Consider the following 46,921-nt stretch of genomic DNA (forward strand, 5'->3'; position numbering starts at 1 on the left):
GAGCGCCAGTACGAGCACATCAAGGAAGGCGCCGAGAAGCGCGGTACGTCCAAGGGCCGGGCCAAGGAGATCGCGGCGCGTACCGTGAACAAGGAACGCGCCCGCTCCGGCGAGTCCAAGACGGCCAGCAAGTCCTCGACCCAGGACCGCAAGTCCGCGCCCGAGCGCGGCGGCCAGCGCTCCGGCAACCGCACCGGCTCCAAGGGCCCGACGCGTGACCAGCTCTACAACGAGGCCAAGAAGAAGGGTGTGGAAGGCCGGTCCAACATGAACAAGGACCAGCTGGCCAAGGCGCTCGGCCGCTGAGCCAGCGGACCGGCCATGAGCAAGGAACCGCTGCGGACCTATCTGTCCAAACGGCATTTCGACCGGACGTCGGAGCCGCAGGGCGGTGATTCCGCCGATCCCTCCGGAAAGCCGCGTTTCGTGGTGCAGATCCACGACGCGAGCACCATGCACTTCGATTTCCGGCTGGAGGTCGACGGGGTGCTCAAATCATGGTCCGTACCGAAAGGGCCGTCCACGGACCCGAAGGACAAGCGGCTGGCGATGCCCACCGAGGACCATCCGCTGGACTACCGGGATTTCGAAGGGGTCATTCCGCAGGGCGAGTACGGGGGCGGCACGGTCATCGTGTGGGACCAGGGCCATTACCGCCCGATGTCGCACGACAAGAAGGGCCGCCCCGTACCGTTCGCCGAATCGCTGGAGAAGGGCCACGCGACGTTCTGGATGGAGGGGAAGAAGCTGCACGGCGGCTACGCCCTCACCCGGTTCCGCGGCGGCCCGGACAGCGACGAGCGGGAGTCCTGGCTGCTGGTGAAGGCGGACGACGCGCACGCCGGCGGACAGGGCACGCCCGACCCGAAACGGGCCCGCTCGGCGCTGAGCGGGCACACGCTCAAGCAGGTGGCCGAGGACGTGGCGGCGGAGTCCGGGGAGAAGCCCGGCCGCAAGGGGCAGGCCGCGGGTACGGCGGGCAAGGGCGGCAAGGGCCGCGGGTGAACTGCCGGCCGCCCCGAGGGGCGGCGCGACCGTCGGGTTCCCCCACGGCCGCGCCACGGGGAGAGCCCGAGGTGGGCGTCCGTTCTAGGCGAACGGTATGTACCACTTCATGTAGGGGTTGGAGTCCGAGAAGTTGCTGGTGTACACCTGCCCCTTCACGTTGGAGTCCAGGGCCCGCTTGTTCTGGTGGTTGACCAGCGCGGACACATCGGCCATCAGGTAGTGCTGCTCCCACAACTGCCGGGGGTTCTCGGAGTCGCAGGGCTTGGCCATCACGCGGTCACTGCCTGTTCCCCCGCCGGTGAGGCAGAGGCCGGTCTTGCTGCTCTGCAGCATCACGCCCTTGCCGGAGGTGTGGAAGTACCAGCGCTGGTAGGGGTTGTTCGCGCCGCAGCCGTTGCTGTTTTCCTTGGTGTAGACGACTCCGTCGGTGTTGCCGTCGAGGCAGTATCCCGTCTGCCAATTGGTGAGCCCGCTGCTCGCGCTCTGGGCGGCCGCCGGGGTCTGCGTGGCCACCACGGACATGCAGGCTGCGGCGAGCAGGGCGCCGGCCACGCCGGTCTTCTTCTTCACCGAGATCTTCATTGCTTACCTCCACTGAGAATTCTTCGGTCCGCCGGGGCGGGGTCCGTACGTCTGGGTTCAGGTCTTCACCGCAGGAAGCGTGGTCAGCGTCAGCTGCCGTAGAGCCCGAGGAAGGGGGCGAGCCTCGGGACGCCGCCGGTTCCCAGACGCATCTGCGTGATGTTGAGGTACCTGCGTCCGTCGACGATCACGGGAGCGGCGTTTCCACCGTGCACGGTCTGGTGGGCGACGCGGGACAGGGCCGACCACTGGGTCTGCAGGCCGACACCGAAGTTACCGAGGTGGGCCGGGTGGTTCGGATCGCTCGGGTCGTACCGCAGGTCGATGGCGGTGGCGATACGGTTCTCGATCCAGCCGAAGCGCGCGGCCTCGGCGGTGGCACCGATGATGTAGGCCAGGTTGCCGCGGTGGGCGAGGCGCCGCGCTTCGGTGAGGTAGCTCAGGTCGAGCATCCTGCGCCGCAGGGTGTCCGCCTCGTAGCCGAAGTTGCGGCGGTTGTTGTCGGGATCCAGGGTGGGGTAGTTCCCCTCGTAGCCGAGGCTGGTGAACAGCGGCGGGTTCGTCATTCCGTAGTGACGCTGGACCTCGCGCGCCAACGGGAGTGCGGTGTCCTCGAACTGCCAGTGCTGGCCGCGGACGGTGAAGCCGAGGAGGTACATGTTGTCCACGCTGAAGTACAGCTTCACGTGGCACTCGCTGGGGCCGTCGTACTCGTTGGTCCAGACGCGGACTTCGATGACCCGGTTCGTGTTCCTCCGGGTCGGCGTGTCGAGCATGGCCGGGCTGTCGGCGCCGGCCATCTCATGGCCCGAGGCGGCGCGCAGTCGCGCGATCATCTGCCGGTACCGGTTCGCACGGTCCGCGCCTGCGTTGCCACCGGAACCGGTGTCGTCGAAGCCCTCCATGTGCCAGTCGATGACGGTGTACCGCTGGGAGGTTTCCGCCTGGGCCGGCGTGGTGCCGGCGGTCACCAGGGTGCAGGTGGCGAGGAGGGTCAGGAGCAGGGTGCTCAGGCGTCTGCCCGCGCGGCGCAGGGCGGAGATCGGGTTCATCGGCGGCTTTCCTGAAGGGGTCGGCGCGGACCCACGTACTGAGGTGAGGCGTCCGCGAAGGAAGAAGAGGGAGGGGCGGCTTCGGGACGCCGGTGCTCCGGTTCCTCGTCCGCGCCGCAAGCCAACCCGATGAAGCGAAGGCAGACCAGGCATTTCCACCGGCAGAAGTAGCGTCGGGCCTACTTCTGCCGGGTGGTCTCGCCTTCTCTGCCGGGACCACGTCGCTCAGGAGACGCACGCAGAGGGGCACCGGGCCACCGGCCGGCGGCGCCTTCGGGGCGCGCCTGCACGCGTTACGCACGGGCGCGGGGCTGAGAGCCAGGCCGCCCGTGACCTCACGGAACTCTGCGGCCACCTGCCCCTGGCCGCCCATCAGCACATCGGCGACGATCGCGCCGCCCCGCACCGCTGGGACGAGGCCGAAGCACCGCTACGGCACGCGGTCGCCCGCTTCGGGACGGCGCGCGTGCCTGCCTGGAGCGAACCGGCCCGCCCCGACCTCGGCGCCGCCCTGCGCCACCTTCACTGGACCGAAGAGGCCCGCGCCACCCTGACCGCAGTCCACCAGGGCCTCGTCCGGCTGAACCACCCCCGCCAGATCGAAGCCGCCGCCCAACTGCGCCTGCTCGACGAGGCCGACGGAGTCGACGCATGCGACGGCCACGGCCCCGCCGCCGAGCACACAGGGGGCCGGTAGCCGTCCCGGGCCGGGCCACTGCCGAAGGGAGCGGCCGGGGTGAGGACCCCGGCCGCTGTCCGCCGGTCCGGCCGCCCTGCCCGGCGGCCGGTCCCCGGGCGCGTCAGGAATGGCCCATGGCCTTCCGCACGGCGTCCCGGGTGCGGTCGATCACCGCGGCCACGGGCCCGGCCGCGAGGTTCTTGGCCGCGCTGTCCGTGCCGGGGTGCGGCCGGGTCGGTGCCAGTGCCTCGGCGGCCTTGACGGCGCGCGCCAGGGTCTCCAGGCCACGCTGGTCCGTCACGTCCCGCAGCCGGTCGAACTCCGTGCGCTCCTCGGCGTCGGCGTGGGTGAGCACGTCCTGCCGCAGCGCGGTGAACCGGTCGTGGAACTCCGGCGCCCCGGTGTCCAGGGACGACAGCTCGCTCAGCACCTGCTTGGCACGTTCCTCCTCCTCGATGCGCGCGTCGACCACCTGGTCACCGCCGGCGAGGTGCCGGCGGGCGTACGGGTGGACGACTTCCTCCTCGGCCGTCTCGTGCACCGCGAGCAGGCGCACCAGGCGGTGGAAGGCGTCCGTGCGGTCCGCGTCCTTGGAGTCGCCCACCTCGTCGAAAAGTTCGCGGATCTGCCGGTGCTGCTGCTTGAGCAGTTCGACGACGTCCGGCTGTTCGCTCATGTCCGTGTACCTCCGTCACGGCGGTGGTGCCGACAGTGTTCCGGAGCCGCGGCGGGTACCCACGGCGGCCGGGCCGAACCGGGCCCCCGGGCGGTTACGGAAGGCCCGTGTAGTTCTCGGCCAGTTCGGCGGCGGCGTGCGGGGAGGAGGTGACGCGGTCGAGCTGCGAGAGCTGTAGGCGGGTGTCGAAGGCGCTCTGGCCGGGGGCCGTGTGCAGCATCGTCGTCATGGAGTAAGAGAAGTGCTCGGCCCGCCAGACGCGGCGCAGACAGGTGTCGGACCAGCCGTCCAGCAGCTCGGCGGAGCCGCTGTCCTTCAGGCGGGCGAAGGCGCGGGCCAGCTCGGTGACGTCGGCGACGGCGAGGTTGAGCCCCTTCGCGCCGGTCGGCGGGACGAGGTGCGCCGCGTCCCCGGCGAGCAGCACCCGCCCGTACCGCATGGGTTCGGTGACCACGCTGCGCATCGGCAGGACGGACTTGGCGGTGACCGGGCCGCGTGCCGGCTGCCAGGTGGCGGCGCGGGCGTCGAGTTCGTCCCAGATCCGCTCGTCGGGCCAGTCGGCGGGGTCGGTGCCGTTGGGTACTTGGAGGTAGAGGCGGCTGACGGTGGGCGAGCGCATGCTGAACAGCGCGAAGCCGCGCTCGGAGTGGGCGTACACCAGCTCGTCGCAGGACGGCGGTACCCCGGCGAGGATCCCGAGCCAGGAGTACGGATAGCCGCGCTCGTACGTGCGCCGGGTGCCGGCCGGCACCGCGTCGCGGGTGATGCCGTGGAAGCCGTCGCAGCCCACGACGTAGTCGCAGGTCAGGGTGTGTTCGCGGCCCCCGTGCGCGTAGTGGACCACGGGCCGTGCGGTGTCCGCGCCGGTCACGGCGAGCGCCCGCGCCCCGAAGACGAGCGGTCCGCCGTCCGCGAGCTGGAGGGCGATGAGGTCCTTGACCAGCTCGGTCTGCGCGTAGACGACCACGCTGCGGCCGCCGGTCAGGGCCCGGAGGTCGAGGCGGTGCGAGCGCCGGCCGTAGTGCAGCCGGATGCCGTGGTGCACGAGGCCCTGCCGGTCCAGGCGCTCCCCCGCGCCGCAGTCGCGCAGCGTGTCGGCGGTGCCCTGTTCCAGGACTCCGGCGCGCTGGCGCCGTTCGACGTAGGCGCGGTCGCGGCGCTCCAGGACGACGCTGTCGATGCCGGAGCGGTGCAGCAGCCGCGCGAGGAGCAGCCCTGCCGGGCCGCCGCCGATGATGCCGATGGTGGTTTCGGCGGGGACGGGGGCGCGGGCGGCCGCGCGGCCGGTGTCGCCGTCCCCGGGGGTGGCGTGCCGGGGGCGGTCGTCGGTGGTCTGTTCCGTACGGCCGGCGGTGTGCCGGTCCGGTGGCGGGTCCGCCGGGCCGCCGTACTGCGCCGGGTGTGCCGTGAGGTGGCCGAGGAGGGCGGCGAGGACCGGTACGGGCCGCTCGGCGTTGGCCAGATGGGCGGCACCGGCGACCTCGGTCAGGCTCGCGGCGGGGATGCCGTCGGCGAGTTCGCGCGCGTGGGCGGGCGGGGTCGCGGGGTCGTCCCGGCCCGCGACGACGAGGGTGGGCGCGCCGATCCGGCCCAGTTCGCCGCGCAGGTCGTAAGTGGCGAGCGCGTCGCAGCAGGCCGCGTACCCTTCGGGCGCCACGGCCCGCAGCCCGGCCAGCAGTCCGTCCGCCGCCGGTGTCCCGGTGAAGCCCGGCGTGAACCAGCGGCCGGCGGCCGTGGCGGCGACCGGCGCGAGGCCCTGTTCCCGTACGAGCGCGGCCCGTTCGCGCCATGCCGCGGGCTCACCGAAGCGGGCCGAGGAACAGATCAGGGCGAGGGACGCGATCCGTCCGGGGTGGTGCGCCGCGAGCCAGGCGCCGACCGCGCCGCCCAGGGAGATGCCCGCGTACGCGAACCGGCCGATGCCGAGGGAGTCGGCGAGGGCGAGGACGAGACCGCCCAGGCCGGCCACCGTGCAGGGTGTGTCCGTACGGCCCGCGAGCACGTCGTACGGTGTCCCGCCGTGCCCCGGCAGGTCCCAGCGCACCACGCGGAAGCGGCGCGCCAGCGCCTCCGTCTGGGGATCCCACACGGACAGCGAGGTGCCCAGCGACGGGCCCAGCAGGAGTGGGGGCGCGTCGGCGGGTCCGTCCTCGCGGTGGTGCGGGAGCGGACGGGCGGGCCCGGGGCGGGTGTTCGGCGTCATGTTCGGCGTCGTCACGTGTGCTCCTGCGGGGACGGTGCTGGGCCGTGGGGGTCGAAGCCGTGGGTGCCGGGGCGGCGGGTGCCAGGGCGGCGCAGGGCGCGGTCCACGAGCGCGCCCGCCGAGCCCGTGTACGCGGCGGGGTCGGCCAGTTCCCGCAGCCGCGCGGCGGGGAAGGCCGCCGCGACGGCGGGATGGTCCGCGCGCAGGGCGCGGTCCAGCGCCTCGTCCAGGCCGGTGCCCTCGTCGGCCGCCTGCCGCGCCACCTCGGTGAGCAGCCGCTGTGCCGTGTCCCGGCCGAGGCGGGCACCGAGGACGGCCGCCAGGCGCTCGGTGACGGTCAGTCCGCCGGCCGCGGCGAGGTTCGCGCGCATCCGTGCCGGGCGTACCCGCAGGCCGGCGGTCAGTTCAGCGGCGTCCCGGGCCGCGCCGCCCGCCAGGCGCAGGGCGTCGCGGAGCGGCTGCCACTCGGCGTGCCAGGCCCCGGCCGGCCGTTCGTCCTCGGCGGCCAGTGCCCCGTACAGCACCCCGGCCAGGGCCGGGACCTGCCGGGCAGCGGCGGCGATCAGCGTGGCCCGTACGGGGTTGGCCTTGTGCGGCATGGCCGACGAGCCGCCGCCACTGCCTTCGGCCAGCTCCGCGGTCTCCGTACGGGAGAGGGCCAGCACGTCGGCGGCGACCTTGCCGAGGGCGCCGGCGGTGTGGGCCAGCGCGCCGGCGAGGTCGGCGACCGGGGTGCGCAACGTGTGCCAGGGCAGGACGGGTTCGGCGAGGCCGGTCTCGGCCGCGTACGCGGTGAGCAGCCGCAGCCCGGGGTCCTGACCGGCCTCGGGATCCTGACCGGCCCCGGGGTCCGGCTCCCGGCCGTCGGCCTCCGCGAACGCGTGGAACGCGGCGAGGGTGCCCGCCGCGCCGCCCAACTGCGCGGGCAGCGCGGCCCGTACGGCGGCGAGCCGGTCCCGGGCGTCCAGGACCAGTCCGCGCCAGCCCGCGGCCTTGAGGCCGAAGGTGACCGGTACCGCGTGCTGGGTGAGCGTACGGCCCGCCATCGGGGTGTCGCGGTGCGCGGCCGCCAGCCGCGCCAGCGTCGCGGCGGTGTCGTCCAGGTCGCCGAGGACGGCCTCCAAGGCGCGTACGCAGACCAGCATCGTGGCCGTGTCGAGGATGTCCTGGCTGGTGGCGCCGCGGTGGACGTACGCGGCGGCCGCGGCGTCGCGCCCGGCCACCGCGGCCGTGAGCGCGGCGACGAGGGGGATGACCGGGTTGCCGCCGGAGCGGGCCCGCACCGCGAGGTCGCGGGCGTCGAAGCGGCCGGTGTCGCGCGCGGCGGCGGTGACCGCCGCGGCCGCGGTGGCCGGCGCCAGCCCGACCGCCGCCTGCGCCCGGGTCAAGGCCGCTTCCGCGTCCAGCAGGGCCCGTACGTACGCGGCGTCGCCGGTGGCCTCCTCGACGGCCGAGTCCGCCCGGCCCGGGGACAGCAGACCGGTGTCGGCGGCCCCGGGGCGCGTACCGGGCGGCGGGCCGGCGGGATGTTCAGCGGAACTCAAGGAAAACCGTCTCCTCGCCCGCCTCGCCGTCTGCTCCGGTGCCACCGTCGGCGCCCTGGAGGCGGATGTCGAAGCGGTACCGCCGCTCGCCGTCGGCCCGCGCGACCAGGGTGCGCGCGCGGTGCGCGGGGAGCTGGGAGAGCAGTGGGTCGGCCGCGTGCGCCGCCGGGTGCTCGGGGAAGTAGACGCGGGTGAACAGGTGGTGCAGCAGGCCCCGGGCGAAGACGCACACCGCGATGTACGGCGCGGCGTCCGGGCGGCCCGCCGGGGCCGTGGCCGGCAGGGTGCGCAGCACGTAGCGGCCGTCGGCGTCGGTGGGCACCCGGCCGAAGCCGGTGAAGTCGACGCCGTCGCGGCCGAGGACCGCACCGGTCGCCGGGTCGCGGCGCAGCGAACCGGGCGCGCCGCGCAGGCTCCCGTCCGGACCGGCCTGCCAGAACTCCAGCAGCGCGTCCGGCACCGGCTCCCCCGCACCGTCCAGGACCCGCCCGTGCAGTGTGACGGTGCCGGGGTGCCCGGCCGGTGCCACGTCTCCCCCGCCGGGGAACGGCAGCGCGTAGCCGTAGAAGGGGCCGATGGTCTGGGAGGGGGTGGGGGCGAGCTTTCCTGGCGTCTCCGGGGCGGCGCCCGGCTGCTGCGGTACGCCCGCGTGGCGCGGCGCGGGCTCGTGCGGCGCGGCTTCGTGCGGTGTCGTCCCGTCCGATGCGGTCTCGCGCGGTGCCGTTCCGTGTGGTGCCGTCTCGTACGGCGTGGCTTCGTGCGGTGTGCCGGACATCAGTGGTCCTCCTCGGTCCAGGTGGGGGACGGGCCGTCCAGCGTGATGTCCCAGCGGTAGCCCAGGGACCACTGCGCGCGGGCGAGGTCCGGGTCGTACGCGCAGACCAGCCGTTCGCGGGCCCGCGGGTCGGTGCACGCGGCGAGGACCGGGTCGTACGGCAGGAGCGGGTCGCCGGGGAAGTACATCTGGGTCACCAGCCGCTGGGCGAAGGCGGTGCCGAAGAGCGAGAAGTGGACATGGGCCGGGCGCCAGGCGTTGTGGTGGTTGTGCCACGGGTAGGCGCCGGGCCGGACGGTGGTGAACGCGTACCGGCCCGCGTCGTCCGTCAGGCAGCGGCCGACGCCGGTGAAGTTCGGGTCGAGCGGCGCCGGGTGCCGGTCGCTCCGGTGGGCGTACCGGCCGGCGGCGTTGGCCTGCCAGATCTCGACGAGCTGGCCGCGCACCGGGCGTCCGGCCCGGTCCCGTACCCGGCCGGTGACGGTGATCCGTTCACCGAGCGGCTCACCGGCGTGCTGCCGGGTGAGGTCGGCGTCCAGCGTGGTGACGTCGGTGCCGCCGAAGACGGGCCCGGACCGTTCGACGGCCTCCGGGTCGCGCAGCGCGTCGATCGCGGCCAGGGGCTGGACGGGGTGGCGCAGGCGGGTGCTGCGGTACGGGGCGAAGTCGCGGCGGGGGTGCGCCGGTACGGGGCCGCCGGCGGTACGGGCGCGGGCGGCGGCCGTGTGCAGCGCGGCGATCTCACGGTCGATGACGGACTGCGGGTCCGGTTCCGGTGCCCCGGCCGGGGTGCGGACCGGATCGGCGACGTACACGTCACGGACGTCCATGGCGTTCATGATGCCCTTCCTCCGGCGGCCTTGAGAGTGCGCAGGGCGGACAGTTCGGCCTCGGTCGGCGCCTGAGTGACCGTCAGGTCCGGTGCGGTGCGCAGATCCCAGCCGGTCGCCTCCCGCGCCTGCTCCGGTGTCACGCCGGGGTGCAGCGCGGTCAGGACGAGTTCGGCGGTGTCCGGGTCCGGGCGCAGGATGCCGAGGTCGGTGATGACGGCGGTGGGCCCGGCGCCGCGCATCCCGAGGGCGGCCCGGTCGCCCGGGCCCGCGCCGTGCCCGACGGTGGTCACGAAGTCGAGCGCGGGCACCAGGTTGCGGCGGGTGTGCCGCAGCACGATGAGCACCTCCCCGCAGTTCGCGGCGATCTCGGGGGCGCCGCCCGCGCCGGGCAGCCGGGCCTCGGGCCGGTCCGGGCCGCGGTGCACGGCCGTGGTGTTGATGTTGGCGAACCGGTCGAGCTGGGCGGCCCCGAGGAAGCCCACGTCGATCCGGCCGCCCTGGAGCCAGTAGTTGAACATCTCCGGCACGGACACCACCGCGTCCGCGGTGTCGGCCAGTTCGCCGTCGCCGATCGACAGCGGCAGCCGCGTCGGCCGGGAGCCGATGGTGCCCGACTCGTACACCAGGACCAGATCCGCGTCGACCGTGCGGCGGGCCAGGTTGGCGGCCGTGCTGGGCAGGCCGATGCCGACGAAGCACGTGCGCGCACCGGCCAGCGCGCGGGCCGCGTTGACCGCCATCAGTTCGTCGCGGCCGCAGCGCGCGCCGTCGTCCGTACCGCTCATCGGGCGCCGCCTTCCGCAGGGGTGAGTACGTGCGCGTCGAGCCACCGCAAGAAGGTGTCCCGGTCGCGGGAGACGGCGTCCCACGCCTGGTAGAAGCCGTTGTCCCGGACCGAGTACCCGGCCGCGTACGAGGGGTGGGCGCCGCCGGGCACGAGCGCGACCGCGTCGATCACCCAGCCGGGCAGCACCACCGCGCCCGGCCGGGGTTCCAGAGCGCCCTCGACGATCTCCTCGACCGTGACCAGGGCCCGCCCGGCGGCCAGCACCGCTTCCTTCTGCACCCCGGTCAGGCCCCACAGCTGCACATTGCCGTCCCGGTCGGCCTGCTGGGCGTGGATGACCGTGACGTCCGGGTTGAGGGCGGCCACGGCGGCCAGTTCCTCGCCGGTGAAGGGGCAGGTGACGGTGGTGATGGTGTCCGTACGGCCGGGGAGGTGGCTGCCGCGGTAGCCGCGCAGCACCGCGAACGGCAGCTTCGAGGCGCCCGCGACATAGCGGTTGGCCATTCCCGCGTGGCTGTGCTCGTCCAGTTCCAGCGGGTGCGGCCAGCCGTTCTCGACCGCGTCGCGGAAGCGGTGCAGCGAGCCGACGCCGGGGTTGCCGCCCCAGGAGAAGACCAGGGCGCGGGCCGCGCCGGCGCCGATGAGCTGGTCGTAGACCACGTCCGGGGTCATGCGGGCCAGCGTCAGGCCGGTGATCCCCTGGCGGATGATCTCGTGCGCCGCGGCGAAGGGGATCAGGTGGGTGAAGCCCTCCAGCGCGACGGTGTCCCCGTCGTGGACCAGGTCCCGCACGGCGTCGTGCAGGGAACGGATGTCGGCCATGGCCTCGCCCTCGCGTCGTCCGGTGTGCCGGTGCCCGGCGGGACCTGCTCTCGCAACTCCCCGCCCCACACGGCTTGTTCGCCAGGTGAACTTACGTTCATAATCGGCGTAACCAGAGCCTGGACCCCTCTCCCGGCCTTGTCAACGGGGCGGCGGATACGGTCCTGCGAGATACCCGCACCGTGGAGAGCCCGTGACGCACCCCGCCGCCGATCCGCCACCGCCGCCCAAGGAGGCGGTGGGACCGCTGATACGCGCCCTGTCCGTACTGCGCGCGCTCTCCGCGGCCGGCGGCCGGCAGGCCGTCGGTGACCTGGTCCGCACGACCGGGCTGGCCCGCTCCACCGTCGACCGCGTACTGAGCACCCTGGCCCGCCTCGGGCACGTACGCGTCGCGGGCCGGGACGCGGTGCTCGCCCCCGGCCTGCTGGAACTCGGCAACGCCTACCTGGCCGCCTCCGGACTGCCCGACCGGCTCGCCCCGGCCGCCGAACGGCTCGCCGACGCGCTCGACGAGTCGGTCTCGCTCGCCGTACCGGACGGTGACGGTGTCCGCTTCGTGCACCAGGCGACACGGCGGCGGGCGATGTCACTCGCGTTCCGCATCGGCGACCTGCTGCCCGCCGAACGGAGCGCGGTCGGCGCGCTGTTCGCCGCCGACTGGGACGAGGAGGCCTGGCGGCGCTGGCGGCAACGGCGCGCGGCGGACCCGTCGGACGCAGGGTTCCCGGCCGTACCGCCACGGCGGTACGAGGAGGCCGCCGACGCCGGACAGCCGCCCTCCACCGCGGACTTCGCCGCCCGGGTCGAAGCTGCCCGGACCTCCGGCTGGTCCCTGGACGACCAGCTCATCGAACCGGGCCTGGTCGCCGTCGCCATGCCCGTACGCGACCCTCAGGGCCGCCTGGTGTGCGCGGTGAGCGTCGTCAGCCACACCAGCCGGCTGTCCGCCGACGAGCTCCCCGGCGCCGTACTCCCCCGACTGCGCGAGACCGTCGCAGAGATGGAACGCTCCCTGACCGACCCGGCCCCGCCCGCATCCACCGCCCCGTACGAGCCGTACGAGCCGTACGAGCCGTCCACACCATTCGCCGCCCGGCACGCCTCCTGGATGCGCGCCTCCAAGCAGGAACTGGGCCCGGAGTTCGTCGAGTCACTGGCCCGCGGCCTGCTCACGCTCACCGCGTTCGGCACCGGCCGGGCCGCGCTCCCCCTGACCGCCGTGGCGGAGGCCACCGGCCTGGCCCGCGCCACCGCGCGCCGCGCCCTGCTCACCCTGGAACACCTGGGCTACCTCGTCGCGGACGGACGTCTCTTCCGCCCCACCCCGAAGGTGCTGGAACTGGGCTTCGCCCCGCTCTCGGACCTGACGCTCCCCGGCATCGCCCAGCCCCACCTGGCCGCGCTGGTGGAGCAGGTGCACGACTCGGCGTCGATGGCGGTGCTGTCCGGTACGGACATCCGGTACGTGGCCCGGGTGCCCACCGTACGGATCATGAGCGTCAACATCACCGTGGGCACCCGCTTCCCCGCCTGCCCGACTTCCATGGGCCGGGTCCTGCTCGCAGACCTGCCGGCGGCCGAACGCGCCGCCCGCCTCGCCCGCGCCGACCTCACCCCCCTCACCCGGCACACCGTCACCTCGCGCGAGCGGCTCGCCGCCCTGCTGGAGCAGACGCGGCGGGACGGTTACGCGCTGGTCGACGAGGAGCTGGAGGAGGGGCTGCGGTCGATCGCCGTCCCCGTACGCGACCGGCACGCCCGCGTCGTCGCCGCGGTCAACATCTCCACCCACGCGGGCCGCCGCTCCCCCGCCGAGGATCGCGACGCTTTTCTGCCGCCGCTGCGGACGGCCGCCGCGCGCATCGAGGCGGAGCTGCACACGGCGGGGCGGTATCTGCGGGTGCCGCTCGCCTGAGGCGTTCCGGGGCGCGGCGGGCAGCGGCGCGACGTGCGCGGCGGGGCCGTCAGAGTGCGGGGATGCGCGCCTTGAGCAGGCAGAACACGGTGCCTTCGGGGTCGGCCAGGACGTGCCACGACTCCTCCCCCGTCTGGCCGATGTCGGCCGGGCGCGCGCCGAGCTTCAGGAGACGTTCGAGTTCGGCGTCCTGATCGCGGTCGGTGGCGCTGACGTCGATGTGCAGCCGGGGCGTCCCGTCCTTCGGCTCGTCGCTGCGGCTGAGGATGATCGTCGGCTGCGGGCCGCCGAACCCTTCGCGCGGCCCGATCTCGACGCAGTCCGCTTCACGGTCGAGCACGACGAAGTCCAGGACCTCGCACCAGAACCGCGCCAGCACCTCGGGGTCGTGGCATTCGAGCACCAGCTCACTGATCCGGCATGCCATGGGCGAAACCTGCCTCTCCGGGGGAACCTGCCAGGGTGGCCGCGCGCGGATCCCAGGGGCTCCCCGCCGGGCGAACACCCCGGCGACCGTACCGGGCGAGGCGGTCAGGGGCGAGGGATTTCCGCACCCGTGCCCGGCGGCCCGGCCGGACCGCCGGGCACGGGCCGAGCGGACACACCGTCACGGCCATCACGGCTGTCACGACCATCGCGGCCATAACAGCCGTCACAGCCGTCACAGCCGTCACGCCCAAGGCGTCGGCCCACCGCCGTTCGACCACGCCACCAGCCGGTCACCGTCGAAGCAGCGGATGGCGCAGGTATCGGCGTACTCGGTGGCGGGTTCGGTGAAGGCGCTGGTGGTGACGACGGCCGCGATGTCGGCCTCGTGCACCGTGTAGCAGGTGCCGCCGAAGCGCTGCAGGTCCTGCGAACCGACCTTGTTCGTCGGACAGTAGCGCTTGCACTGGATGATGATCCGCCGGCCGTCGGACGTGGTGGCCAGGACATCCGCACCCAGGTCCCCCGCGCCGCCGACGACCTGGACGTCCCGGCAGCCGTCGCGTTCGCAGAGGCGGGCTATCGCCTGCTCGAAGGCGTACGCGTCCATCGCCAGGAAGTCCTCGACGCTGCTCCACGCGACGGCCGAGGGCACGGAGCCGGCCACGGAATCCGGAACGGCGTCCCCCACGACGACCGGCTCGGCATCCGCCGCGACAGCCGTACCGGCGGTCCTCTCCACGACCCCCTCCACGGCCGCCGCCCTGGCCGCCTCGGCCTCCGCCTCCGCCTTGCCCTCCCGGGCCGCCCGCCGCAGTTCGCGCAGGCGGGGCATGCCGCGCACCGCCACGACCAGCAGGGCCAGGACGAACGGCAGGGCGGCCCCGCCCACGAGCAGAGCCGTACCCGGGTGCTCCGCCGCCCACCGGGCCACCTCACGGACGGCGAGGAACCCGCCGCACAGGAGGGAGCCGACCACGGCCAGGACGAAGACCGTCCGCCGCATCGGATACGTACGGGCGCGTGGCCGGTCCGACGGCCCGTCAACTCCCATGGATGCGGCCACAGGCGATGCTCCTTCGCTTCGGCGGGACGGTTACGGCTGCTCGCTCACCTCCTGCCCCGCCCGAGCCGATCCATGATCACCACACTGCCGCACCCGTCCCCGCTCCCGCCTCCGCCGCGCGTTCTCCAGATCCCGCGCCACCGCCAGCACGACCGCCACCACGATGAGCGCCACCGCTCCCGTCGCGGCCAACGACATCAGCATCGAATGCACGGCTCTCCCGACAAAAGGCGGCGAATTCCCCACCCCCGTCACCCACCATGCGCCAGCCGCCGCCCCTCACCACCACCCCACACCCCCGATCACCCGAATTCACCACACGGAGGCCACCCCGCCCCGCCCTGCACCGTCACACCGCTCCCCCGCCCCCACCATTCCTCAGCGTGCTCGACAAACCGGTCGAACATCCCACCCTGCTCCTGCCTGCGCAGATGCAGCAGCGGCGAGTCGTGCCCCACCAGACGCCCCAGGTGCGGCGCCACCAGGGCGTCGTCAAACTCGTCAACGTCCGCGAGCGGGCACGTACGGGCGGCGACCTGACCACCGCGACCGACCGCAACGTCTCCCTGCGACACCACCCGGAGGGCCACCGGTGAGTATTCGGGCGAGGCCCCCCAGCAAAAGACACCCCCAAATCCGGACGATAGGCTTTCCTCCAGTTTTCATCTTCAAGGGGGACAAATGGCCAGCGAGTCACGGCCCGGAACGGGCATCGAGCTCGGGTACCGGATGACGGTCGAGGATTTCCGTGAGGGGTTGCGGGCGCGGACGCGGGCCATGCCTGCTGCGCGGTGGCAAGGGTGGCTGATGACCGGGGGTGCCGTGCTGGTGCTCGCGGTGCTGGTCTGGACCTGGGTGGCTGACGGGGCCGTGGATGTGCGGCTGGCGGTCATCGCGCCGGCGTTGCTGGCGGTGCGGCTGGTCATGCCCTGGCTGCTGGCCCGGCAGTTTCATCGCCGTGCCGAGAGCATGGGGGACTTCCGGGCGGTGGTGGACGAGAACGGCGTCACCGTCACGAATCTGCAGCGGTCCAGCGTGCTCACCTGGCAGGCGGTGAACCGCTATGCCGAGACGTCGCGGGCGTTCGTGCTCCTGGGCGGGGACCGCAACGTCACGGACATGACGATCCTGCCCAAGCGCGGCGCGGCCCGCGCCGCCGACGTCGAGCGGCTGCGGGCCCTGTTCGAAGGGCGGCTGACCCGCGTCTGACCGGACCGGGCCCACGGCCAGGACATGGCGCCCCCTCAGCGCCGCCGGGGCCGCTTCGCGTACGTACGCAGCCGGACCCTGATGTCGGCCGGCGGCAGGAAGTCCGCCCAGCGCTCCGGGTACTCGGCCGGGGGCGGCGTGTCGTCGTCCTCGGTGTCGTGGTCCTCGGTGTCGTCGTCGTCCGGTTCGGGGGCGGTTTCCTCGCGGGCCGTCGCCCCGAGGCCGACGGCGGCGAGGGCGGAGCGCTGTGCCGCGGCCACCTCGCGGGCCCGGCGTTCCTTCTCGGCGCGGCCTGCCGCGGTGGCGACCGAGGGCCAAACGCGGTCGAGGGCGGCGTTCATGGCTGCGCCCACCAGGACGGCGAAGGCGGAGACGCCGATCCAGAGGAGGACGGCGACGGGGGCGGCCAGGGAGCCGTAGATGGTGGGGCCCTCCACGGTCTGGGTGAGGTAGACGCGGAGCAGCAGGCTGCCCAGGACCCACATGGCGAGGGCGACGACCGCACCGGGGATGTCCTCGCGCCACGGTGACCGTACGGGCACGGACACGTGGTAGAGGGTGGTGAGGAAGGCGACCGAGAGGATGAGGACGACCGGCCAGTACAGGATGCGGATGGCGGTCTCGCTCGCCGGCATCCAGCTGACGACGGTGTCCGGGCCGACCACCATCAGCGGCATCGCCACCGCGCCGACGACCAGCGCGGCCAGGTAGAGCACGAAGGCCAGCAGCCGGGTGCGGACGATGCCGCGCCGCCCGTCCAGGCCGTACATGATCGTGATGGTGTCGACGAAGACGTTGACCGCGCGGGAACCGGACCACAGGGCGATGGCGAAGCCGAGGGAGATGACGTCCGGGCGGCGGCCGGTGAAGATGTCGTCGAGCAGCGGCCGGGCGATCTCGTTGACGCCCTTGCTGGACAGCAGCGTGTCGGACGCGCTGAGGATGTTCTCGCGGATGTGGTCGATGGTCTCCTGGCCGATCCAGGGCTCCATGTAGCCGAGCAGGCCGATGAAGCCGAGGAGCAGCGGCGGCAGCGACAGCAGGCAGAAGAACGCCGCCTCGGCGGCGAGTCCGGTGACGCGGTACTCCATGCAGGAGTTGACGGTGTCCTTCAGCAGCAGCCAGGCGAGGCGGCGTTTGGAGACGTTCCGGTACAGGACCCGGGCCCTGTGCAGACGGCCGGACGGCCGCTGCGCTGCTTCTTTCACTGGCTGCACCTCCTTACCGTATCTGCCATGGCAGCCACCACTCATACGGTCACGAACCAGCCTCCGCCGCTGGTCGGGTACGACGTCTTCGCCGCGGACGCGGCGCTCACCGAGGGCGTCGGGCGGCACGTCCCGGCCGCTCTCCTGGACGAGGTGCGCAGGGAGCTGGGCGAGCTGGGCCGCGCCGCGGGCTCCGCGCACGCGCAGCGCTGGGGCGCGCTGGCCGACGGCAACCCACCCGTCCTGCGTACCCACGACCGCTACGGCCACCGGGTGGACGAGGTGGAGTTCCACCCGGCGTGGCACCGGCTGCTGGGGCACGCCGTCTCGTCGGGGCTCACCGACGCCTGGTCGCGGCCGGCCGGGCACGTCCGGCGTACCGCGGGGTTCCTGGTGTGGACGCAGGCCGAGGCGGGCCACGGCTGTCCGCTGTCGATGACGCACGCGGCGGTGCCGGCGCTGCGGGCCGACCCCGCCCTGGCGGCGGAGTGGGAGCCGCTGCTGACCTCGCGGGTGTACGAGCCGGGACTGCGGCCGGTGGCGGAGAAGCCGGGCGCGCTGGCCGGGATGGCGATGACGGAGAAGCAGGGCGGGAGCGATGTGCGGGCGACCACGACGGTCGCGGAGCCCCTGTCGTCCGACGGGGAGTACGTGCTGACGGGGCACAAGTGGTTCTGTTCGGCGCCGATGTCGGACGCGTTCCTGGTGCTGGCGCGGACGCCCGGGGGCGTGGGCGAGGACGGGCTCACCTGTTTTCTGCTGCCCCGGGTGCTGCCCGACGGCAGCCGTAACTCCTTCCGTATCCAGCGGCTCAAGGACAAGCTCGGCAACCGCTCGAACGCGTCGGCCGAGGTGGAGTTCGACGGTACGACCTGGGCACGGCGGGTCGGCGAGGAGGGGCGCGGGGTCGCGACGATCATCGAGATGGTCGCGGCGACCCGGCTGGACTGCGTGACGGGTTCGGCGGCGGTGATGCGGCAGGCGGTGGCGCAGGCGCTGCACCACACCGCGTACCGGCACGCCTTCGGCAAGCCGCTCGGCGACCAGCCGCTGATGCGCAACGTCCTGGCGGACCTGGCGCTGGAGTCGGAGGCGGCGACGGCGCTGGCGCTGCGGCTGGCGGCGGCGTACGACGCGGACACCGAGCAGGAGCGCGCGTTCCTGCGGCTGGCGGTCCCGGCGGCCAAGTACTGGGTGACCAAGCGCTGCACACCGGTGGCCGCCGAGGCGCTGGAGTGCCTGGGCGGCAACGGCTACGTGGAGGAGTCCGGGATGCCGCGGCTGCTGCGCGAGTCGCCGCTGAACTCCGTCTGGGAGGGGTCGGGCAGCGTCCAGGCCCTGGACGTGCTGCGGGCGCTGCGCCGCGAACCGGCGGCGCTGCACGCGTTCCTGACGGAGATCGGTACGGCCCGGGGCGCCGACCACCGGCTGGACGCCGCGATCAAGGGCCTGCTGACCGAACTGGCCGACCTGGAGGGCATCGAGGCCCGCGCCCGGCGGCTGGCGGAGCGGCTGGCGCTGGTCCTCCAGGGCGCGCTGCTCGTACGGTACGCGCCGCCCGAGGCCGCGGACGCGTTCTGCGCCGCGCGCCTGGGCACCGACCACGGCGCCACCTTCGGCACCCTGCCGCACACGCTCGGCCTGCGCGCGATCGTGGAGCGGGCCCGGCCGGCGGCCGGGCCGTGAGGTACGCGGTGGCGGGCCCCGTTCCCTCAAGAGGGGGGTGGGGTCCGGGGCCCGCCACCGTGTGGGCGGGGAGCGGTGCCGCGCCGACCCGGCGCCGCTCCCCGGTCTCGGACCGGCCCGTGTGGACCGGCCCGCGAGGTCTGGTTCGCCACCCGTGGCCGCGGCGCCGTACCGTCGGCGTCGTTCTCGGTGGCAGGTGGCCGGCGTCCGGCGGGGACACCGCACCGTGACGTCATCCCCTCTCGGCCTGCGGGTCACCTTCCTCGCCGCCGTCATACGCCACAACAGTTGCAGCTGGTTGCAACCAATTGACGCAATCCGGCGCTCGGGGCGGCCCGGTGACGGCACCATGGGCGGCAAGCCACGGACAGTGCACGACGGAGAGAAGAGCGTGAGCGACAGACCGAGCGACATGGGCATCTGGTCGGCCCAGGAGGTACGCGAGACGACGCGGCGGCTCGCCTCCCTCCGTGAGGCCGCGCTCTGCGGCGGCCGGACGGCCACCGCGCCCCGCGCCGTGATCTGCGAGTCCTGGCGCCGGGCGCTGGACCGCGGCGTCGATCCGGACCGGGACCGGCGGGAACGGCCGCTGACCGTCGAGGAGCTGGAGCACCGGCGGCACAGCTCCCGGCTCGCGTCGCTGCTGCCGCTGTTCAACAGCGGCCTGCTGCCGGCCGCGGACGCCGCCCAGCAGATCATGGTCGTCACGGACGCCGAGGGCCGGGTGCTGTGGCGCGAGGGCTGCGCGCCGGTCCGGCGGATGGCCGACCGGCACGGCTTCGACAAGGGCGCGGACTGGACCGAGGAGGTGGTCGGCACCAACGCCATAGGCACCGCGCTGGTGGCCCGCCGGCCGGTCCTGGTGCACTCCGCCGAGCACTTCGTCCGTACCCACCACACGTGGACCTGCGCGGCGGCGCCGCTGCACGATCCGCGCGACGGGCGGCTGCTGGGCATCGTGGACGTGAGCGGCCCGGCGTACACCTTCCACCCGAGCACGCTGTCGCTGGTCTCCGCGGTGGCCCGGCTCGCGGAGAGCGAGCTGCGCGAGCGGCACCACGGGGCGCTGGACCGGCTGCGGGCGAGCGCCGCGCCCGTCCTGGCCCGGCTCGGCGGGCAGGCGCTGGCCGTCGACAAGGACGGCTGGACGGCGGCGGTCGTCGGGCTGGCCCCGCCGGACCGGGTGGCGCTGCCCAAGTCCCCGGAGGCCGGGCCGCTGTGGCTGCCGCGGTACGGCATGTGCACGCTGGAGCCGCTGCCCGGCGGCTGGCTGATCCGCGTCGGCGCGCCGCAGGGCGAGGAGCCGCGGGCCAGCCGGGTGCTGCTGGACCTGGGCAGCCGCACCCGGCCGGCGGTCACGGTCACCGGCCCGGCGGGCAGCTGGACGCACGAGCTGAGCCCGCGCCACGCGGAGGTGCTGTTCGTGCTGGCGCGCCGGCCGGAGGGGCGCAGCGCGGCCGATCTGGCACAGGACCTCTTCGGGGACCGCGCCCGTACGGTCACGGTACGGGCCGAGCTGTCCCGGTTGCGCCGTCATCTGGCGAGCGTGCTGGCGCACCGCCCGTACCGCTTCGCCGACGGGGTGGACGTGGAACTGCGTCTGCCGCCGCGCCCGGTGGACCTGCTGCCGCACTCGACGGCACCGGCGGTGGTGGCGGCGCGGCACGCGTGACGCGGGGGGGGGGAGGGTGAGGCCGGGATCGGGAGCAGGGGCAGGGCTCGGGTCGGGGTCGGGGTCGGGGTCGGTCGGGGGCAGGGCCAGGGGGCAGGGTTCCGTAGCGAGCGCGGGCCTCCTCCATTGCCCCATAAATACGGTGCGCCCCCACGACCCCATCGGCTAACCTGGCACCGCTTCGAACATCAGCTCCCCAGAAGGACGTCGCAGAACGGGAGCAGCCCACGCCATGGCGCGCGTGCGGCCAGGCGAGCGGGCGACACGACCTTTCGTGCTCGATCCCGCCCTCCTGGAGGACCTGTCATGTCCATCGGCCTCGGCCTGCCCATCGGCGACCCCGCGACCCTGCTGACCTGGGCCCGGCGCGCCGACGCCGTCCCGTTCCGCAGCATCGCGCTGCTCGACCGGCTGGCGTACGGCAACCCCGAACCCCTGATCACCCTGGCCGCCCTGGCCGGCGCCACCTCCCGCGTACGGCTGCAGACCGAGGTACTGCTCGCGCCGCTGCACCGCACCGCGCTGCTCGCCAAGCAGGCCGCCACCCTCGACGTGCTCTCCGACGCGCGCTTCACGCTCGGCATCGGGCTGGGCGGGCGCGCGGACGACTATGCGGCGGCGGGGGTGGACCTGCGCACCCGCGGTCGGCGGCTGGACGGCCAGCTGGCACGGCTGCGGGCCGCCTGGGCCGGTGAGCCGTGCGGCGCGGACGCCGGCCCGATCGGCCCGGCCCCGGCCCGCGCCGGCGGCCCGGAGGTGCTGTTCGGCGGCTTCGTGCCGGCCGTGTTCCGGCGGGTGGCCCGCTGGGGCGACGGCTTCCTCGGCGCGGCGCTGCCCGCGTCGATGATGGACGGGCTGTTCCGCGATGTGGAGAAGGCCTGGGACGAGGCGGGGCGGCCCGGCCGGCCGCGGCTGGTGGCCCAGGTGAACGTGGCGCTCGGCCCGGAGGCCGTCCTCGACGAGGCCCGCCGCGAGGCCCGCGCGTACTACGGCCCCTTCGAGTACACCGATCACGTCGTCGACGGCCTGCTCACCACGGAAGACCAGCTCCGCGACGCGGTGGCCGCCTTCCGCGCCATCGGCGCCGACGAGGTGATGCTCTACTGCTGGGCCACCGACCCGGACCAGGTGGACCGCATCGCGGACGCGGTGCTGTGATGCGTCCGGGCCGCGCGGGCGGTTCCCAGCCGGCGGAGCCGCTCGGCAGCAGGCCGGCGCCGTACCGGTGAGACCCGGGTGGGCCCTGTGATGTGCTGGGCCCCATGACGCTCACCGTGACCACCTGGTACCTCGAACAGACCGCGCCCGACGACCTTGCCCCCGCCGCTGCTCCTCCGGAGGAGCAGCGGGTCCGGATCGCCCGGGCCGAGGTGATCTCGCCGGAGTTCAGCCGGTTCCTGTACACGTCCGTCGGCGGGGACATCACCTGGACCGACCGGCTGGGCTGGTCGTACGGGCAGTGGGAGGAGTTCCTCGGGCGGCCCGGCGTGGAGACGTGGGTGGCGTACGAGCGGGACACGCCGGCCGGGTTCGTGGAGCTGGACGCGCAGGCCGAAGGGGCCGTCGAGATCAGTTACTTCGGACTGCTGCCGGCCTTCCGCGGGCGCCGCACCGGCGGACATCTGCTCTCGTACGGGACGGCCCGCGCCTGGGACCTGGCCGAGCGGTGGCCGGAGCGGGAGAAGACGCGCCGGGTGTGGGTGCACACGTGCAGCAAGGACGGGCCGCACGCCCTGGACAACTACCGGCGCCGCGGTTTCCGGGTGTACGCGACCGAGGAGACCGAAGAAGCGGAGATGCCGACTCCGGGTCCATGGCCGGGCGCCTGACCGGAGTCGGCGGTTCCGTCCGATACGCGGGGAAAACGGGCGGGCGGCGGCCGTGCCCACCGCCAGCCCGCAGCGTGACCGGCACCACACTTTCTCGTTATGTGGGACAGACTTGTCCATATTCTGGAAGACGGTGGACTGGCTCAAGAGCGCCATGACACGCTTCCGTCATGTCTACAGCTGGAATTGCCTTGGTGAGTCGGCGGCACGTCGACCTCGGCCGCATGTCCAGCGCCATCTGTCCGGCGGGCTGACAGTCTCAGCAACGTCATCCTTTTCGCCGTCCCCACCGTCGCGGACGCGCGGGCACCCCTGATCCGACCTGCCCCGGACGCTCTCTGACCAGCACCTCGCGCCGCTCTGCGCCGAGGCGCGTCTTCGCAGGTCACGGTGGGGTTGCCGCTGCCCGCTCCCGCCCTCACCGAGCCGCCCAGAAGGACATACCGCCATGGCCGCCACCCCCGAACGAACCGGTCCCGCCACGACCCGCCGCAAGGCCGGACGCCACCGCGGTGAGGGCCAGTGGGCCGTAGGTCACTTCACTCCGCTGAACGGCAACGAGCAGTTCAAGAAGGACGACGACGGTCTCAACGTACGGACACGTATTGAGACGATCTACGCCAAGCGCGGTTTCGACTCGATCGACCCCAGTGACCTGCGCGGCCGGATGCGCTGGTGGGGCCTGTACACCCAGCGCAAGCCCGGCATCGACGGCGGCAAGACCGCGGTGCTGGAGCCGGAGGAGCTGGACGACCGGCACTTCATGCTGCGGGTCCGGGTCGACGGCGGACGGCTGAGCGTCGCGCAGCTGCGGGCCATCGGCGAGGTCTCCCAGGAGTACGCGCGCGGCACCGCCGACATCACCGACCGGCAGAACATCCAGCTGCACTGGATCCGCATCGAGGACGTCCCGGCGATCTGGGAGAAGCTGGAGTCCGTCGGACTGTCGACGACCGAGGCGTGCGGCGACTGCCCCCGCGTCATCATCGGCTCGCCGGTCGCCGGTATCGCGGCCGACGAGATCGTCGACGGCTCGTCCGCGATCGCGGAGATCGAGCGGCGCTACATCGGCAGCAAGGAATTCTCCAACCTGCCGCGCAAGTTCAAGACGGCGATCTCCGGCTCGCCGGTGCAGGACGTGGTCCACGAGATCAACGACGTCGCGTTCGTGGGCGTCGAGCACCCCGAGCACGGGCCCGGCTTCGACCTGTGGGTGGGCGGCGGCCTGTCCACCAACCCGCGGCTCGGCGAACGCCTGGGCGCCTGGGTGCCGTTGGCGGAGGTGCCCGACGCCTGGGCCGGGGTCGTGGGGATCTTCCGGGACTACGGCTACCGGCGGCTGCGCAACCGCGCGCGGCTGAAGTTCCTGATGGCGGACTGGGGCCCGGAGAAGTTCCGGCAGGTGCTGGAGGACGAGTACCTCCAGCGGAAGCTGATCGACGGGCCGGCGCCCGCGGAGCCCAGCTCGCGCTGGCGCGACCACGTGGGCGTGCACCGTCAGAAGGACGGCCGGTTCTACGTGGGCTTCGCGCCGCGCGTCGGCCGGGTGGACGGCGCCACCCTCGTCAAGGTCGCCGAACTGGCCGCGGCACACGGCTCGGACCGGCTGAACACCACCGTCGAACAGAAGATGATCATCCTCGATGTGGCGGAGGACCAGGTCGAGCCGCTGATCGCGGGGCTGGAGGCACTGGACTTCCAGGTCCGGCCGTCGCCCTTCCGGCGCGGCACGATGGCCTGCACCGGCATCGAGTTCTGCAAGCTGGCGATCGTCGAGACGAAGGCGCGCGGCGCCTCGCTCATCGACGAACTGGAGCGCCGGATGCCGGACTTCCAGGAGCCGGTCAGCATCAACATCAACGGCTGCCCGAACGCCTGCGCCCGCATCCAGACCGCGGACATCGGACTCAAGGGCCAGCTGGTGCTGGACGCGGACGGCAACCAGGTCGAGGGCTACCAGGTGCACCTGGGCGGCGCGCTCGGCCTCCAGGCCGGCTTCGGCCGCAAGGTGCGCGGTCTGAAGGTCACCGCCGAGGAGCTGCCCGACTACGTCGAGCGGGTGCTGACCAGGTTCCAGGAGCAGCGCGAGGACGGCGAGCGGTTCGCCGCCTGGGCCGCCCGCGCGGACGAGGGAGCGCTGAAGTGAGCGGGCGGGCCGCGCCGTTCTACTGCCCGTACTGCGGGGACGAGGACCTGCGCCCTTCCGAGGAAGGGCACGGCTCGTGGGAATGCGGGGCGTGCAACCGCGCGTTCCGGCTCTCGTTCCTCGGGCTGCTGGCCAAGGGCGTCACCACCCCGCCCGGACGGTCCGCCGACCTGCGAGGGGGAAGCGAGACATGACGACGACTCAGCACCGTACGGAAGCCGAACTGGCCGCGCTCGCCGAGCGCGCCGGACGCGACCTGGAGGACGCCTCCCCGCTGGAGGTCCTCACCTGGGCCGCCGAGACCTTCGGCAAGCGCTTCTGCGTCACCTCCTCCATGGAGGACGCGGTCGTCGCGCACCTGGCCTCGCGCGCCTTCCCCGGCGTCGACGTGATCTTCCTGGACACCGGTTACCACTTCCCGGAGACCCTCGGCACCCGGGACGCGGTCGCCGAGGTGATGGACGTCAACGTCATCACCCTCACGCCGCGGCAGACGGTGGCCGAACAGGACGCCACGTACGGCCCGAAGCTGCACGACCGCGACCCGGACCGGTGCTGCGCGCTGCGCAAGGTCAAGCCCCTCGAAGAGGGCCTGACCGGGTACGACGCCTGGGCCACCGGGCTGCGCCGGGACGAGTCGCCGACCCGCGCGAACACCCCCGTGGTGGGCTGGGACGCCCGGCGCCGCAAGGTGAAGGTCTCACCGATCGCGCGCTGGACGCAGCAGGACGTGGACGCGTACGTCGCCGAGCACGGCGTGCTCACCAACCCGCTGCTGCTGGACGGTTACGCCTCGGTCGGCTGTGCCCCGTGCACCCGCCGGGTGCCGGCGGGCGAGGACGCGCGGGCCGGCCGCTGGGCCGGCAGCAACAAGACCGAATGCGGGCTGCACGGATGAGCGGCCCCGGGGCGTCCGGCCGTCAGGAGCCGGACCCCGCACAGATATCGGAATTTCGGGAGCGAGAGATGACGGGCGCCACGGTGTGGCTGACCGGACTGCCCAGCGCCGGCAAGACCACGGTCGCATACGCGCTGGCGGAGCGGCTGCGGGGCGAGGGCCACCGCGTCGAGGTGCTGGACGGCGACGAGATCCGCGAGTTCCTCTCGGCGGGGCTCGGCTTCGGCCGCGCGGACCGGCACACCAACGTGCAGCGCATCGGCTTCGTCGCCGAGCTGCTGGCGAGCAACGGCGTCAAGGCGCTGGTGCCGGTGATCGCGCCGTACGCGGACTCCCGGGAGGCGGTGCGCAAGCGCCACCAGCGCGAGGGCACGCCGTACCTGGAGATCCACGTGGCGACGCCCGTCGAGGTGTGCTCCGAGCGGGACGTGAAGGGCCTGTACGCCAAGCAGGCGGCGGGCGAGATCTCCGGGCTGACCGGCGTCGACGACCCGTACGAGGAGCCCGAGTCGCCCGATCTGCGGCTCGTGACGCACGACCGGACCGTGCAGGAGTCCGCGGCGGCGCTGCACGCGCTGCTCACCGAGAGGGGACTGGCATGACGACCGCCGCAGCCCTGAGCGAGAGCACCGGGGACGCCGACAACCCGTACGCGCTCAGCCACCTGGACGCGCTGGAGTCCGAGGCGGTGCACATCTTCCGCGAGGTGGCGGGCGAGTTCGAGCGGCCGGTGATCCTCTTCTCCGGCGGCAAGGACTCGATCCTGATGCTGCACCTGGCGCTGAAGGCGTTCGCGCCCGCACCGGTGCCGTTCGCGCTGCTGCACGTGGACACCGGTCACAATTTCCCCGAGGTGCTGGACTACCGCGACCGTACGGTGGCCCGGCACGGGCTGCGGCTGCACGTCGCCTCCGTACAGGACTTCATCGACCGCGGTGAACTGCGCGAGCGCCCCGACGGCACCCGCAACCCCCTCCAGACCGTGCCGCTGCTGCACGCCATCGAGTCGAACCGCTTCGACGCGGTGTTCGGCGGCGGGCGCCGCGACGAGGAGAAGGCGCGCGCCAAGGAGCGGGTGTTCTCGCTGCGCGACGAGTTCGGCGGCTGGGATCCGCGCCGCCAGCGCCCCGAGCTGTGGCAGCTCTACAACGGCCGGCACTCCCCCGGCGAGCACGTCCGCGTCTTCCCGCTCTCGAACTGGACCGAGCTGGACGTGTGGCAGTACATCGCCCGCGAGAAGATCGCACTGCCCGCCATCTACTACGCCCACGAGCGCGAGGTGTTCGCCCGCAACGGCATGTGGCTGGCGCCCGGCGAGTGGGGCGGCCCCAAGGACGGCGAGACCGTCGAGCGGCGGCAGGTGCGCTACCGCACCGTCGGTGACATGTCCTGCACCGGCGCCGTCGACTCCGGCGCGGCCACCATCGAGGCCGTCATCGCGGAGATCGCCGCCTCCCGGCTCACCGAGCGGGGCGCCACCCGGGCCGACGACAAGCTGTCTGAGGCCGCCATGGAGGACCGTAAGCGCGAGGGGTACTTCTAACCATGAGCACGATTGTCGATCCGGTGGACCCATTCGATGCGACCGGTACGGCGGCCACCTCGCTGCTGCGCTTCGCCACCGCCGGTTCGGTGGACGACGGCAAGTCCACCCTCGTCGGGCGGCTGCTGCACGACTCCAAGTCGGTGCTGGCCGACCAGCTCGAAGCGGTCGAGCGGGCCTCGCTGGGCCGCGGCCAGGAGGCGCCCGACCTGGCGCTGCTGACCGACGGCCTGCGGGCCGAGCGGGAGCAGGGCATCACCATCGACGTGGCCTACCGCTACTTCGCCACGCCGCGGCGGCGGTTCATCCTCGCCGACACGCCCGGCCATGTGCAGTACACCCGCAACATGGTCACCGGCGCGTCCACCGCCGAGCTGGCCGTGGTGCTGGTCGACGCCCGCAACGGGGTGGTCGAGCAGACCCGCCGGCACGCCGCCGTCGCCGCGCTGCTGCGCGTCCCGCACGTCGTGCTGGCCGTCAACAAGATGGACCTGGTGGACTACGCCGAGCCGGTCTTCGCGGCGATCGCCGAGGAGTTCACGGCGTACGCCGCGTCCCTGGGCGTCCCGGAGATCACCGCCATCCCGATCTCGGCACTGGCGGGCGACAACGTCGTGACCCCGTCCACGAACATGGACTGGTACGGCGGCCCGACCGTGCTGGAGCACCTGGAGACCGTGCCGGTCGTGGCCGACCCGTCCGAGGACCCGGCGCGCTTCCCGGTGCAGTACGTCATCCGCCCGCAGACCCCCGAACTGCCCGACTACCGCGGATACGCGGGCCAGATCGCGTCCGGCGTGCTGCGCGTCGGCGACGCCGTGACGGTGCTGCCGTCGGGCCGTACCAGCACGGTCGAGGCGCTGGACGTGCTGGGCCAGGCGGTGGACGTGGCCTGGGCGCCGCAGTCGGTGACCGTACGGCTCGCCGACGACCTGGACATCTCGCGCGGCGACCTGATCGCCCCGGCCGCGGCCCCGCCCGTCACCACGCAGGACGTCGAGGCGACCGTCTGCCACGTCGCCGACCGGCCGCTGAGGACCGGGCAGCGGGTGCTGCTCAAGCACACCACCCGTACGGTCAAGGCGATCGTCAAGGACATCCCGTCCCGGCTGACGCTGGCCGACCTCTCCCAGCACCCGGCGCCCGGCGAGCTGGCCGCCAACGACATCGGCCGGGTCGTGCTGCGCACCGCCGAGCCGCTGGCGCTGGACCCGTACGCCGACTCCCGGCGCACCGGATCGTTCCTGCTCATCGACCCGGCGGACGGCACCACGCTGACCGCGGGCATGGCCGGGTCCGCGTTCGCCGAGGCGGCCGAGGCCGCGGCGGCCGCCGCGGACGACGACGCGGAATGGGACTTCTGACATGACCGCTTCCCTGGCCCCGGACGCCCTCGTGACCTTCGCGGACGCCTTCTCGACGTTCGCGAAGGAGGGCGGCCGGATCGGCAGCGGCGCCCTGGGCAGCGGCCAGGGCGGCGTCGGGCGATGTGTGCGCCGATGACGTACCGCCGCCCGTCCCTTCTCCGCCATTCCACCGCTCTGCCGGGCCCGCCGTAGGCGCTCGCCGCCCGGCCCTCCGAGAGGACCCCCTCCCGTGCCTGCCGTACGCCACCGCCTCCTCGCGGCCCTCGCCGTCGTCCCCCTGCTGACCGGCGCGCTGGGTGCCTGCGGGTACGGCTCCCGCGCCAAGCAGGACGACCGGGGCGCGGTCGCGGCGAAGGGCCCGAAGACCGACGGCCTGGACCAGGTGAAGGTCGGCTACTTCGCCAACACCACGCACGCCACCGCGCTGGTCGGCGACCAGAAGGGCTTCTTCCAGAAGGAGCTGGGCGGTACGAAGTTCGCGCCGTCGGTCTTCAACGCGGGCCCGGCGGAGATCGAGGCGCTGAACTCCGGCGCCATCGACATCGGCTGGATCGGCCCGTCCCCCGCCATCAACGGCTGGACCACCTCCCAGGGCAAGAGCCTGAAGATCATCTCGGGTTCGGCGTCCGGCGGTGTGTCGCTCGTCGTCGACCCCAAGAAGATCAAGAGCCTCGACGACCTCAAGGGAAAGACGATCGCCACCCCGCAGCTGGGCAACACCCAGGACGTGGCGCTGCTCAACTACTTGGCCGAGAAGGGCTACCAGGTCGACGCCACCACCGGCAAGGGCGACGTGACCGTCCAGCGCACCGAGAACAAGGTCACCCCCGTCGCCTTCCGGCAGGGCAGCATCGACGCCGCGTGGGTGCCCGAGCCGACCGCCTCCAAGCTGGTCGCCGAGGGCGGCAAGGTGCTGCTGGACGAGAAGAAGCTGTGGAAGGACGGCAAGTTCGTCATCACGAACGTGATCGTCTCGCAGAAGTTCCTCAAGGAGCACCCGAAGGCCGTCGAGGCGGTGCTGCGCGGTTCGGTGAAGACCAACACGTACATCAGGACCCACCCGGCCGAGGCCCAGCAGGCGCTCAACGACAAGCTGGCCGCCACGGCCGGCAAGGCGCTGCCGCCCGACGTCATCGGCCCGGCGTTCCGCAACACCGACGTCACCGACGATCCGCTGGCCGCCACCCTCCAGCTGGAGGCGGACCACGCGGTCCGGGCCGGCCTGCTGAAGAAGCCCTCCCTCAAGGGCATCTACGACCTCACGCTGCTCAACAAGGTGCTCAAGGCCGAGGGCAAGCCGGCGGTCGACGACGCCGGACTCGGCAGCGCATAGTCCCGCCGCACGCATCCCCAGGAGGTGACACCGATGACGACCACCACGCTCAGCAAGCCCGGCAGCCGGCCGCCCGCCCCGGCGGAGACGGGCGGCGCGACCGCCTCGTACGCCGCTCGCATCGACCACGTCTCGAAGTCCTTCGGCCGCCCCGGCGCGCAGCAGCACGTACTGGACGACATCAGCATCGATGTCGCGCCGGGCGAGTTCGTCTGCCTGCTGGGGGCGTCGGGCTGCGGCAAGTCGACGCTGCTCAACCTCGTCGCCGGGCTGGACGGGCCCTCCGCGGGCAGCATCGAGACGCCCGGCGGCCGGCCGGCCCTGATGTTCCAGGAGCACGCACTGTTCCCGTGGCTGACCGCGGGCCGCAACATCGAACTGGCGCTGCGGCTGCGCGGGGTGCCGCGCGCGGAGCGCCGGGGCGAGGCCGAGCGGCTGCTGGAGCTCGTACGGCTGAAGGGCGCGTACGGCAAGCGGGTGCACGAGCTGTCCGGCGGCATGCGGCAGCGCGTCGCGATGGCCCGCGCGCTGGCGCAGGACAGCCGGCTCCTGCTCATGGACGAACCGTTCGCCGCACTCGACGCCATCACGCGCGACGTGCTGCACGACGAGCTGACCCGCATCTGGCGGGACGCCAACGACGGCGCCGCCGGCAGCGGCGGCCTGTCCGTCCTGTTCGTCACCCACAACGTCCGGGAGGCGGTACGGCTCGCCGAGCGCGTGGTGCTGCTGTCCTCCCGGCCCGGCCGGATCGCCCGCGAGTGGACCGTGGACATCCCGCATCCGCGGCGCATCGAGGACGCGGCGGTCGCCGACCTTTCCGTAGGGATCACCGAACAGCTCCGTGGGGAGATCCGCCGCCATGGCCAGCACTGAGACCGGGACGGCCGCCGAGGCCGCCGGCACCACCGACGAACCCGCCGCCGGCGCGCCGGCGGCCGGCCCGGAGACGCCGGCACCGGCCGCCGCGGAACCCGCCGGCCCGTCCGACCTCGCCGGGCTGGAAGCCGGCCTGGACGCCCTCGACACCACCGTCACCTCCCGCCAGCCCTGGCTGCGCACGCTGGCGTCCAAGGCCGTGCCGCCGGTCGTCGCGATCGCCCTCGTCCTCGGTCTGTGGCAGCTCGCCTACCACTTCGAGCTCAAGGACCACTACCTGCTGCCCAGCCCGGTCGACGTGGCACGGTCGCTCCAGGACAAGTGGCTCGAAGGCACCCTGCTGGACTACGTCTGGACGAGCGTGTCGCGCGGCGCGCTCGGTTTCCTGGCCTCCGTGGCGATCGGTACACCGCTCGGCCTGCTGGTCGCGCGCGTCAAGCCGGTACGGGCCGCGATCGGCCCGATCCTCAGCGGCCTGCAGTCGCTGCCCTCGGTGGCCTGGGTACCCGCCGCCATCATCTGGTTCGGGCTGAGCGACGCCACCATCTACGCGGTCGTCCTGCTCGGCGCGGTCCCCTCCATCGCCAACGGTCTGGTCGCCGGCGTCGACCAGATCTCCCCGCTCTACCTCCGCGCCGGCCGCACCATCGGCGCCCGCGGCCTGACCGGCGTACGGCACGTCCTGCTGCCCGCCGCGCTGCCCGGCTACCTCGCCGGCCTCAAGCAGGGCTGGGCCTTCTCCTGGCGCTCCCTGATGGCCGCCGAACTCATCGTCAACGCCGCCGACCTGGGCACCGGCCTCGGCCAGCTCCTCGAACAGGGCCGTGAACTCCAGGACATGTCCTGGGTGCTCTCCGCCATCCTCCTCATCCTCGTCGTCGGCATCGGCATCGAGCTGCTGATCTTCGCGCCGATCGAACGCCGGGTGCTGCGCAGCCGCGGCCTGTTGGTGAAGAGCTGACCCATGGACACCCGCCCCGCCCGCCCCGCCCGCCCCGCTCGCCCCGCTCACCCCGCTCGCCCCGCCCGCCCCGCTCGCCCCGCCCTCCTCGTCATCGCCCACGGCAGCCGCGACCCGCGGCATGCCGCGACCGTCACCGCGCTGCGCGCGCGAGTGCGGGCGCAGCGGCCCGGCCTGCGCGTCGAGGTGGCCTTCCTCGACTTCAACGCGCCGGGCGTGCCGCGGGCGCTGGAGCGGCTGGCCGCCGACGGGGTACGGGACGTGGTGGCCCTGCCGCTGCTGCTCACCCGCGCGTTCCACGCCAAGACGGACATCCCGGCGGTGCTGCGGGAGGCCGCCGCGCGGCTGCCGCGCCTCACCGTGCGCCAGGCCGGTGTCCTCGGCCCCTCCCCCCTGCTGACCGCCGCCCTGGAACGGCGGCTGTCCGAGGCCGGGCTGCGGCCCGGCGACCGGCGCTCGACCGGGGTCGTACTGGCCTCGGCGGGCTCTTCCGACCCGGAGGCGATCGCAGTGATCGCTGAAATCGCGCGGGAGTGGCGGCGTACCACCGGTTGGTACGCCGTGCGGCCTGCGTTCGCCTCCGCCTCCCTGCCCCGCACGGCCGACGCCGTACGCGCCCTGCGGGCCGAGGGCGCCGAACGGGTGGCGGTGGCCCCGTACGTGATCGCCCCCGGCCGCCTCCCGGACCGCATCGCCCGCGGCGCCGATGAGGCGGGCGCCGATGTCCTGGCCGGAGTCCTGGGACCGGCGCCGGAGGTGGCGGGCCTGCTGGTGCGGCGGTACGAGGAGGCGGTGGGGCGGGCGGTGCGGGCGCTCGTGGCCTGACCGCCGCGTCCGGCGGCCGTCTCTCAGCCGCGCGGCGGCAGCCGGTGCAGCTGTACGTCGCTGAGCCGGCCCGCTCCGGCCTCCACCGTCATGTACGTGCAGTACGGCTGCCGCCTGCGGTCGGTCGGCGAGCCCGGGTTGAGCAGACGCAGGCGGCCGTCCTCCGTCGTGGTGTCCCAGGGGATGTGGCTGTGGCCGAAGACGAGGACGTCGAGGTCGGGGTACTGCTGGGCACAGCGGCGTTCGCGGCCCTGTTTCTGGCCGGTCTCGTGGACGACGCCCCAGCGCAGGCCGCCGAGTTCGGCGTAGGCCACTTCCGGGAGGCGGGCGCGCAGTTCGGGGCCGTCGTTGTTGCCGTACACGCCGAGGAGTCTGCGGGAGCGTTCCTCCAGCAGGTCCAGGGTGGCGGTGTCCACCCAGTCCCCGGCGTGCACGACCACGTCGGCGCGCGCCACCTGCTCCAGCAGCTCCGGTGGCAGGGCCTTGGCGCGTTTGGGCAGGTGGGTGTCGGACATCAGCAGCAGGCGCACGGGCCGACCGTAGCTCCTCTCACAGGCAGTCGCGCGGCAGCGTCTCGTTCCAGGTGCGGGAGAAGACGCGGTGGTCGTTCTCGTAGCCGTCCAGGGTGGCGTCGATGTGGAACTCCTTCTCGGAGCAGCGCAGTTTCTGGTGGGTGACCACCTGTACGTCCCAGTCGCCGCGCCGGAAGCGCATGGTCCACAGCGTCTCGCCGGTGGCGGAGGTGAAGTCGTCGGCGACGGTGGTGTACCGCTCGTAGGCGCGCCGGCCGACCTCCATGCCGGTGTCCTCCAGGCGGGCCAGCCCACGGTCCTTGACGATCTCCAGCTCGGAGGTGTAGCCGACCAGGTCGCGCTTGACGTCCCAGCGTTCCTCCGGCGGGGTCAGCTGGGTGACGGTGAGCGGCCGGGCACCCTCCGGCTCGCCGAACGGGTGCGGGGGCAGCCGGTCCGGTTCGGTCGTCGGCCGTACCGGCAGGGTCAGGGTGCTGGTGCCCTCGTGGACGCTGAGCATGCCGGGCCGGGGCGGCGGCCAGGCCAGCGGCCAGTACGAGGTGGACAGCGACAGCCGGATGCGGTGGCCGGGCGGGAACGCCTGGGCGACGCCGTTGAGCTGGACGGTGGCCCGGTAGCGCCGGCCGGGCTCCAGGGGCTCCGGCTCGCCGACCGTCTCGTGGTGGGCCAGGTTGAGCACCCCGTAGGTGACGCGGGTGGCCCGGCCGTCGGGCGCCACGTCCGAGAGCCGGGCGGCGACCATGGCGACCGGTTCGCTGACCGACAGGTCGAGTTCGACGGTGGGTGAGCCGAGGATCTCCACGCGCTCGGTGAGCCGGTCGCTGTCGAAGACCATCGACCCGCCGTCCTCCTCGCGCTGGTCGTACGGCAGGTCCGGCGGCGCGTTGTACGAGGCCCACTTGCCGGCGAACTGGCCGACGGACAGCGGCGACTGCACGGTCAGCACACCGCAGCCGCGGTCCCCGCACTCCTCGCCGTCGGCGCCGATGCGGTGCCGGAAGAGCGGGCGGGCGACGGTGCGGATGTGCGGGGAGGGCCACTCCGGCTCACCCACCCAGCGGCCCGGCCGGGTCTCGTAGGACGTGGACGGCGGCACGCTGTCCTGCATCCAGGCGCTGAGCATCGGCCCGTCCATGACGCCGTTGTCGGCACCCTTGAGCCAGTGGTCCCACCAGCGCACGACTTCCTGGAGGTAGCCGATCGCGGGCCCGGGTTCGCCCAGATGGGGGAACTTGTGCGACCAGGGGCCGATCAGGCCCTTGCGCGGCACGTCGAGATGGCCCAGCAGCCGCGTCACGGCGTTGGAGTAACCGTCGGCCCAGCCGCTGGAGGCGAGCACCGGGCAGCGTACGGAGCTGTAGTCCTCGCAGACCGAGGCGTGCCGCCAGTACGCGTCGCGGCGCTGGTGGCGCAGCCAGTTCAGGGCCCACGGCTCGGTGTGCTCCAGGCGTTCGCGCCACATCTCGCGCCAGCGGCCGCCGACCACGGCCGGGTCGGGCGGGCAGGTGGCGTAGGCGAACATGGTGCCCGCCTCGGCGAGGTTGTCGGAGAGCAGCTGGCCGCCCATGTAGTGCATGTCGTCGGCGTACCGGTCGTCGGTGAAGGACGCGATGACGATGGCGCGCAGGCTCTCCGGCTGCCGGGCGGCGACCTGGAGGGCGGCGAAGGCGCCCCAGGACAGGCCCATCATGCCGGTGTTGCCGTCGCACCAGGGCTGGTCGGCCAGCCAGGCGAGGACGTCCTCGGCGTCGGCCTGCTCCTGTTCCAGGTACTCGTCCTTCAGGACGCCCTCCGACTCACCGGTGCCGCGCAGGTCGACGCGGACGCAGGCGTAGCCGTGCCCGGCGATGTAGGGGTGGTGGATCGAGTCGCGGACGGCGGTCAGGTCCCCTTTGCGGTACGGGATGTACTCCAGCACCGCCGGCACCGGTTCCTCGTCGGAGGCCGTGGGGCGCCAGATCCGCGCCGACAGGCGGGTGCCGTCGGAGACGGGGATGGTGACGTGGTCCTCCTCCGTCGTCGCGCAGGGCAGATTGCTCACGAAACGCATGGGGCGACCTTCTCCTCGCTGTCGTGCGGTCGGCGCGGCCGGGCGGACCGGCCGGGCCGGTTCAGCTGTCCCGGCCGGCGGGTCCGGCCTTCTCGCAGGCCAGGTGCAGGGCCGCCACGCAGTGGTCGTACTTCTCGCGCAGCTCCTCCTCACTGTCGCCCCCGGTGAAGACATGGGCCAGTTCGAAGCTGTAGCTGTCCTGCTGTTCCATGTCCGACAGCTGCTGGCCGGGCTCGGGAATCACGTGGATCCGCGTGCCCGGGATCTCGCGCTCGATGCGCTGGATCTCCTCCGGGGAGGGCACCGCGCAGGCGACGCCGTCGGCGAACCAGCGGTAGTACCACTTGGCGGCCGTCTTGTAGCGGCCCTGGCGGTGCGGCATGGCCGGGTCCTCGCCGAGGGCGAGGCGCAGCATGGCGTGGTGGTTGGGGGCGCCGTCGACGTACTGGAAGAGTTCGGCGTGCGACTGGGAGTGGCGGGGGTTGACCTCCAGCACGTTGATCACGTCGGTGTGCGGATCGTAGAAGTACTCGATGCTGAACGTCGCCTCCTGCGTGCCGATCTGCCGCATGACGCGGCGGGAGATGCCGCGCAGCCGCTGCAGCACGGCCTCGGGGAGCGTCGAGGGGTACTGGTGGCGCAGGAAGGACGAGCTGCCGGGGTAGTCGATGGAGTCCAGGACGCCGTAGACCGTGACCTCGCCGTCGTGCACGTATCCCTCGACCGCGACCTGGATGCCGGACAGCGCCTCCTCCGCCAGGCAGACCTGCCCGCCGACGCCCGTCATCTCCGGGGGGAGGTCGAGGCGGTCGAGGATGTACTCGAAGGGCTGGCCGACGCGGCCGATGCCCGTGCGGATCTTCTCGACGGCCGTGCGGAACTCCGTCTCGTCCTTGACGCCGTAGGCCAGTTCCGAGGAGTACGCGAGCGCGGGCTTGAGCCACATGGGGAAGCCGACGCCCTCGGGCGGGCGCGGGGTGTCCGCGTGCAGGTCGACGCGGCCGAAGCGCGGATGGCTGTCGACGGCCTTCTCCTGCTCCAGCCGGCTCCAGTACTTGTGTTCGCACTTGACGACCGACTCCAGGCTGGTGCTGCGGGTGCCGTAGCGCTCGCTCAGGATCGGTACGAGGGTGCTCACCGGGAAGTCCCAGTACCCGACGATGGCGTCGATGCTGCCCTCGAAGGAGTCCAGCACCTGCTGGGCCTTGTCCAGGAGGTCGGGTACGGACACTTCGCCGACCTGGAGTTCCTTGATGGTGAGCAGCGGGTGGAAGCGGTACCGGTCCGCGTCGGGCACGTCGTTCAGGGCGGGCAGGTTGGCCTCTTCCAGGCCGAGTACGAAGATGTTCTTCTCGCTCACCGGGGTCCTCCTCGGGCTTGCTGTCCGGCGAGGCACGCGGGTACCCGTCGGAGATCGGGCAAACCCCGGGAGCTGCCGGGCGCCGGGCAGGACTCCACCCGGGACGCCTGTCCGATTAATCCAATAATGCCCGGGTACTGGAGGGGCGGCCGCCCGGCAGCCCGCCGGCCGGCACCCCCACCCCCGTAACCCGGAGGACCTCATGAGCGACACCAACCCCATCGAGCTGCAGAAGGCACTCAAGGGCGCGCACTACCCGGCGAGCAAGGACGACCTGGTCTCCTGCGCCAAGGACAACCACGCGGACCGCCAGATGATGGACAAGATCTCCCACATCCCGGGCAAGAGCTACGACAACCCCGCCGAGGTGGAGAAGGCCGTCTTCAAGAACCGGTGAGGCGGGGTTCCGTGAGGCGCGTCCGGTGGGGCGGGATCCGGTGAGCAGGATCCCGTAAGGCCGGAGACAGCCTGAGGGGGCCGGCGGGACGCGTGGTCCGCCGGCCCCCGTCCCGCCGGCCCCCGTCCCGCCGGCCCCGGAGCGCCGTTCCTCAGGCCACCGACCGGAAGTCCGCCGCCACGGCGGGCGCGGGCGCCGGCGTCAGCCAGGCGATGCGCTCGCGGGAGCGCAGCAGGGCGCCCGCGCCGATCGCCACCGCGATGATCAGACCGCCCGCCACCAGGGCGCCCCGGGCCCCGGCCACCTCCATCAGCAGGCCGAGCAGCGGCGGGGCCACCAGGTTCCACACCGTGCTCGCGCTGCGCCACACGCCCAGCACCCGGCCCCGCATGTTCGCGGGCGGGTCCGTCTGGAGGACCGTCGTACCGGCCGTGTCGGAGACCGACTCGACCACCGACATGGGCAGCACCAGGACGAGCAGGACGATCAGCGACGGGGACAGCCCGGCGAAGACCTGGAGCAGCGCGCCGGCCGCGGCCAGCGCGCCGACCAGCTTGACCGAGGGGTTGCGCAGCCGGGCGGCGAGGATCGCGCCGACGATGCCGCCCGCGGCCAGTACGGACGAGACGGTGCCGAACGCCCCGGCGCCCGCCGCCAGCGGGCCGGTGACCAGGACCGCCAGGGTGAGCTGGTAGTTACGGCCGAAGATCGCGCTCAGGCCGGTGATGGCGGCCAGCGCGACCAGGCGCGGCCGGCGCAGGAAGAACGCCAGCCCGTCCCGGGCCCGGTCGCCGATCTCCACCTCGGGCGCGCCCACGGCCTCGACGGCCTCCTCGGTGGCCCGGGAGGACTTCGCGGGCGCCCGCAGCGCCTCACTGACCGGCCGCAGGAAGGGGATGACGGCCGCGACGAACAAGAAGGACACCCCGTTGGCCGCGTAGGCGGCGCCGGTGCCCAGGAACCCGACGGCGATACCGGCGAGCGCGGTACCGCCGAGGCGCCCCACGCTGTGCACCAGCGAGCCGACCGCGATGGCGGACGGCACGTCCTCCCGGCGCACGAGGTCGTTGCCGAGCAGGGCGGTGGCGGGCCCGTCGATCGTGGCGATCAGGCCGGTGACGGCGGCCAGCGCCATCAGCAGCCCGTAGTTGAGCTGGCCGGTCGCGACCAGGGCCGCGGTCGTGAAGGCGACCAGGCCCAGTACGGCCTGGCTCAGCCCGGCGGTGAGCTTGCGCGGCCAGCGGTCCACGGCGGCACCGCCGAACAGACCCATGACCAGGCCGGGCCCGGCCTGCACGGACAGCGACAGACCGGTGGCCGCCGCGGACCCGGTGAGCTGCAGCACCAGCAGGTTCTGCACGGTGAGCTGCATCCAGGTGCCCGCGTTGGAGACCAGGTTGGCCACCGACCACCAGCGCATGCTGCGGTAGCGCAGGGAGCGCCACGGCGCGTGGTCGCCGCCGTCGCCCTTGGCCTTACGGCCCAGGAGGTAGCGGAAGCCGCCGGCACGTCGGCGCGTATTTTTTTCGGTTTCTACTGTTTCAGGGGTTTCCGGAGCGGGAATCGACTCGTGGGATCCCGCCTGCGCCGGGACGCGGGCAGCGGAACGAACGGGGAAAGACACAGCGGCAGAAACTTCGTGAAGAGCCCAGCAGGCTCGGAGCGCGGCTCGGCGGGCACGGAGCAGCACAACTGTGTGCGCCGCGTGGGCACCGATTCGGTCGGGATGCCGGCCTCTCCCGGTCCGTGGCGACGGACCCTCTCAGGCGCAGCAACGTCTCATGTTCACAGACGTCTCCCGGCCGGGGGAACACCCGGTGGGGAGACGAGGCTGTCGCGCACCCGCGGATCCCTTGCGGCGCAAGGGCTCCGGGGGGCGGGTGGGGTTGCTCACAGAGGGTTTCAGGCATGCGTCAGGCGCGCGTCAGGGGTGCTTCACGGGGCGGGCCGAAGGTCCCGGGAGCCGGCTCAGGGCGTGAGGTCGGGAACACGCACCGGCCGCCCCTCCCACCGCCCGGGCCACGCCGTGGCGATGACCGCCCCACCGGGCCGGTCGATGGTGGGCTGCGCGGTGTACTGAGGGTGCGCCACCGCCCGGGTCTCCTCCCGCGCCACCGCCAAGGCGGCCGGAAGGTCCAGGTCGAGGACGGTGACTCCGGGCAGGGCGGCGAGATGTCCGGCCGTTCCGGGGCGGGCCCTGTTTCCTCGTTCAGGTGCCGCTGTACGTACCCGTACACGCTCACGGCGTGGCGCCCGGGCCAGGCCCTCGCACCCCCGCCCCTCCTCCGGTAGCGGCCCGCCCCCGCTCCCCGCACATTGGAGTGCAGCGATGCGCGCCGCGCAGGCGGGCCCGCGCCGTCCCGTACCGCCCCGCGCCGGACGCCCGGCGCGGGGCCCGCAGGAATGCCGAGGAGGCACCCGTATGACCCCGGTCCGCCCCAGCTCGCGCGACCCGCTCCGGACCGCCGGCCGGCCCCGCATCCTGGTCCTGCGGGCGCTCGGGCTCGGGGACCTGCTGACGGCGGTGCCCGCCCTGCGTGCCCTGAGGACCGCCCATCCGCAGCACGAGCTGGTGCTGGCGGCGCCCCGCCGGCTCACCGAGGCCGCCCTGGCGACGGGTGTGGTCGACCGGTTGCTGCCCGCGTCGGCGCCTGCCCGCGGCGTGCCGCAGGTGATCGACTGGACCGGCCCGCCGCCTGTCCTCGCCGTGGACCTGCACGGCAACGGGCCGGCCAGCCACCTGCCGCTGCTGGCGCTGCGCCCGGCCCGGCTCTTCGCGTACCCACACCCCGCCACCCCGCGGATCGCGGGGCCGGTGTGGCGGGAGGACGAGCACGAGCGCAGCCGCTGGTGCCGCCTGCTGACCTGGTACGGCATTCCGGCCGACCCGGACGACCTGCGGATCGAGGCGCCCGTGGAGCCCTGCCCCGCGCCCGGCGCGGTCGTGGTGCACCCGGGGGCGGACGCCGGGGCGCGCCGCTGGCCGCCGGAACGGTTCGCCGCCGTGGCCCACGCCCTGCACCGCGCGGGGCACCGGGTCGTGATCACCGCGGGCGCCGACGAGGGCCCGGCGGCCCGGCGGGTCGCCGCGCAGGCCGGTCTGCCGCCGTCGGCCGTCCTGGGCGGCGCGGCGGACGTGCCGTTCGGGGAGCTGGCGGCGCTGGTCGCCGGGGCCCGCGCGGTGATCGTGGGCGACACCGGGCTCGCGCACCTGGCCAGCGCCCTCGGCACCCCGTCCGTCGTGCTCTTCGGCCCGGTCGCGCCCCGGCTCTGGGGCCCGCCCCGGGTGCCCCGGCACCGGGTGCTGTGGCACCCGGACCACCTGGACCGGGCCCGCCCCGGGGACGCGCACGGCGAGCAGCCGGACGCGCGGCTGCTGCGCATCACCGCGGCGGAGGTGCTGACGGCCGTGGCACGGCTCCCCGAGCCGGTACGGGCGCCGGACCGGCCGCGCGCGGCGCCGGACCGGCCGAGCGGGGCATCGGCCCGGCCGAGCGGCGTACCGGATCGACTGAGCGACGCGTCGGACCGGCCGAGCAGCGCGTCGGACCGACCGAGCAGCGCGTCGGACCGACCGAGCAGCGCGCCTGACCGACCGAGCAGCGCGCCTGACCGACCGGACCGTACCCCGGACCGACCGGGCCGTACGCCGGACCGCTCGGCCCCCGCACCGGCCCCGGTCGCTGCACCGGACCCGCCCCCCGCACCGAACCCGGTCACCGCACCGGCCCCGGCCCCCGCGCCGGTGTCGTGACGGTGGCCGGCGGCCGTCCGCGGCGGGTCCTGCTCACCGGCTGGTTCAGCTTTCTGCACGGCGAGGTGACGGCCGGTGACGCGCTCGCGGCCGAGGCGGTGCAGGAGGCGCTGCGCGGTGCCGGGATCGCGTACGACACGGCCTGGTCGCCGGTGTTCCGGCCGGGCGCGCTGCACCTGGACGACGCCGATCCCGCCCGGTACACCGACCTCGTCTTCGCGTGCGGCCCGGTGCACTCCCGACCCCCGCCGGACGGCGGGCCGAGTCCGCTGCTCGCGCTGCACGACCGGTTCGCGGGCTGCCGCCGCGTCGCCGTCGGCGTGTCCGTACCCGACCCGGACGATCCGGCGGTGACCCGTTTCGACGACGTGCTGCCCCGTGACACGGCCGGGCAGGACACCGGGGCGCCGGATCTGAGCCTGCGGGCCCGGGCGCCGTCCGGCCTGCCGCTCATCGGCGTGGTGCTGACCGGCGGGCAGCACGAGTACGGTGCCCGCCGCCGGCACGCGGAGGCCGGTGACGCCCTGACCGCCTGGCTGGGCGGCGTCGGGGCGGCGCGCCTGCCGATGGACACCCGCCTGGACTCGCGCGACTGGCGGCTGCCCGCGACGCCGGACGAACTGCATGCCGTACTGGCCCGGCTGGACGTGGTGGTGACCACCCGGCTGCACGGCATGGTCCTGGCGCTGCGGGCGGGCATCCCGGCGCTCGCCGTGGATCCCGTCGAGGGCGGCGCGAAGGTCAGCGCGCAGGCGGCGGCGCTGGGCTGGCCCGCCGTGCTGCGCTGCGAGCAGGTGGAAGCGGCGGCGCTGGACCGGCTGTTGGCGTGGTGCCTGTCGGCGGCGGGGCGGGAGCGGGCCGCGCGGCACACGGTGCGGCCGGCCGGCAGTGAACTGCTCGACGGGCTGCTGCGGCGCCTGGCCCAGCCGTACGGGTGACTGTGGGACGGCGGTTGCCGGCGGGGCGTGCCGGGGAGGTGGTCCGGTCGTACGCGGTGTCCTGGGGCGACGCGGTGGGCGAGGGGCTGTGGTCGCCTGCCGGGCGCCGAGAAAACGGATGTGAGCGACTTATCAGCGTAAGGCATGCCGAAGCGGGGCGCAGCGTTGCCTAGCGTGACGTTTTTACCGAACGAGGCGAGGCACCCGATTCTGGGCAACCCCTAGTCGAGGGAGTCCCATGAACGCCCTTTCCCGGAACTGGAAACACGCCGTGGTGACCGGCGGCGCGGGTTTCGTCGGTTCGCACCTGTGCACCGCGCTGCTGGCCCAGGGCACCTCTGTCACCTGCGTCGACGATCTGAGCACCGGGGCGCAGGAGAACGTCGCGCAGCTGCGGGGGATGCCCGGCTTCAGGTTCGTGGAGGCCGATGTCACCGAGCCGTTCGAGGTGGGGCGGGAGGTGGACCTCGTCCTGCACTTCGCCTCCCCCGCCTCCCCCGCCGATTACCTGCGGCTGCCCCTGCACACGCTGGACACCGGCAGCCTCGGTACGCGCAACGCGCTCGCCGTGGCGCGGGCGCACGGGGCGCGCTTCATCCTCGCGTCGACCTCCGAGGTGTACGGCGATCCGCAGCAGCACCCGCAGAGCGAGACGTACTGGGGCAACGTCAACCCCGTCGGCCCGCGGAGCGTGTACGACGAGGCGAAACGTTTCGGCGAAGCGATGACCACGGCCGAGGCGGGCACCCACGGCACCGACACCGGCATCGTGCGGCTGTTCAACACCTACGGGCCGCGGATGCGCGGCCACGACGGCCGCGCGGTGCCGACGTTCATCCGGCAGGCGCTGGCCGGCGAACCGCTCACCGTCACCGGCGACGGGCTGCAGACCCGCTCCCTGTGCCACGTGGACGACACCGTCCGCGGCATCCTCGCGGCGGCCGCCTCCGACCTCCGGGGGCCGGTGAACCTGGGCAACCCGATCGAGATCACCATGCTCGAACTCGCCCACCTGATCATCGAACTGACCGGTTCCCGCTCCCAGGTCCGGTTCATCGACCGGCCCACGGACGACCCCGCGGTCCGCTGCCCCGACATCACGATGGCCCGCGGCAAGCTCCAGTGGGAGCCCGAAGTGGCACCGCGGGACGGCCTGGCGCGCACCGTCGCGTGGTTCCGCGCACGGCAAGGGGCCTGACACCGCCTCCGGCCCGGCGGCCGCCGGGCCGGAGCACCGGGCGTCCGGCCGCCCCGACCGGGCGGCGGACGGGCGCCGTCCATCCCGACGAAAGGCCAGCGAAACCCCATGCGCATTCTCGGCATCAACGCGCTCTTCCACGATCCCGCCGCCGCCCTCGTCGTCGACGGGCAGACCGTCGCCGCCGCCGAGGAGGAACGTTTCTCCCGGCGTAAGCACGGCAAACGCCCCGTGCCTTTCTCCGCCTGGGAGATGCCCGAACAGGCCGCCGCCTGGTGCCTGGCCACGGCCGGCCTGCGCCCCGAGGACCTGGACGCGGTGGCGTACTCCTTCGACCCCCGGCTCGCCCGGCCCGCCGACCAGCTGGGCCTGGACGACCCCTGGGACCACCTGCGCCTGACGTACGCGCGCGAGGCCCCCGGCTTCCTCAAGACCGCGCTGCCCGGCCTCGACCCGCAGCGGGTGCGCTTCGTCGCGCACCACATGGCGCACGCCGCGTCCGCCGCGTTCGCCGCGCCGGACGCCGACAACTGCTCGGTGCTGGTGCTCGACGGCCGCGGCGAGGCGACCTCGCACCTGGCCGCGCAGCGCGTACAGGGCAAGCTGGAGCCGCTGTACGGGCAGGAGCTGCCGCACTCGCTCGGCCTGGTCTACGAGGAGCTGACCGCGCACCTGGGATTCCTGCGCTCCTCCGACGAGTTCAAGGTGATGGCGCTGGCCTCGTACGGCACCCCGCGGATGCTGCCCGAGCTGCGCCGCTACGTGTACCCGACGGGCGACGGCGGCTTCCACGCCGCGCACGTGCCGTGGAGCGACCTGTGCGTACCGCGCCACCCGGACGAGCCGTGGAGCCAGGCGCACGCCGATCTCGCGGCCAGTGCGCAGCTCGTCCTGGAGGAGACGCTGCTGGACCTGGCCCGCTGGCTGCACGGCCGCACGCACGACAGTGTGCTGACGCTGGCCGGCGGGGTGGCGCTGAACTGCGTGGCCAACGCGCGGATCGCGCGCGAGGGGCCGTTCGACCGGGTGTGGGTGCAGCCCGCGGCCGGTGACGCGGGCACCGCGCTCGGCGGCGCGCTGCTGCTGAGCGCCGACGGCGGCGAGGAGCCCGCGCCGATGCCCGGCGCCGACCTGGGCCGCGGCTGGTCCGACACGGAGCTGGAGGCCTGGCTGCGGACCGCCGCCGTGCCCTTCGAGCGGCCCGCCGACATCGCCGCGACCGTCGCCGAGGCGCTGGCCGAGAACGCCATCGTGGCCTGGTTCCAGGGGCGTTCGGAGTACGGGCCGCGGGCGCTCGGCCACCGCTCCCTGATGGCGCACCCCGGTCACTCCGCGAACCTGGAGCGGCTCAACGACGTCAAGGGCCGCGAGCAGTTCCGGCCGGTCGCGCCGATGGTGCTCGCCGACCGGGCGGGCCGGATCTTCGACGGGCAGCTGCCCAGCCCGTACATGCTGTTCGTGCACGACGTGGCCAAGGAGTGGCGGGAGCGCATCCCGGCGGTGGTGCACGTGGACGGCACCGCCCGCATCCAGACCGTGGACCGGGACGACGAGCCGCTGGTGGCCCGGATGCTGGCCGAGTTCGAACGGCTCACCGGGCTGCCCGTCGTCGTCAACACCAGTCTGAACACCGCGGGCCGCCCGATGGTCGACGACCCGCGGGACGCGCTGGAGTGCTTCGGCTCCACGCCCGTCGACCTGCTGGCCATCGGCCCGTTCGCGGTACGGCGGGACGCGTTCTTCGCCGCCGGGAGCCGGCCGGCGCGCCGGGCCGAGGTGCTGTCCTTCCCGTCCGGCCTGGAAGAGACGCTGCCGCCCGCCTCGTACGACCGGCTGGCGCGGCCCGCGCAGGCGCCGGTCGCGGGCAGCGGTGAGGAGGCGGTCCGATGACCCTGCCGACCGCCGCCGACTTCACGGTGGTGATCCCCACCCTCGGGCGGCCCAGCCTGACGGCGTGCCTGCGGGCGCTGGCCGCGGCCGAGGGCCCGCCGCCGCTCCAGGTCGTGCTGGTGGACGACCGGGCGCTGGACGACTGCACCCCGCTGCCCGTCGAGGTCCCCGAGGCGCTGCGCGACCGCACGAAGACCGTGCCGGGCTGCGCGCGGGGGCCGGCCGCGGCCCGCAACACCGGCTGGCGGGCGGCGGACGCCACACCGTGGGTGGTCTTCCTGGACGACGACGTGGTCCCGGGCCCCACCTGGGGTACGGACCTGGCCGCCGATCTCGCCGCCGCGTCACCGCGCACGGCCGGGATCACCGCGCGGATCGCGGTGCCGGTGCCCCAGGAGCGCCGGTCCACGGACTGGGAGCGCAACACGGCCGGGCTGGCCACCGCCAAGTGGATCACTGCCGACATGGCGTACCGGCGGGACGCGCTGGAGTCCGTGGACGGCTTCGACGAGCGGTTCCGGCGCGCCTTCCGGGAGGACGCCGATCTGGCGCTGCGCGTGCTGGCGGCGGGCTGGACGCTGGCGGTCGGCACCCGCCGCACCACGCATCCGGTGCGGCCCGCCGACCGCTGGATCTCCGTACGGCTCCAGGCGGGCAACGCCGACGACGTGCTGATGACCCGTAAGCACGGCCCGGACTGGTGGCACCACGCGGACGCGCCGCGCGGCCGGCTGCCGTGGCACCTGGCGGTGACGGCGGTTGGCGGGGCCTCGCTGGCCTGTGCCGCGGCCGGACGGCGCGGGACGGCGCTGGCGCTGGCCGGGCTGTGGCTGGGCGGGACGGCCGAGTTCGCGTGGGCGCGGATCGCGCCCGGCCCCCGTACTCGCGCGGAGGTCGTCACGATGGCCGTGACCAGCGTCCTGATCCCGCCGGCCGCCGCCGGGCACTGGCTGCGCGGGCTGGTGCGGCACCGCCGGGTGGCGCCGCTGAGCGTCCGGCCGGCGCCCGCCGTGCCGCTGGACCGGCCGCAGCCGGTCCCGGAGCGGGTGTAGCCGTGGACAGGTACCAGGACGCCGCCCGGAGCACGACGGCGGTCGCGGACCCGGCGGCCGGCCGGGAGCAGCCCGGGAATCTGTGGCTGTACGTGCCGGGCCGGCAGGCTCCGGTGCGGATGCCGGTGCCCACCGGACGGCTGTCCGGCGCCGCGGGTCCGCTGGAGGCGGTGCTCTTCGACCGCGACGGGACGCTGGTGGCCGACGTGCCCTACAACGGCGACCCGGAACGGGTCGAGCCGATGCCCGGAGCCCGCGCGGCCCTGGACGCGGTACGGGAGCGCGGCCTCGCGGTGGGCGTGGTGAGCAACCAGTCCGGCGTCGCCCGCGGCCTGCTGGACGGCGCGCAGGTCGCGGCCGTGCAGCGGGAGATCGAGGCGCGGCTCGGGCCGTTCGGCGTCTGGGCGGTGTGCCCGCACGGGCCCGGCGACGGCTGCGCCTGCCGCAAGCCCGCTCGGGGGCTGGTCCTGGCCGCCTGCGCCCACCTGGGTGTCACTCCCGCGCGTACGGCCGTCGTCGGGGACATCGGCGCGGACGTGGAGGCGGCACGGGCCGCCGGTGCGCGCGGGGTGCTCGTCCCGACGCCGGTGACGCGCGCGGAGGAGGTCGCGGCGGCGCAGGAGTGCGCCCGTGATCTGCCCGGCGCCGTACGCCTGCTGCTGGGCGACGGCCGGCCGCCCGGCGCCCCCGGTGAACGGCACACGAACCCCACTCCCGGCGAACCGCACGCATACCCCGCCCCCGGCGATCGGTACGCGTGCCCCGGCACCAGGGAGGGCGCCGTATGACCGCGGCCCCGCGCACGCTCGTCGTCCGGCTGGACAGCGCGGGCGACGTGCTGCTGGCCGGTCCGGCGGTACGTGCCGTGGCGGCGGGCTCGTCGTACACGGCGCTGCTGTGCGGCCCGCTGGGCGAGCGCGCGGCGCGGCTGCTGCCCGGAGTGGACGAGGTGATCGTGCACGACGCGCCGTGGGTGGGTCTGCGGCCCGCGCCGGTGGACCGGCGGGTCACCGAGGACCTGGTGGACACCCTCGCGGCGGGGCGCTTCGACCGGGCGCTGGTGCTCGTGTCGTACCACCAGAGCCCGCTGCCCGCCGCGCTGCTGCTCAAGCTCGCCGGGGTCGGCTGGATCGCGGCGGACAGCGTGGACTACCCCGGCGCCCTGCTGGACCTGCGGCACCACCGCAAGCCGGAGCGGCACGAGGCCGAGGCGGCGCTGGACCTCGCGCGGGACGCCGGGTTCGCCCTGCCGCCCGGCGACGACGGGGCGCTGGGCGTCCTCCCGCCGCCCGACACCACGCCGCTGACCGGCGGCGATCCGTACGTGGTGCTGCACCCCGGCGCGGCGGTGCCGGCCCGCGCCTGGAGCGCGGCGCGGGCGGCGCGGGCCGCGGGCGCGCTGAGCGCGGCGGGGCACCGGGTCGTGATCACCGGCGGCCCCGGCGAACGGGAGCTGACCGCCGCCGTCGCGGGCGGCCACGCACTGGACCTCGGCGGGCGCACCGACGCCCACCAGCTCGCCGGGGTGCTGGCCCGCGCGCGGGCGGTCGTCGTCGGCAACACCGGCCCGGCGCACCTCGCGGCCGCCGTGGGCACGCCGGTCGTCTGCCTGTTCGCGCCGGTGGTCCCGGCGCGGCTGTGGGCGCCTTACGGCGTGCCGCACGTGCTGCTGGGCGACCAGGAGGCGCCGTGCGCCGGCAGCCGCGCCCGGCGCTGCCCGGTGCCGGGTCACCCCTGTCTCGACACGGTCAGCGACACCGCGCTGCTCGCCGCCGTGTCCCGGCTGACCGGCCCCGGCGCCGCCCGCGGCGCGCCCGGGGCG

46 protein-coding genes and 3 pseudogenes (1 of these 49 only partly in view) are annotated in these 46,921 nt (G+C 74.0%); 29 read left to right on the top strand and 20 right to left on the bottom strand.

Going from position 1 to position 46,921, the window contains the following annotated elements:
• Positions 1-306: the 3' portion of a plasmid stabilization protein gene (locus tag AB0L45_RS32965; protein ID WP_365846576.1), read on the top strand. Its footprint begins 27 nt before the window's first position; only the last 306 of its 333 coding nucleotides appear in the window; its start codon lies beyond the left edge, outside the window; the stop codon is at positions 304-306.
• 15 nt (positions 307-321) lie between these two features.
• Positions 322-1,005 (top strand): DNA polymerase ligase N-terminal domain-containing protein, encoded by a 684-nt coding sequence (locus AB0L45_RS32970; protein WP_365846578.1) that lies wholly within the window; start codon positions 322-324, stop codon positions 1,003-1,005.
• An 84-nt stretch (positions 1,006-1,089) separates the two neighbouring features.
• On the opposite strand, the gene AB0L45_RS32975 is transcribed toward AB0L45_RS32970, so the two are convergent.
• Both AB0L45_RS32975 and AB0L45_RS32980 read right to left on the bottom strand, forming a co-directional pair.
• Complete coding sequence (locus AB0L45_RS32975) at positions 1,090-1,590, bottom strand: ricin-type beta-trefoil lectin domain protein (protein WP_365846580.1); 501 nt, start codon at positions 1,588-1,590, stop codon at positions 1,090-1,092.
• Between the two features lie 89 nt (positions 1,591-1,679).
• Positions 1,680-2,642 carry a ribosome-inactivating family protein gene (locus AB0L45_RS32980; protein ID WP_365846582.1) on the bottom strand — a complete coding sequence of 321 codons (963 nt, stop codon included), beginning with the start codon at positions 2,640-2,642 and terminating at the stop codon, positions 1,680-1,682.
• A gap of 466 nt (positions 2,643-3,108) precedes the next feature.
• Here AB0L45_RS32980 and AB0L45_RS32985 point away from each other — a divergent pair, with 466 nt between their 5' ends.
• Positions 3,109-3,339: a hypothetical protein gene (locus tag AB0L45_RS32985; protein ID WP_365846584.1), complete on the top strand. Its 231-nt coding sequence runs from the start codon at positions 3,109-3,111 to the stop codon at positions 3,337-3,339.
• Positions 3,340-3,442: 103 nt separating this feature from the next.
• On the opposite strand, the gene AB0L45_RS32990 is transcribed toward AB0L45_RS32985, so the two are convergent.
• The 8 genes and pseudogenes from AB0L45_RS32990 to AB0L45_RS33025 form a co-directional block, all read right to left on the bottom strand.
• Positions 3,443-3,997, bottom strand: coding sequence for a hemerythrin domain-containing protein (locus AB0L45_RS32990; RefSeq protein ID WP_365846586.1), 555 nt, complete (start codon positions 3,995-3,997; stop codon positions 3,443-3,445).
• A 94-nt stretch (positions 3,998-4,091) separates the two neighbouring features.
• The gene (locus AB0L45_RS32995) at positions 4,092-5,240 is read right to left on the bottom strand and encodes a 4-hydroxybenzoate 3-monooxygenase (protein ID WP_365846662.1); all 1,149 of its coding nucleotides are present in this window, start codon (positions 5,238-5,240) and stop codon (positions 4,092-4,094) included.
• A 195-nt stretch (positions 5,241-5,435) separates the two neighbouring features.
• A pseudogene (locus tag AB0L45_RS33000) lies at positions 5,436-6,200 on the bottom strand (alpha/beta fold hydrolase); the annotation flags it as partial.
• Between the two features lie 11 nt (positions 6,201-6,211).
• Positions 6,212-7,744, bottom strand: coding sequence for a 3-carboxy-cis,cis-muconate cycloisomerase (gene pcaB / locus AB0L45_RS33005; protein WP_365846588.1), 1,533 nt, complete (start codon positions 7,742-7,744; stop codon positions 6,212-6,214).
• Positions 7,731-8,519, bottom strand: coding sequence for a protocatechuate 3,4-dioxygenase subunit alpha (gene pcaG, locus AB0L45_RS33010; RefSeq protein ID WP_365846590.1), 789 nt, complete (start codon positions 8,517-8,519; stop codon positions 7,731-7,733). The genes pcaB and pcaG overlap by 14 nt, the downstream gene beginning before the upstream one ends.
• Complete coding sequence (gene pcaH, locus AB0L45_RS33015; RefSeq protein WP_365846664.1) at positions 8,519-9,349, bottom strand: protocatechuate 3,4-dioxygenase subunit beta; 831 nt, start codon at positions 9,347-9,349, stop codon at positions 8,519-8,521. The genes pcaG and pcaH overlap by 1 nt, the downstream gene beginning before the upstream one ends.
• A 5-nt stretch (positions 9,350-9,354) precedes the next feature.
• Positions 9,355-10,137, bottom strand: coding sequence for a CoA-transferase (locus AB0L45_RS33020; protein ID WP_365846592.1), 783 nt, complete (start codon positions 10,135-10,137; stop codon positions 9,355-9,357).
• On the bottom strand, positions 10,134-10,961 hold the full coding sequence (locus tag AB0L45_RS33025) for a CoA-transferase (protein ID WP_365846594.1): 828 nt from the start codon (positions 10,959-10,961) through the stop codon (positions 10,134-10,136). The genes AB0L45_RS33020 and AB0L45_RS33025 overlap by 4 nt, the downstream gene beginning before the upstream one ends.
• A 193-nt stretch (positions 10,962-11,154) precedes the next feature.
• Here AB0L45_RS33025 and AB0L45_RS33030 point away from each other — a divergent pair, with 193 nt between their 5' ends.
• Positions 11,155-12,879: an IclR family transcriptional regulator C-terminal domain-containing protein gene (locus AB0L45_RS33030; protein WP_365846596.1), complete on the top strand. Its 1,725-nt coding sequence runs from the start codon at positions 11,155-11,157 to the stop codon at positions 12,877-12,879.
• A gap of 49 nt (positions 12,880-12,928) precedes the next feature.
• Here the strand turns inward: AB0L45_RS33030 and AB0L45_RS33035 are convergent, their stop codons facing one another.
• The 4 genes and pseudogenes from AB0L45_RS33035 to AB0L45_RS33050 all read right to left on the bottom strand — a co-directional run.
• Complete coding sequence (locus tag AB0L45_RS33035; protein ID WP_365846598.1) at positions 12,929-13,306, bottom strand: VOC family protein; 378 nt, start codon at positions 13,304-13,306, stop codon at positions 12,929-12,931.
• Positions 13,307-13,549: 243 nt separating this feature from the next.
• Positions 13,550-14,371, bottom strand: coding sequence for a restriction endonuclease (locus tag AB0L45_RS33040; protein ID WP_365846600.1), 822 nt, complete (start codon positions 14,369-14,371; stop codon positions 13,550-13,552).
• A 30-nt stretch (positions 14,372-14,401) separates the two neighbouring features.
• A complete protein-coding gene (locus AB0L45_RS33045) occupies positions 14,402-14,584 on the bottom strand; it encodes a hypothetical protein (RefSeq protein ID WP_365846602.1) in 183 nt (60 codons plus the stop codon).
• Positions 14,585-14,673: 89 nt separating this feature from the next.
• A pseudogene (locus AB0L45_RS33050) lies at positions 14,674-14,868 on the bottom strand (hypothetical protein); the annotation flags it as partial.
• 184 nt (positions 14,869-15,052) lie between these two features.
• Here AB0L45_RS33050 and AB0L45_RS33055 point away from each other — a divergent pair.
• A complete protein-coding gene (locus tag AB0L45_RS33055; RefSeq protein WP_365846604.1) occupies positions 15,053-15,580 on the top strand; it encodes a YcxB family protein in 528 nt (175 codons plus the stop codon).
• Positions 15,581-15,615: 35 nt separating this feature from the next.
• On the opposite strand, the gene AB0L45_RS33060 is transcribed toward AB0L45_RS33055, so the two are convergent.
• On the bottom strand, positions 15,616-16,797 hold the full coding sequence (locus AB0L45_RS33060; protein WP_365846606.1) for a YihY/virulence factor BrkB family protein: 1,182 nt from the start codon (positions 16,795-16,797) through the stop codon (positions 15,616-15,618).
• Positions 16,798-16,815: 18 nt separating this feature from the next.
• On the opposite strand from AB0L45_RS33060, the gene AB0L45_RS33065 reads away from it, so the two are divergent.
• From AB0L45_RS33065 to AB0L45_RS33140, 16 genes are all read left to right on the top strand, one after another.
• Positions 16,816-18,474 (top strand): acyl-CoA dehydrogenase family protein, encoded by a 1,659-nt coding sequence (locus tag AB0L45_RS33065; RefSeq protein WP_365846608.1) that lies wholly within the window; start codon positions 16,816-16,818, stop codon positions 18,472-18,474.
• Positions 18,475-18,865: 391 nt separating this feature from the next.
• Complete coding sequence (locus AB0L45_RS33070) at positions 18,866-20,146, top strand: GAF domain-containing protein (RefSeq protein ID WP_365846610.1); 1,281 nt, start codon at positions 18,866-18,868, stop codon at positions 20,144-20,146.
• A gap of 306 nt (positions 20,147-20,452) precedes the next feature.
• Positions 20,453-21,304 (top strand): LLM class flavin-dependent oxidoreductase, encoded by an 852-nt coding sequence (locus tag AB0L45_RS33075; RefSeq protein ID WP_365846612.1) that lies wholly within the window; start codon positions 20,453-20,455, stop codon positions 21,302-21,304.
• A gap of 104 nt (positions 21,305-21,408) precedes the next feature.
• Complete coding sequence (locus AB0L45_RS33080) at positions 21,409-21,975, top strand: GNAT family N-acetyltransferase (RefSeq protein ID WP_365846614.1); 567 nt, start codon at positions 21,409-21,411, stop codon at positions 21,973-21,975.
• Positions 21,976-22,145: 170 nt separating this feature from the next.
• Positions 22,146-22,229 carry a putative leader peptide gene (locus tag AB0L45_RS33085; RefSeq protein WP_312024626.1) on the top strand — a complete coding sequence of 28 codons (84 nt, stop codon included), beginning with the start codon at positions 22,146-22,148 and terminating at the stop codon, positions 22,227-22,229.
• A gap of 194 nt (positions 22,230-22,423) precedes the next feature.
• Positions 22,424-24,121 carry a nitrite/sulfite reductase gene (locus AB0L45_RS33090; RefSeq protein ID WP_365846616.1) on the top strand — a complete coding sequence of 566 codons (1,698 nt, stop codon included), beginning with the start codon at positions 22,424-22,426 and terminating at the stop codon, positions 24,119-24,121.
• The gene (locus AB0L45_RS33095) at positions 24,118-24,315 is read left to right on the top strand and encodes a hypothetical protein (RefSeq protein WP_365846618.1); all 198 of its coding nucleotides are present in this window, start codon (positions 24,118-24,120) and stop codon (positions 24,313-24,315) included. Before AB0L45_RS33090 ends, AB0L45_RS33095 begins: the two co-directional genes overlap by 4 nt.
• Entirely contained in the window at positions 24,312-25,019 is a 708-nt protein-coding gene (locus tag AB0L45_RS33100; RefSeq protein WP_365846620.1) for a phosphoadenylyl-sulfate reductase, read from the top strand. Before AB0L45_RS33095 ends, AB0L45_RS33100 begins: the two co-directional genes overlap by 4 nt.
• Positions 25,020-25,087: 68 nt before the next feature.
• A complete protein-coding gene (gene cysC, locus AB0L45_RS33105) occupies positions 25,088-25,621 on the top strand; it encodes an adenylyl-sulfate kinase (protein WP_365846622.1) in 534 nt (177 codons plus the stop codon).
• Positions 25,618-26,562 (top strand): sulfate adenylyltransferase subunit CysD, encoded by a 945-nt coding sequence (gene cysD, locus AB0L45_RS33110; RefSeq protein ID WP_365846624.1) that lies wholly within the window; start codon positions 25,618-25,620, stop codon positions 26,560-26,562. Before cysC ends, cysD begins: the two co-directional genes overlap by 4 nt.
• 2 nt (positions 26,563-26,564) lie before the next feature.
• Positions 26,565-27,926, top strand: a complete 1,362-nt coding sequence (locus AB0L45_RS33115) for a GTP-binding protein (protein ID WP_365846626.1) — start codon at positions 26,565-26,567, stop codon at positions 27,924-27,926.
• Position 27,927: 1 nt separating this feature from the next.
• Positions 27,928-28,065: a hypothetical protein gene (locus tag AB0L45_RS33120; RefSeq protein WP_365846668.1), complete on the top strand. Its 138-nt coding sequence runs from the start codon at positions 27,928-27,930 to the stop codon at positions 28,063-28,065.
• 93 nt (positions 28,066-28,158) lie between these two features.
• Positions 28,159-29,262 (top strand): aliphatic sulfonate ABC transporter substrate-binding protein, encoded by a 1,104-nt coding sequence (locus AB0L45_RS33125; protein ID WP_365846628.1) that lies wholly within the window; start codon positions 28,159-28,161, stop codon positions 29,260-29,262.
• Between the two features lie 33 nt (positions 29,263-29,295).
• The gene (locus AB0L45_RS33130) at positions 29,296-30,138 is read left to right on the top strand and encodes an ABC transporter ATP-binding protein (RefSeq protein ID WP_365846630.1); all 843 of its coding nucleotides are present in this window, start codon (positions 29,296-29,298) and stop codon (positions 30,136-30,138) included.
• Entirely contained in the window at positions 30,125-31,102 is a 978-nt protein-coding gene (locus AB0L45_RS33135) for an ABC transporter permease (RefSeq protein WP_365846632.1), read from the top strand. The genes AB0L45_RS33130 and AB0L45_RS33135 overlap by 14 nt, the downstream gene beginning before the upstream one ends.
• Before the next feature lie 3 nt (positions 31,103-31,105).
• Positions 31,106-31,927 carry a sirohydrochlorin chelatase gene (locus tag AB0L45_RS33140; protein WP_365846634.1) on the top strand — a complete coding sequence of 274 codons (822 nt, stop codon included), beginning with the start codon at positions 31,106-31,108 and terminating at the stop codon, positions 31,925-31,927.
• Between the two features lie 23 nt (positions 31,928-31,950).
• On the opposite strand, the gene AB0L45_RS33145 is transcribed toward AB0L45_RS33140, so the two are convergent.
• The 3 genes from AB0L45_RS33145 to AB0L45_RS33155 form a co-directional block, all read right to left on the bottom strand.
• On the bottom strand, positions 31,951-32,457 hold the full coding sequence (locus AB0L45_RS33145) for a metallophosphoesterase (protein ID WP_365846636.1): 507 nt from the start codon (positions 32,455-32,457) through the stop codon (positions 31,951-31,953).
• A gap of 19 nt (positions 32,458-32,476) precedes the next feature.
• Positions 32,477-34,510 (bottom strand): CocE/NonD family hydrolase, encoded by a 2,034-nt coding sequence (locus AB0L45_RS33150; protein WP_365846638.1) that lies wholly within the window; start codon positions 34,508-34,510, stop codon positions 32,477-32,479.
• 61 nt (positions 34,511-34,571) lie between these two features.
• Positions 34,572-35,870, bottom strand: coding sequence for an ATP-grasp domain-containing protein (locus AB0L45_RS33155; RefSeq protein WP_365846640.1), 1,299 nt, complete (start codon positions 35,868-35,870; stop codon positions 34,572-34,574).
• Positions 35,871-36,072: 202 nt separating this feature from the next.
• Between AB0L45_RS33155 and AB0L45_RS33160 the strand changes: the two genes are divergently transcribed.
• Positions 36,073-36,267 carry a DUF2795 domain-containing protein gene (locus AB0L45_RS33160; protein WP_365846642.1) on the top strand — a complete coding sequence of 65 codons (195 nt, stop codon included), beginning with the start codon at positions 36,073-36,075 and terminating at the stop codon, positions 36,265-36,267.
• Between the two features lie 151 nt (positions 36,268-36,418).
• Here AB0L45_RS33160 and AB0L45_RS33165 read toward each other — a convergent pair whose 3' ends face one another.
• Together AB0L45_RS33165 and AB0L45_RS33170 are read right to left on the bottom strand one after the other, a co-directional pair.
• On the bottom strand, positions 36,419-37,687 hold the full coding sequence (locus tag AB0L45_RS33165) for an MFS transporter (RefSeq protein WP_365846666.1): 1,269 nt from the start codon (positions 37,685-37,687) through the stop codon (positions 36,419-36,421).
• A 548-nt stretch (positions 37,688-38,235) separates the two neighbouring features.
• Positions 38,236-38,469, bottom strand: a pseudogene (locus AB0L45_RS33170) (hypothetical protein); the annotation flags it as partial.
• Positions 38,470-38,689: 220 nt separating this feature from the next.
• Here AB0L45_RS33170 and AB0L45_RS33175 point away from each other — a divergent pair.
• The 7 genes from AB0L45_RS33175 to AB0L45_RS33205 form a co-directional block, all read left to right on the top strand.
• Entirely contained in the window at positions 38,690-40,021 is a 1,332-nt protein-coding gene (locus tag AB0L45_RS33175; protein ID WP_365846644.1) for a glycosyltransferase family 9 protein, read from the top strand.
• Complete coding sequence (locus AB0L45_RS33180; protein WP_365846646.1) at positions 40,018-40,959, top strand: polysaccharide pyruvyl transferase family protein; 942 nt, start codon at positions 40,018-40,020, stop codon at positions 40,957-40,959. Before AB0L45_RS33175 ends, AB0L45_RS33180 begins: the two co-directional genes overlap by 4 nt.
• A 238-nt stretch (positions 40,960-41,197) precedes the next feature.
• Positions 41,198-42,157 carry a UDP-glucuronic acid decarboxylase family protein gene (locus tag AB0L45_RS33185; RefSeq protein ID WP_365846648.1) on the top strand — a complete coding sequence of 320 codons (960 nt, stop codon included), beginning with the start codon at positions 41,198-41,200 and terminating at the stop codon, positions 42,155-42,157.
• A 108-nt stretch (positions 42,158-42,265) separates the two neighbouring features.
• On the top strand, positions 42,266-44,047 hold the full coding sequence (locus AB0L45_RS33190) for a carbamoyltransferase C-terminal domain-containing protein (protein ID WP_365846650.1): 1,782 nt from the start codon (positions 42,266-42,268) through the stop codon (positions 44,045-44,047).
• A complete protein-coding gene (locus tag AB0L45_RS33195; protein ID WP_365846652.1) occupies positions 44,044-45,099 on the top strand; it encodes a glycosyltransferase in 1,056 nt (351 codons plus the stop codon). Before AB0L45_RS33190 ends, AB0L45_RS33195 begins: the two co-directional genes overlap by 4 nt.
• A gap of 2 nt (positions 45,100-45,101) precedes the next feature.
• A complete protein-coding gene (locus AB0L45_RS33200) occupies positions 45,102-45,887 on the top strand; it encodes an HAD-IIIA family hydrolase (RefSeq protein ID WP_365846654.1) in 786 nt (261 codons plus the stop codon).
• Positions 45,884-46,921, top strand: a 1,038-nt coding sequence (locus AB0L45_RS33205; RefSeq protein ID WP_365846656.1) for a glycosyltransferase family 9 protein, incomplete at its 3' end; no start/stop codon positions are given. The genes AB0L45_RS33200 and AB0L45_RS33205, both read left to right, overlap by 4 nt.

It is taken from the genome of Streptomyces sp. NPDC052496 (genome assembly GCF_040679095.1).
Classification (GTDB): Bacteria; Actinomycetota; Actinomycetes; order Streptomycetales; family Streptomycetaceae; genus Streptomyces.

Excerpts from the sequence above, each read along its gene's own strand:
- pcaH (WP_365846664.1), bottom strand. The coding sequence starts at position 9,349 with ATGGACGTCCGTGACGTGTACGTCGCCGATCCGGTCCGCACCCCGGCC.
- AB0L45_RS33190 (WP_365846650.1), top strand. The coding sequence starts at position 42,266 with ATGCGCATTCTCGGCATCAACGCGCTCTTCCACGATCCCGCCGCCGCC.
- AB0L45_RS33120 (WP_365846668.1), top strand. The coding sequence starts at position 27,928 with ATGACCGCTTCCCTGGCCCCGGACGCCCTCGTGACCTTCGCGGACGCC.
- AB0L45_RS33075 (WP_365846612.1), top strand. The coding sequence starts at position 20,453 with ATGTCCATCGGCCTCGGCCTGCCCATCGGCGACCCCGCGACCCTGCTG.
- cysD (WP_365846624.1), top strand. The coding sequence starts at position 25,618 with ATGACGACCGCCGCAGCCCTGAGCGAGAGCACCGGGGACGCCGACAAC.
- AB0L45_RS33025 (WP_365846594.1), bottom strand. The coding sequence starts at position 10,961 with ATGGCCGACATCCGTTCCCTGCACGACGCCGTGCGGGACCTGGTCCAC.
- AB0L45_RS33100 (WP_365846620.1), top strand. The coding sequence starts at position 24,312 with ATGACGACGACTCAGCACCGTACGGAAGCCGAACTGGCCGCGCTCGCC.
- AB0L45_RS33130 (WP_365846630.1), top strand. The coding sequence starts at position 29,296 with ATGACGACCACCACGCTCAGCAAGCCCGGCAGCCGGCCGCCCGCCCCG.
- AB0L45_RS33085 (WP_312024626.1), top strand. The coding sequence starts at position 22,146 with ATGTCTACAGCTGGAATTGCCTTGGTGAGTCGGCGGCACGTCGACCTC.
- AB0L45_RS33175 (WP_365846644.1), top strand. The coding sequence starts at position 38,690 with ATGACCCCGGTCCGCCCCAGCTCGCGCGACCCGCTCCGGACCGCCGGC.
- AB0L45_RS33150 (WP_365846638.1), bottom strand. The coding sequence starts at position 34,510 with ATGCGTTTCGTGAGCAATCTGCCCTGCGCGACGACGGAGGAGGACCAC.
- AB0L45_RS33115 (WP_365846626.1), top strand. The coding sequence starts at position 26,565 with ATGAGCACGATTGTCGATCCGGTGGACCCATTCGATGCGACCGGTACG.
- AB0L45_RS32980 (WP_365846582.1), bottom strand. The coding sequence starts at position 2,642 with ATGAACCCGATCTCCGCCCTGCGCCGCGCGGGCAGACGCCTGAGCACC.
- AB0L45_RS33080 (WP_365846614.1), top strand. The coding sequence starts at position 21,409 with ATGACGCTCACCGTGACCACCTGGTACCTCGAACAGACCGCGCCCGAC.
- AB0L45_RS33160 (WP_365846642.1), top strand. The coding sequence starts at position 36,073 with ATGAGCGACACCAACCCCATCGAGCTGCAGAAGGCACTCAAGGGCGCG.
- cysC (WP_365846622.1), top strand. The coding sequence starts at position 25,088 with ATGACGGGCGCCACGGTGTGGCTGACCGGACTGCCCAGCGCCGGCAAG.
- AB0L45_RS33135 (WP_365846632.1), top strand. The coding sequence starts at position 30,125 with ATGGCCAGCACTGAGACCGGGACGGCCGCCGAGGCCGCCGGCACCACC.
- AB0L45_RS32975 (WP_365846580.1), bottom strand. The coding sequence starts at position 1,590 with ATGAAGATCTCGGTGAAGAAGAAGACCGGCGTGGCCGGCGCCCTGCTC.
- AB0L45_RS32970 (WP_365846578.1), top strand. The coding sequence starts at position 322 with ATGAGCAAGGAACCGCTGCGGACCTATCTGTCCAAACGGCATTTCGAC.
- AB0L45_RS33065 (WP_365846608.1), top strand. The coding sequence starts at position 16,816 with ATGGCAGCCACCACTCATACGGTCACGAACCAGCCTCCGCCGCTGGTC.
- AB0L45_RS33185 (WP_365846648.1), top strand. The coding sequence starts at position 41,198 with ATGAACGCCCTTTCCCGGAACTGGAAACACGCCGTGGTGACCGGCGGC.
- AB0L45_RS33020 (WP_365846592.1), bottom strand. The coding sequence starts at position 10,137 with ATGAGCGGTACGGACGACGGCGCGCGCTGCGGCCGCGACGAACTGATG.
- AB0L45_RS33165 (WP_365846666.1), bottom strand. The coding sequence starts at position 37,687 with ATGCGCTGGTGGTCGGTGGCCAACCTGGTCTCCAACGCGGGCACCTGG.
- pcaG (WP_365846590.1), bottom strand. The coding sequence starts at position 8,519 with ATGTCCGGCACACCGCACGAAGCCACGCCGTACGAGACGGCACCACAC.
- AB0L45_RS32990 (WP_365846586.1), bottom strand. The coding sequence starts at position 3,997 with ATGAGCGAACAGCCGGACGTCGTCGAACTGCTCAAGCAGCAGCACCGG.
- AB0L45_RS33055 (WP_365846604.1), top strand. The coding sequence starts at position 15,053 with ATGGCCAGCGAGTCACGGCCCGGAACGGGCATCGAGCTCGGGTACCGG.
- AB0L45_RS33140 (WP_365846634.1), top strand. The coding sequence starts at position 31,106 with ATGGACACCCGCCCCGCCCGCCCCGCCCGCCCCGCTCGCCCCGCTCAC.
- AB0L45_RS33195 (WP_365846652.1), top strand. The coding sequence starts at position 44,044 with ATGACCCTGCCGACCGCCGCCGACTTCACGGTGGTGATCCCCACCCTC.
- AB0L45_RS33090 (WP_365846616.1), top strand. The coding sequence starts at position 22,424 with ATGGCCGCCACCCCCGAACGAACCGGTCCCGCCACGACCCGCCGCAAG.
- AB0L45_RS33035 (WP_365846598.1), bottom strand. The coding sequence starts at position 13,306 with ATGGCATGCCGGATCAGTGAGCTGGTGCTCGAATGCCACGACCCCGAG.